The organism is Burkholderia sp. WSM2232, assembly GCF_000472545.1.
Lineage (GTDB): Bacteria > Pseudomonadota > Gammaproteobacteria > Burkholderiales > Burkholderiaceae > Paraburkholderia.
Window position 1 is genome coordinate 1 of the sequence record NZ_AWZV01000009.1, and the last position, 55,025, is coordinate 55,025.

The 55,025-nt window shown below is 63.1% G+C and carries 59 protein-coding genes, 1 tRNA gene and 1 pseudogene; 33 read left to right on the top strand and 28 right to left on the bottom strand.

All coding sequences use genetic code 11. The features are described 5' to 3' along the window. The 3 genes from F757_RS36120 to F757_RS0108875 form a co-directional block, all read left to right on the top strand. The coding region (locus F757_RS36120; protein ID WP_198021373.1) for a hypothetical protein at positions 1-315 on the top strand (315 nt) is incomplete at its 5' end. Continuing rightward, on the top strand, positions 264-548 hold the full coding sequence (locus tag F757_RS0108870; protein ID WP_027211089.1) for a DUF1488 domain-containing protein: 285 nt from the start codon (positions 264-266) through the stop codon (positions 546-548). The genes F757_RS36120 and F757_RS0108870, both read left to right, overlap by 52 nt. A gap of 276 nt (positions 549-824) precedes the next feature. Further along, positions 825-1,955, top strand: coding sequence for an enoyl-CoA hydratase/isomerase family protein (locus tag F757_RS0108875; RefSeq protein ID WP_027211090.1), 1,131 nt, complete (start codon positions 825-827; stop codon positions 1,953-1,955). Positions 1,956-2,088: 133 nt separating this feature from the next. On the opposite strand, the gene F757_RS0108880 is transcribed toward F757_RS0108875, so the two are convergent. Beyond that, a complete protein-coding gene (locus F757_RS0108880) occupies positions 2,089-2,514 on the bottom strand; it encodes a hypothetical protein (protein ID WP_013339048.1) in 426 nt (141 codons plus the stop codon). Positions 2,515-2,966: 452 nt separating this feature from the next. Here F757_RS0108880 and ssuD point away from each other — a divergent pair, with 452 nt between their 5' ends. From ssuD to F757_RS0108900, 4 genes are read left to right on the top strand one after another with little or no spacing between them, the layout of a single operon-like run. Continuing rightward, the gene (gene ssuD, locus F757_RS0108885; RefSeq protein WP_027211091.1) at positions 2,967-4,127 is read left to right on the top strand and encodes an FMNH2-dependent alkanesulfonate monooxygenase; all 1,161 of its coding nucleotides are present in this window, start codon (positions 2,967-2,969) and stop codon (positions 4,125-4,127) included. A 51-nt stretch (positions 4,128-4,178) separates the two neighbouring features. After that, positions 4,179-5,045, top strand: a complete 867-nt coding sequence (gene ssuC, locus F757_RS0108890) for an aliphatic sulfonate ABC transporter permease SsuC (RefSeq protein ID WP_027211092.1) — start codon at positions 4,179-4,181, stop codon at positions 5,043-5,045. Further along, a complete protein-coding gene (locus F757_RS0108895) occupies positions 5,042-6,262 on the top strand; it encodes an ATP-binding cassette domain-containing protein (protein ID WP_027211093.1) in 1,221 nt (406 codons plus the stop codon). Before ssuC ends, F757_RS0108895 begins: the two co-directional genes overlap by 4 nt. A gap of 47 nt (positions 6,263-6,309) precedes the next feature. Continuing rightward, positions 6,310-6,525 carry a TOBE domain-containing protein gene (locus tag F757_RS0108900; RefSeq protein WP_013339052.1) on the top strand — a complete coding sequence of 72 codons (216 nt, stop codon included), beginning with the start codon at positions 6,310-6,312 and terminating at the stop codon, positions 6,523-6,525. A gap of 8 nt (positions 6,526-6,533) precedes the next feature. Here F757_RS0108900 and F757_RS0108905 read toward each other — a convergent pair whose 3' ends face one another. After that, a complete protein-coding gene (locus F757_RS0108905) occupies positions 6,534-6,827 on the bottom strand; it encodes a hypothetical protein (RefSeq protein ID WP_027211094.1) in 294 nt (97 codons plus the stop codon). Positions 6,828-7,005: 178 nt separating this feature from the next. Between F757_RS0108905 and F757_RS0108910 the strand changes: the two genes are divergently transcribed. Beyond that, positions 7,006-7,203, top strand: a complete 198-nt coding sequence (locus tag F757_RS0108910; RefSeq protein ID WP_027211095.1) for a hypothetical protein — start codon at positions 7,006-7,008, stop codon at positions 7,201-7,203. Between the two features lie 166 nt (positions 7,204-7,369). Continuing rightward, positions 7,370-7,612, top strand: a complete 243-nt coding sequence (locus F757_RS0108915) for a hypothetical protein (RefSeq protein WP_027211096.1) — start codon at positions 7,370-7,372, stop codon at positions 7,610-7,612. Between the two features lie 139 nt (positions 7,613-7,751). On the opposite strand, the gene F757_RS0108920 is transcribed toward F757_RS0108915, so the two are convergent. Beyond that, positions 7,752-8,018: a hypothetical protein gene (locus F757_RS0108920; RefSeq protein ID WP_027211097.1), complete on the bottom strand. Its 267-nt coding sequence runs from the start codon at positions 8,016-8,018 to the stop codon at positions 7,752-7,754. Positions 8,019-8,535: 517 nt separating this feature from the next. On the opposite strand from F757_RS0108920, the gene F757_RS35725 reads away from it, so the two are divergent. Both F757_RS35725 and F757_RS0108935 read left to right on the top strand, forming a co-directional pair. After that, positions 8,536-8,784 (top strand): hypothetical protein, encoded by a 249-nt coding sequence (locus F757_RS35725; protein WP_156923576.1) that lies wholly within the window; start codon positions 8,536-8,538, stop codon positions 8,782-8,784. 469 nt (positions 8,785-9,253) lie between these two features. Then, positions 9,254-9,469: a hypothetical protein gene (locus tag F757_RS0108935; RefSeq protein ID WP_027211098.1), complete on the top strand. Its 216-nt coding sequence runs from the start codon at positions 9,254-9,256 to the stop codon at positions 9,467-9,469. 53 nt (positions 9,470-9,522) lie between these two features. On the opposite strand, the gene F757_RS0108940 is transcribed toward F757_RS0108935, so the two are convergent. The 3 genes from F757_RS0108940 to F757_RS0108950 form a co-directional block, all read right to left on the bottom strand. Further along, positions 9,523-9,744, bottom strand: coding sequence for a hypothetical protein (locus F757_RS0108940; RefSeq protein WP_027211099.1), 222 nt, complete (start codon positions 9,742-9,744; stop codon positions 9,523-9,525). Beyond that, positions 9,741-10,049: a hypothetical protein gene (locus F757_RS35730; protein ID WP_156923578.1), complete on the bottom strand. Its 309-nt coding sequence runs from the start codon at positions 10,047-10,049 to the stop codon at positions 9,741-9,743. Before F757_RS35730 ends, F757_RS0108940 begins: the two co-directional genes overlap by 4 nt. 173 nt (positions 10,050-10,222) lie before the next feature. Further along, positions 10,223-11,302: a tyrosine-type recombinase/integrase gene (locus F757_RS0108950; protein ID WP_027211101.1), complete on the bottom strand. Its 1,080-nt coding sequence runs from the start codon at positions 11,300-11,302 to the stop codon at positions 10,223-10,225. Positions 11,303-11,428: 126 nt separating this feature from the next. Here F757_RS0108950 and dusA point away from each other — a divergent pair, with 126 nt between their 5' ends. The 4 genes and pseudogenes from dusA to F757_RS37010 form a co-directional block, all read left to right on the top strand. After that, positions 11,429-12,418, top strand: coding sequence for a tRNA dihydrouridine(20/20a) synthase DusA (gene dusA / locus F757_RS0108955; protein ID WP_156923580.1), 990 nt, complete (start codon positions 11,429-11,431; stop codon positions 12,416-12,418). Positions 12,419-12,539: 121 nt separating this feature from the next. Then, positions 12,540-12,615: transfer RNA gene (locus tag F757_RS0108960), tRNA-His, on the top strand. Positions 12,616-13,762: 1,147 nt separating this feature from the next. Further along, on the top strand, positions 13,763-14,494 hold the full coding sequence (locus F757_RS0108970; RefSeq protein WP_027211103.1) for a class I SAM-dependent methyltransferase: 732 nt from the start codon (positions 13,763-13,765) through the stop codon (positions 14,492-14,494). Positions 14,495-14,616: 122 nt separating this feature from the next. Further along, positions 14,617-14,977, top strand: a pseudogene (locus F757_RS37010) (IS3 family transposase); the annotation flags it as partial. Between the two features lie 258 nt (positions 14,978-15,235). Here F757_RS37010 and F757_RS0108975 read toward each other — a convergent pair. After that, a complete protein-coding gene (locus tag F757_RS0108975; RefSeq protein ID WP_027211104.1) occupies positions 15,236-15,565 on the bottom strand; it encodes a hypothetical protein in 330 nt (109 codons plus the stop codon). 245 nt (positions 15,566-15,810) lie between these two features. Then, positions 15,811-16,044, bottom strand: a complete 234-nt coding sequence (locus tag F757_RS0108980) for a DUF3820 family protein (RefSeq protein WP_027211105.1) — start codon at positions 16,042-16,044, stop codon at positions 15,811-15,813. Positions 16,045-16,197: 153 nt separating this feature from the next. Between F757_RS0108980 and F757_RS0108985 the strand changes: the two genes are divergently transcribed. Both F757_RS0108985 and F757_RS0108990 read left to right on the top strand, forming a co-directional pair. Next, positions 16,198-17,250 carry an NADP(H)-dependent aldo-keto reductase gene (locus F757_RS0108985; RefSeq protein ID WP_027211106.1) on the top strand — a complete coding sequence of 351 codons (1,053 nt, stop codon included), beginning with the start codon at positions 16,198-16,200 and terminating at the stop codon, positions 17,248-17,250. A 467-nt stretch (positions 17,251-17,717) separates the two neighbouring features. Next, positions 17,718-18,140 carry a hypothetical protein gene (locus F757_RS0108990; protein ID WP_027211107.1) on the top strand — a complete coding sequence of 141 codons (423 nt, stop codon included), beginning with the start codon at positions 17,718-17,720 and terminating at the stop codon, positions 18,138-18,140. A gap of 70 nt (positions 18,141-18,210) precedes the next feature. On the opposite strand, the gene F757_RS0108995 is transcribed toward F757_RS0108990, so the two are convergent. Both F757_RS0108995 and nodI read right to left on the bottom strand, forming a co-directional pair. Further along, positions 18,211-19,038 carry an ABC transporter permease gene (locus F757_RS0108995; RefSeq protein WP_027211108.1) on the bottom strand — a complete coding sequence of 276 codons (828 nt, stop codon included), beginning with the start codon at positions 19,036-19,038 and terminating at the stop codon, positions 18,211-18,213. A gap of 147 nt (positions 19,039-19,185) precedes the next feature. Continuing rightward, positions 19,186-20,100, bottom strand: coding sequence for a nodulation factor ABC transporter ATP-binding protein NodI (nodI, locus tag F757_RS0109000; RefSeq protein WP_027211109.1), 915 nt, complete (start codon positions 20,098-20,100; stop codon positions 19,186-19,188). Between the two features lie 272 nt (positions 20,101-20,372). On the opposite strand from nodI, the gene F757_RS0109005 reads away from it, so the two are divergent. Next, positions 20,373-20,837, top strand: a complete 465-nt coding sequence (locus F757_RS0109005; RefSeq protein ID WP_027211110.1) for a universal stress protein — start codon at positions 20,373-20,375, stop codon at positions 20,835-20,837. A gap of 48 nt (positions 20,838-20,885) precedes the next feature. Here the strand turns inward: F757_RS0109005 and F757_RS0109010 are convergent, their stop codons facing one another. The 3 genes from F757_RS0109010 to lexA form a co-directional block, all read right to left on the bottom strand. Next, complete coding sequence (locus F757_RS0109010) at positions 20,886-21,569, bottom strand: DUF2939 domain-containing protein (protein WP_027211111.1); 684 nt, start codon at positions 21,567-21,569, stop codon at positions 20,886-20,888. A 258-nt stretch (positions 21,570-21,827) separates the two neighbouring features. After that, complete coding sequence (locus F757_RS0109020; RefSeq protein ID WP_027211113.1) at positions 21,828-22,184, bottom strand: hypothetical protein; 357 nt, start codon at positions 22,182-22,184, stop codon at positions 21,828-21,830. A gap of 107 nt (positions 22,185-22,291) precedes the next feature. Further along, positions 22,292-22,954 carry a transcriptional repressor LexA gene (gene lexA, locus F757_RS0109025; protein WP_027211114.1) on the bottom strand — a complete coding sequence of 221 codons (663 nt, stop codon included), beginning with the start codon at positions 22,952-22,954 and terminating at the stop codon, positions 22,292-22,294. 308 nt (positions 22,955-23,262) lie between these two features. Between lexA and F757_RS0109030 the strand changes: the two genes are divergently transcribed. From F757_RS0109030 to F757_RS0109055, 6 genes are all read left to right on the top strand, one after another. Next, complete coding sequence (locus F757_RS0109030) at positions 23,263-24,303, top strand: sulfate ABC transporter substrate-binding protein (protein WP_027211115.1); 1,041 nt, start codon at positions 23,263-23,265, stop codon at positions 24,301-24,303. 158 nt (positions 24,304-24,461) lie between these two features. Beyond that, entirely contained in the window at positions 24,462-25,367 is a 906-nt protein-coding gene (gene cysT, locus F757_RS0109035) for a sulfate ABC transporter permease subunit CysT (RefSeq protein WP_027211116.1), read from the top strand. Further along, positions 25,364-26,386, top strand: coding sequence for a sulfate ABC transporter permease subunit CysW (gene cysW, locus F757_RS0109040; RefSeq protein ID WP_027211117.1), 1,023 nt, complete (start codon positions 25,364-25,366; stop codon positions 26,384-26,386). Before cysT ends, cysW begins: the two co-directional genes overlap by 4 nt. Further along, entirely contained in the window at positions 26,386-27,444 is a 1,059-nt protein-coding gene (locus F757_RS0109045) for a sulfate/molybdate ABC transporter ATP-binding protein (protein ID WP_027211118.1), read from the top strand. The genes cysW and F757_RS0109045 overlap by 1 nt, the downstream gene beginning before the upstream one ends. Positions 27,445-27,527: 83 nt before the next feature. Further along, positions 27,528-28,454, top strand: coding sequence for a CysB family HTH-type transcriptional regulator (locus F757_RS0109050; RefSeq protein WP_013339077.1), 927 nt, complete (start codon positions 27,528-27,530; stop codon positions 28,452-28,454). A gap of 90 nt (positions 28,455-28,544) precedes the next feature. Next, a complete protein-coding gene (locus F757_RS0109055; RefSeq protein ID WP_027211119.1) occupies positions 28,545-29,573 on the top strand; it encodes an asparaginase in 1,029 nt (342 codons plus the stop codon). 121 nt (positions 29,574-29,694) lie between these two features. Here F757_RS0109055 and lysM read toward each other — a convergent pair whose 3' ends face one another. The 4 genes from lysM to gcl form a co-directional block, all read right to left on the bottom strand. Next, positions 29,695-30,192, bottom strand: coding sequence for a peptidoglycan-binding protein LysM (gene lysM / locus F757_RS0109060; protein ID WP_027211120.1), 498 nt, complete (start codon positions 30,190-30,192; stop codon positions 29,695-29,697). A 553-nt stretch (positions 30,193-30,745) separates the two neighbouring features. Then, positions 30,746-31,654, bottom strand: coding sequence for a 2-hydroxy-3-oxopropionate reductase (locus tag F757_RS0109065; protein ID WP_027211121.1), 909 nt, complete (start codon positions 31,652-31,654; stop codon positions 30,746-30,748). Positions 31,655-31,833: 179 nt separating this feature from the next. Continuing rightward, positions 31,834-32,643 carry a hydroxypyruvate isomerase gene (hyi, locus tag F757_RS0109070; RefSeq protein ID WP_027211122.1) on the bottom strand — a complete coding sequence of 270 codons (810 nt, stop codon included), beginning with the start codon at positions 32,641-32,643 and terminating at the stop codon, positions 31,834-31,836. 69 nt (positions 32,644-32,712) lie between these two features. Continuing rightward, the gene (gcl, locus tag F757_RS0109075; protein ID WP_027211123.1) at positions 32,713-34,488 is read right to left on the bottom strand and encodes a glyoxylate carboligase; all 1,776 of its coding nucleotides are present in this window, start codon (positions 34,486-34,488) and stop codon (positions 32,713-32,715) included. A 164-nt stretch (positions 34,489-34,652) separates the two neighbouring features. On the opposite strand from gcl, the gene F757_RS0109080 reads away from it, so the two are divergent. The 8 genes from F757_RS0109080 (at position 34,653) to F757_RS0109115 (ending at position 40,665) form a co-directional block, all read left to right on the top strand. After that, on the top strand, positions 34,653-35,567 hold the full coding sequence (locus tag F757_RS0109080) for a LysR family transcriptional regulator (RefSeq protein WP_027211124.1): 915 nt from the start codon (positions 34,653-34,655) through the stop codon (positions 35,565-35,567). A gap of 263 nt (positions 35,568-35,830) precedes the next feature. Next, a complete protein-coding gene (gene rpsF / locus F757_RS0109085) occupies positions 35,831-36,205 on the top strand; it encodes a 30S ribosomal protein S6 (protein ID WP_006048823.1) in 375 nt (124 codons plus the stop codon). 65 nt (positions 36,206-36,270) lie between these two features. Continuing rightward, positions 36,271-36,570 carry a primosomal replication protein N gene (priB, locus tag F757_RS0109090; protein WP_006048824.1) on the top strand — a complete coding sequence of 100 codons (300 nt, stop codon included), beginning with the start codon at positions 36,271-36,273 and terminating at the stop codon, positions 36,568-36,570. 2 nt (positions 36,571-36,572) lie between these two features. After that, positions 36,573-36,848 (top strand): 30S ribosomal protein S18, encoded by a 276-nt coding sequence (rpsR, locus tag F757_RS0109095; RefSeq protein ID WP_006048825.1) that lies wholly within the window; start codon positions 36,573-36,575, stop codon positions 36,846-36,848. Between the two features lie 27 nt (positions 36,849-36,875). Further along, a complete protein-coding gene (gene rplI, locus F757_RS0109100) occupies positions 36,876-37,328 on the top strand; it encodes a 50S ribosomal protein L9 (protein WP_027211125.1) in 453 nt (150 codons plus the stop codon). A 154-nt stretch (positions 37,329-37,482) separates the two neighbouring features. Further along, positions 37,483-38,868: a replicative DNA helicase gene (locus F757_RS0109105; protein ID WP_013339086.1), complete on the top strand. Its 1,386-nt coding sequence runs from the start codon at positions 37,483-37,485 to the stop codon at positions 38,866-38,868. A 160-nt stretch (positions 38,869-39,028) separates the two neighbouring features. Beyond that, a complete protein-coding gene (locus F757_RS0109110) occupies positions 39,029-39,655 on the top strand; it encodes a DUF47 domain-containing protein (RefSeq protein WP_027211126.1) in 627 nt (208 codons plus the stop codon). Beyond that, complete coding sequence (locus F757_RS0109115; RefSeq protein ID WP_027211127.1) at positions 39,655-40,665, top strand: inorganic phosphate transporter; 1,011 nt, start codon at positions 39,655-39,657, stop codon at positions 40,663-40,665. The genes F757_RS0109110 and F757_RS0109115 overlap by 1 nt, the downstream gene beginning before the upstream one ends. A gap of 215 nt (positions 40,666-40,880) precedes the next feature. Here F757_RS0109115 and F757_RS0109120 read toward each other — a convergent pair whose 3' ends face one another. After that, positions 40,881-41,687: an SDR family oxidoreductase gene (locus F757_RS0109120; RefSeq protein ID WP_027211128.1), complete on the bottom strand. Its 807-nt coding sequence runs from the start codon at positions 41,685-41,687 to the stop codon at positions 40,881-40,883. A 284-nt stretch (positions 41,688-41,971) separates the two neighbouring features. Here F757_RS0109120 and rfaE1 point away from each other — a divergent pair, with 284 nt between their 5' ends. Beyond that, complete coding sequence (gene rfaE1 / locus F757_RS33245; protein ID WP_084530793.1) at positions 41,972-42,898, top strand: D-glycero-beta-D-manno-heptose-7-phosphate kinase; 927 nt, start codon at positions 41,972-41,974, stop codon at positions 42,896-42,898. 38 nt (positions 42,899-42,936) lie between these two features. On the opposite strand, the gene F757_RS0109130 is transcribed toward rfaE1, so the two are convergent. From F757_RS0109130 to F757_RS0109180, 10 genes are all read right to left on the bottom strand, one after another. Further along, positions 42,937-44,190 (bottom strand): NlpC/P60 family protein, encoded by a 1,254-nt coding sequence (locus F757_RS0109130; protein ID WP_027211129.1) that lies wholly within the window; start codon positions 44,188-44,190, stop codon positions 42,937-42,939. A 215-nt stretch (positions 44,191-44,405) separates the two neighbouring features. Continuing rightward, positions 44,406-46,247, bottom strand: coding sequence for a PhoH family protein (locus F757_RS0109135; protein ID WP_027211130.1), 1,842 nt, complete (start codon positions 46,245-46,247; stop codon positions 44,406-44,408). A 355-nt stretch (positions 46,248-46,602) separates the two neighbouring features. Further along, positions 46,603-47,064 carry a peroxiredoxin gene (locus tag F757_RS0109145; RefSeq protein ID WP_027211131.1) on the bottom strand — a complete coding sequence of 154 codons (462 nt, stop codon included), beginning with the start codon at positions 47,062-47,064 and terminating at the stop codon, positions 46,603-46,605. A 187-nt stretch (positions 47,065-47,251) separates the two neighbouring features. Beyond that, positions 47,252-48,145 (bottom strand): polysaccharide deacetylase family protein, encoded by an 894-nt coding sequence (locus F757_RS0109150; protein WP_027211132.1) that lies wholly within the window; start codon positions 48,143-48,145, stop codon positions 47,252-47,254. A 9-nt stretch (positions 48,146-48,154) separates the two neighbouring features. Further along, complete coding sequence (locus tag F757_RS0109155) at positions 48,155-49,201, bottom strand: bifunctional UDP-4-keto-pentose/UDP-xylose synthase (RefSeq protein WP_027211133.1); 1,047 nt, start codon at positions 49,199-49,201, stop codon at positions 48,155-48,157. Next, complete coding sequence (locus tag F757_RS0109160; RefSeq protein ID WP_027211134.1) at positions 49,198-50,133, bottom strand: formyltransferase; 936 nt, start codon at positions 50,131-50,133, stop codon at positions 49,198-49,200. Before F757_RS0109160 ends, F757_RS0109155 begins: the two co-directional genes overlap by 4 nt. Then, positions 50,130-51,182: a glycosyltransferase gene (locus F757_RS0109165; protein WP_027211135.1), complete on the bottom strand. Its 1,053-nt coding sequence runs from the start codon at positions 51,180-51,182 to the stop codon at positions 50,130-50,132. Before F757_RS0109165 ends, F757_RS0109160 begins: the two co-directional genes overlap by 4 nt. Positions 51,183-51,189: 7 nt before the next feature. Then, positions 51,190-52,350 carry a DegT/DnrJ/EryC1/StrS family aminotransferase gene (locus F757_RS0109170; protein WP_027211136.1) on the bottom strand — a complete coding sequence of 387 codons (1,161 nt, stop codon included), beginning with the start codon at positions 52,348-52,350 and terminating at the stop codon, positions 51,190-51,192. Positions 52,351-52,534: 184 nt separating this feature from the next. Further along, the gene (locus F757_RS0109175; RefSeq protein ID WP_027211137.1) at positions 52,535-52,906 is read right to left on the bottom strand and encodes an SMR family transporter; all 372 of its coding nucleotides are present in this window, start codon (positions 52,904-52,906) and stop codon (positions 52,535-52,537) included. Between the two features lie 25 nt (positions 52,907-52,931). Continuing rightward, the gene (locus tag F757_RS0109180; protein WP_027211138.1) at positions 52,932-54,782 is read right to left on the bottom strand and encodes a glycosyltransferase family 39 protein; all 1,851 of its coding nucleotides are present in this window, start codon (positions 54,780-54,782) and stop codon (positions 52,932-52,934) included. Positions 54,783-55,025 lie beyond the last annotated feature (243 nt).

Consider the following 55,025-nt stretch of genomic DNA (forward strand, 5'->3'; position numbering starts at 1 on the left):
AAGGGCAAGGGCAAGGGCAAGGGCAAGGGCAAGGGCAAGGGCAAGGGCAAGGGCAAGGGCAAGGGCAAGGGCAAGGGCAAGGGCAAGGGCAAGGGCAAGGACAAGGGCAAGATCTGGCCCATCCAGACGATCCCCACGCACCGCGCGTCGCGGCGGCGGGGTGGACCGTGGTCCGGCCCCGCGAGTACCATAGTCGGGTCGTCCGGGGCCGGCCGGTTTTGCGGGGCTCCGGTTCTGTGCCGGATATTTTTGACGAGGCGACTATGGAAATCAGGTTTCCCGCGGGCGCGCCAGCCTACCGCGATTCCAATCTGACCGTTGTCTTTCCCGCGCTGGTGGACGGCGAGCCCGTTCCCTGCGCGATCTCCGTCGAGGCGCTCGAAGACCATTTCGGCGCGTGTTCCGAAGATGAAGAAGCCTGGATGCGAGCGTTCGACGCTGGACGTCCACGCATAGAGGCCGTGGCGCGCGAGCATCTGCAGATCAGCAACGGCACGCCCGTGCTGCTCAAAAGCGGTCACTTCCCGCCGGGAAACGCCGCGGGTTGAGCGAACCGGAGCGCGCGGCGTCCTGCATGGGTCACGGAGCCGTTGGCTGCGTCGGCCCGCGCAGGGCGGCTCGGGCTGCTGACGACTGCTTCGACCGTGTCGGCTTCCGCTGCTCCGGGCCCGGCCTCCACCTCACCGGCCCCAGCTCCGGCCGCGCACCCAACCCTCCGCGCAACGTTTTCGCTCCCACCGCTCGCCAGCGCAAACACGCCCACGCATCGGGCGCGTGATAACGTTGTGGTTCCCCTGACTCTGCGCCGCCGCGCGTCGTCTTCCATGTCCCTTCCCGCCTCGCCCGCAGCCAGCGACGAAGTCGCGATTTATGTAGCCAACCGCATTGGCTTCATCGAGCTCCAAAGACCGCAGGCGCTCAACGCGCTGTCGATCGGCATGATCCGCGCCATGCACGCCGCGCTCGACGCCTGGTCCGAAAACCCGGACGTGCTCGCGGTGGTGGTACGCAGCCAGCATCCGCGGGCGTTCTGCGCGGGCGGCGACATCCGCTTTCTGTACGAGTCGGCGCGGCGCGGCGACCAGCAGGCCCGCGACGAGTTTTTCATCGAGGAATACCGCCTCAATCACGCAATCTTCACTTATCCGAAGCCGTACATCGCGTTGATGAACGGCGTGGTGATGGGCGGCGGCATGGGCATTTCGCAGGGCGCGCATCGCACCGGCGGGCTGCGGGTGGTCACGCAGTCCACGAAAATGGCCATGCCTGAAACGCGCATCGGGCTCTTTCCCGATGTCGGCGCAAGCTGGTTTCTCGCGCGCACGCCAGGCGCGATCGGCCGTTATCTGGCGGTGACGGGCGAGACGATCGGCGCAGCCGACGCGCTGTACGCCGGTCTCGCCGACCTCTACATGGAAGACGCCGCGTTGCCGGCGCTTATCGACACGCTGCGTTGCGAACTGTTCGAGCGCGGCGCGGACGTGGTCGCGTGCGTCGAGCGCGAATGCCGTGCGTATCAGGTCGCGCCGCCGCCGGGCGAAGCGCCGCTCGCTCGTGCGCGAGCGCTGATCGACCGGCATTTCGCGCTGCCGGACGTGCCGCGCATTCTCGCTTCGCTCGCGCAGAAGTGCGACAGGGACGCCGCCGACTGGGCCGAGCAGACAATCGCCGTGTTGCGCGAGCGCTCGCCGCTTTCGATGGCGGTCTCGCTCGAGGTGGTGACGCGCGCGGAAGGCTCGATGGCGGATGTGCTGCGCGGCGATCTGGATCTCACGCGTTCGAGCTTTCTGCACGGGGACGCGGTGGAAGGCATTCGCGCGCGCATCGTCGACAAGGACAACGCGCCGCGCTGGCGGTTTGCGCGCATTGAAGACGTGAATGCCGCCGACGTGGCGAAGATGTTCGAAAGCCCGTGGCCCGCGAGCGAGCATCCATTGCTCGACCTGGGCAGTTAGCCACGCAGCTAGACACGCACCTAGCCACGCAGTTTGCCGTGCAGTTAGCTCTGCAATCGGCCCTGCAGTTAGCCCTTGCAGTCAGCCCTAAAGTCAGCTCTGCAGTTAGCCGCTCGCCTGGCGTTGCCCGGGTTCAATCCCCGTCTTCATTTGCCATGAAGGCGCGCATGAAGACGAGCGCGCCCCAGCCCCACATGGCGTTCGCCGCAAAACCCATCGCAAGGCGCGGCAGCATGTTGCCGCTTGGCCAGATGCCGCGAATCGGATCCACCACGAAGACGCTCGCCGCCGTCAGCACAATGCCGCCGAATACGAAAGCCGGCAGCCACGGCGCGCGCCGCTCGGGCGCGACGCGCAGCAGCCATGCCATCAGCACAGCCCAGAACGCACTCCAGATTGCATTGGCAATGAACTCGGGCAAACCGAGCGGCAGGAACGGGGCAGTGGAAAAACCGCTTTGTTCGACGACGCCCGCTGCATGCAGCAGCGCGAGCGTGGAATCATGAAAGAACAGCGATGCCAGAAAACCGGCTACAAACGGCAGGATGAGTTTTTGCATGCATTGCACCGCCAGGGCACAGGCGCGTGATTTGCGATGCCTGCACCGGATGATTAGAAATGTGCGCCATTATATCCAGCGCTAGCGGCTTTTCCGCTGCCTGTCCAGTCGCGTTCGTATGTTGTAGCGTCGGGCTAATCACGCAAGTGGAAAACCTAAGCTCAAAAAAATCGTTCAAAAGCCGCACCCCCGTCCATAGACTGTTTCTCCATGCAAACGGTGCGTCGCACAGTCGCGCTTAGCGTCGATACCGCAACCTTCCGTCCTTTTGCGATGCGCCGCCGGTTCGTCTCCGATGATCGGCCGGATGCGTGCGGCTGGCGTGTGCGCGTGGTGTGCGTACGGTGTGCGGGAGCGCGCGGCGGCCTCTGCAATGCGCCTGCCTTGCGCTGGCAGACGCGGCGGGCGCTGTCGTGACCCAATCCAGTTCTGCCTTAAGCGGGGAGCAGCAAATGAATGTGTTCTGGTTCATTCCGACTCACGGCGACAGCCGTTATCTCGGTACGTCGCAAGGCGCGCGCGCGGCCGACTACGATTATTTCCAGCAGATCGCGGTGGCCGCCGACACGCTCGGCTACGAAGGCGTGCTGCTGCCCACCGGCCGTTCATGCGAAGACGCGTGGGTGGTCGCCTCGAGTCTGATTGCCGCGACCAAACGCCTGAAGTTTCTGGTCGCGATCCGGCCGGGCCTCTCGTCGCCGGGGCAGGCTGCACGCATGGCCGCGACGTTCGACCGTCTGTCGAACGGGCGCCTGCTGATCAACGTGGTGACGGGCGGCGACGCGGCCGAGCTCGAAGGCGACGGCGTATTCGTCGACCACGACACGCGCTACGAAATCACCGACGACTTCCTGCACATCTGGCGCAAGCTGCTCACGGCCGCGCATACCAACGAGGCAATCGACTTCGACGGCAAGCATCTGAAGTCGAAGGGCGGCAAGGCGTTGTATCCCCCTGTGCAGAAGCCCCATCCGCCGCTGTGGTTCGGCGGTTCGTCGCCGGCCGCGCACGCGATGGCGGGCGAGCATATCGACACGTATCTCACATGGGGCGAGCCGCCCGCGGCGGTCGCGAAGAAAATCGCCGACATTCGCGCGCGCGCTGCCGCGCATGGCAGGACGGTGCGCTTCGGCATTCGCCTGCATGTGATCGTGCGCGAGACGGAAGAAGAAGCGTGGGCCGCCGCCGACAAGCTGATCAGCAAGCTCGACGACGAGACCATTGCGCGCGCCCAGGCGTCGTTCGGGAAGATGGACTCCGAGGGCCAGCGCCGCATGGCCGCGCTGCACGGCGGCAGACGCGGGAGCCGCGCGGAACTGGAGGTCTATCCGAACCTGTGGGCGGGCGTGGGCCTCGTGCGCGGCGGCGCGGGTACCGCACTCGTCGGCAATCCTGAACAAGTGGCGGCGCGCATGAAGGAATATGCCGAGCTTGGAATCGAGACGTTCATTCTGTCCGGCTATCCGCACCTGGAAGAGTCGTACCGGTTTGCGGAACTCGTGTTCCCGTTGCTGCCGAACCGCCGGAGCAAGGTTTCGGACGGACCGCTGTCCGGACCGTTCGGCGAGATCGTTGGCAATCACCATCTACCGAAGGCGGCGAGCGCGAGCTGAGCGCGGTCCGTCCGGTCCCAGCACCTTCGACAGTCAATCAGGGAAGTCATCATGGCTCAATCCACCGTGAGTGCGCAGCGCGACGAAGTGGTGCGTGACGGCGCGGCGTTCGGCTTGGTGCGCGCGTCGGCCTTCGGCTCGTTGCGGCAGATGGGCGTGTCGCTTGCGCCGTGGGTCGCGCCCCTTCTGATCCTGCTCGCCTGGGAAGCCGCCGCGCGCAGCGGCGTGCTTTCCACGCGCGTGTTGCCCGAACCGCTTGCTGTCGTGAAGGCGGCCTGGTCGCTGATACAGTCCGGCGAAATGTGGGCGGACGTGAAGGTCAGCACATGGCGCGCCGTGTCCGGTTTCGCGATAGGCGGCGGCATGGGGCTCGTGCTCGGGCTCGCGACCGGGCTCTTCAAGCCGGCTGAGATTGCACTCGATTCGACCGTGCAGATGATCCGCAATATTCCCGCACTCGCGATGATCCCGCTGGTCATTCTGTGGTTCGGCATCGAGGAGCAGGCCAAGGTGTTTCTCGTCGCGCTCGGCGTGTTTTTCCCGCTCTACGTGAACACTTTCCACGGCATCCGTTCGGTCGATCCGAACCTGATCGAGATGGCGCGCAGCTACGGCGTGAAGGGTTTCGCGCTGTACCGCCATGTGATTCTGCCGGGGGCGTTGCCGTCCATTCTGGTCGGCGTGCGCTTTGCGTTGGGGCTGATGTGGGTGACGCTGATCGTCGCCGAGACCATTTCGGCGCAATCGGGCATTGGCTATATGACGATGAACGCGCGCGAGTTCCTGCAAACCGATGTCGTGGTGGTCGGCATTCTGCTGTATGCCGCGCTCGGCAAGATCGCCGATGTGCTGGCAAAAAGTCTGGAGCGCGTGTCGCTGCGCTGGCACCCGGCTTATCAACGTGGAGGTAAGGCATGAGCGCAACGACACTCTCGGCGTCGTTCGGCGGCATCGCGGGCAGCGATCTGGAGGCGGAACTGGCGCAGGCGCGCGTCGTGGACCGCGATGCCGAGCTGGCCGCTGGTTCCGAAGGGCGCGATGGCGGGCTTCGGCGTGCGCACGTCGAGCGGCCGGGCACAGGGGCGGCGCGCGCGGCGGTGCGCAATGGGGCGGATGCGGTTGGGAGTGGCGCTGGAGGCGGACACGACACATACGGCGGACAGGGTACGCACGGCACAAGCGGCACACGGGACCCACGGAGCAACGGCGCTTATGGCCCTAGCGACTGTAACAACGCCCCCAATGCTCGCAGCACTCACGGTGCTAGCGGTGCCAGCAGCGCCAATGGACCTCACGGCGCCCGCAGGTCAGCCGACTACTCAGTCGAGTTGCGCAGCGTCGGCAAGCAGTATGGCGAGCGCAAGGTTCTGACGGACTTCGATCTGTCGATCGAGCGCGGTAGTTTCGTCGCGATTGTCGGGCGCAGCGGTTGCGGGAAATCGACGTTGCTGCGGCTCGTTGCCGGTCTCGAGCAAACCACGACGGGCGTGCTGCAGAAGCGCGCCGAAGACGGCCGGCCGCTCGATACGCGGATCATGTTCCAGGACGCTCGGCTGTTGCCGTGGAAGACAGTGCTGCAGAACGTCATGCTCGGGCTGCCGCGCAGCGCGCGCGAGCACGCCCGCGCGGTGCTTGCCGAAGTCGGTCTGCTGGAGCGCGCCAACGACTGGCCCGCCCAGCTTTCCGGCGGTCAGCGTCAACGGGTGGCGTTGGCGCGGGCACTCGTGCATCGTCCGCAATTGCTGTTGCTCGACGAGCCGCTCGGCGCGCTCGACGCGTTGACGCGCATCGAAATGCACGCGCTGATCGAGCGTCTGTGGCGCGAGCACCGTTTCACCGCGTTGCTCGTCACGCACGACGTGCACGAAGCCGTTGCGTTGGGCGATCGCATCTTGCTGATCGAAGAAGGGCGCATCGCGCTCGATCAGCCGGTGCCGCTCGAGCGCCCGCGAGCGCGTGCGTCGGCGGGCTTCGCCGCGCTCGAAGAGCATGTGCTGCAGCGCGTGCTGAAGAATGCGCCGAACGATGACGCATGGTCGCACGAGTCTCACGTCGCGCAAGACGCTCGCACCACGCGCGACGCAGCCCGCAGCGGCCCATTCAGGCGGCCTACAGAGGTTCGCTGGGCTGTCTGACATTCCTTGACTGACTGAATTCAATCGCTTTTCTGGAGCCATTCGCAATGAGCATTTCCGCCATCAACGTACGCAATCAGTTCAAAGGCAAGGTCAAGGAAATCATCCGCGGACCCGTTGTGTCCGAAGTGGATGTCGACACCGCGTTCGGCATCGTGACCTCGGTCATCACCACACGGTCCATCGACGAACTCGAGTTGCAGGTGGGCTCCGAAGTCGTGGCGCTCGTCAAGTCGACGGAGGTTTCGATCGCGCGCCTGTAATGACCGCGCTACTTTGCGTTCGCGCCGCTCGCGGGCGGCTCGTGCATCATTTTGTCGTTTGTCGGTTTGCGCGGACGCTTGATCGGCATGTTGTCCGGATTGCTCGAGCCGGTCGCACCGGAGGCCGACTCTGGCGGCTTGACCATCGACGACGCGGCGTCGGCGGGTTGCGCGGCCTGCGCCGCCTGCGTCGTGTGCTGCGTTGCGGCCATGTCCGTTTTGGCCCATGCTGCCGTTTCGTTTGCGCCTGCCGTCAGCAGCGCGGCGGTTGCGCCCAGTGCAGCCAAAGTGCTTCGCTTCATCTCGTTCTCCTTTTGCGGGCCCCGCGTTCGCGGGTTGCATGAGGTTTCCCGGTAGACCCGCGGCTCGCGCGAAAATTCACGCGTAAGCCATTCGTGCATGACGATCCGCCGTCACGACGACATCCGCTGCCGAAACTTGCTAGGATGAATTAGTCATCGACGCAGACCGGAGACCGCCATGTCCAAGCCACTGAGTCCCGAAGCGATAGAAGCGTTGCGGCGCCTGAACGAAGTAGGCGTCGGGCAGCCGGTGCCGAAGTTTCCGCAGTCCGTGACCGCACAACTGCTGGCGTGTGGTCTCGTCGCCGAAGCGAATGGCGACGAGGTTGAAATCACTTGCAACGGCAGGCAATACCTTTCCGGCGATTGCGACTGAACCCGCCGATGGGTGTCTCACGCGATGTCCGCTTGTGACGCGCAGCAGGGGTGTCCGGCTGGCGGCCAAGGCGTCGCGCGCAGCGTCAAAACTGGCGCGTGGGGCGACGTTTGAGCGCGGCAAACCTGATCGCAAGCCGCAAGCCGGCCAAAGCAAGGAGGTGAAGATGGAGCCGAAGGGCCTCGACATGGGTGACTACCAGGAGCGCTATCTGGACTACGACATAGAGGTCGCCGTCGAGCAGGTGCTTACCGGCGTCAAGGCGCATTTTCGCGTGCTGCGCGAGCACGCGGTGGTGGTTGACTGGCGGCTCGTGCATATCGACAGTCTTTGGCCCACCGAGCATGCCGCCGCCGAGGCGGGCTTTCGCGCCGCGCGCGAGGTGATCGATGCGGGTCTTGCCGCGTAAGGGCGCGGCGCGCGCCTCGGCTGCCGCTGCCCGCTGCAGCTGGCGACGCAGGTAAACGAAACAGGGCGCCGCACCGGTATCCGGTGGGGCGCCCTGTTCGCACGCTGCCTCGAGTGGCAGCGTGGTCGACGGCGACTGCTTAGTGGCCGAAGAACACCGACTGCGGGCCGGAAACCGGCTCACGGGTGCCCGATTGCGACGACACGTTGTTCACGCCACCGTAAGCGTTGGCTTCGGCGTTGGCACGTTCAGCCGCGACGGTTTGCGCGTTCTGGCCTTGTTGCGACGCCGGTGCGCCGACGGACGGGCGGTAGAACGGTGCCGGGCCGTAGCCGCTCGCAAAAGCCGGTGCGGCGACGGAAGCGGAAACTGCGACGAGCAAGGCGGCGATGAGCTTGGTCTTCATGATGTACCTCCAAATACTTCGATTTTCAGGGTGGCGTTGCAGGGACCGGTGGGTGTCTGCAACGTCGATGGAAGGCAGTGTATACCCCTACTATCGAAAATTTGTGCCGATAATCTGAAATTACTGTTCTCATTCCTGAAATAATGGCTCGGCGCCTTGCCCGACGCGGCCTCCCGCTGGTTCGACCCTCGTTTCTCCCTGAGAAAGCCGCTTTATGGCCCTGATGCGGTGAGGGATTCTCGATCCGCAGAGCGCTTCAGCGAGGGCAATGCTTAGGCTGAGCCGCATCCGGCATTGCGGTAAATCGTCGCTCAGCGTCTCGACCCGAGCCTTTGGAGCCCTACGGGCTCATATCCGCATAGTCCGTGGCGTCCGGTGCCACGTCGCCGTGGATCGACGCCGTGCCGAAATACATGTACGAGAGGATGTCGACGTCCGGTATTCACGAGCCGCGCGAGTATGGCAGAGCCGTGACGCCGACGCCAATGCGGCCGGCGGGCACGCGCGGTTTGAGGTGATGGCCGAAGCCATCCTGGTAATACATGCCATCGCCCATCGCCGCGAAGTTGGTGGCGCCAAGCCGGCTTCGGCATGGAAAAACGATTCGCGTGCGCGCTCGCAGCGGCGCAGCCGAGCGACATTGCTACGGCTGCTGCTCTCCATCGGGCGCCCGCGAATCGGACGTCGCGTCGAGCTGGATCACCGCTCCAGCCTGGCGGCTTCACCACTCGAACACTTGCTCGACGGTCGCGGTGCGATTCAATAACGCGCCCGCAAGGAACAGCATAGGCAGGCTGATTTCCCGCGGCTGCCTCCGCAGTACTTGTGCCACTGCTGCGCACTGGCGAGCCCGAATAGAGCTGCCGTCTGACTTCCCGAGGAAGCGAGCCGATCCTTCCGCGCGCGAAGATTTTGCGGCGGCGGTGCAACGTAGAGAATTGGCATTGCTGATGGCGCGCAGGTATCGACGGGATGCCTGAGGACCTCAAGCGGTACCTGCCGCACAACACCCACCAGGCAATCAGCTACTCAATCCTCTGCCTCACTTTTCTTGCTATCCGATATACGTCTATCCGCCGAGAGCCGCGAAGTGCCGCGACGGCATGGCAACAGGCCGCGCAATCGGCGGCTGACGCTGAAGAAGCGCAGAAGTCGTAGTCCGATACACATTCAATGACCTCCGACCAGTTGGACGCCCAAGCCGCGAAGCTCGGCATTCTGCGGAAGGACTGACCATGCGCATCTTGAACGCCTTGCCGATTGCCGTTGCGTTGGTCGGCTGCGCATCGCAGCAGGCCGCGGAGCCGACCGCGCCGGTTTTCGTGACGCGCGTGGTCAATGATTGCTCCTGGATTCCCGCCGGCACCTACAGCACGCACGACACGCAACTGATCCGCGAATGGATGGTTGGATATGAAAAAGCGCGACGGAAGAATTGCCTGTCGCGCTGAAGCGCAGATGAGCCTATCGAATCGGCGCAGCTAGCCTGCGCCTGGCTGTCGCCTCACCTCAATTGTTCCGGTTTGAGATCGGGATGCATGGCGTGCAGGGGATTGAGTCCCTCCAACAGTATCTCGCCCAGAATCTTGCCGACCATCAACTGGCACGCCTGCTGTTCTTCGTCGGTCAATTGGCTCCAGATTTCCGCAAGCACGTCGTTGAGTTCGCCGCCTGCCTTGAGCAGGGCCGCGTTCATTTTTGCTGCTGCTTCGTGGTCCGCGATCATCGCTTTTCTCCAGGTTCGGACAGCGTCGGCACGCATCGATTCTTTTTGAGGCATTCGTTCACGCACCGTTGAAATGTAACGCCGTGGTCGCGTGTGGGAAGCGTACTGATGCACTGCTCAATGCATTTACTCTTTATCCGCCGGCACCGATCGGAATGGTTTTTCCAACCGTTAGGCCCTGACGCCAGCGCAACTGCTGCGGGAATCAATTCGGTGTTCGCCGTTTTGCCAACAGCGTGCGCCACGGCGAAGGCGCAAGAGACAGAGGCCAGCGTGATGGCCGACGCCCGTAAAAGAGCTTTCATGATCATCTCCATAGAATGGCCGGAGATGGCCGCCCCATGACGACCGATTCCGGCCAATGCCCATGTTGGTTTCATGGGCAAAGAGATTTTAAAAGCTCAGCATCTGCTTACGGCAGCGTCGTGGCCCAGATCTCCTAAACCCGGTTTAGCAACGCTTAAGACTTACAACACTTTCACAATTGCCCCCGAGGGGCGATGACATCAAGCCACTTCCAGTTAGCGAACTTGTCCCCGGTCTGCCTGATATGCGTGTATCTCTTCAGAGATGTCCAACTCCGGTGACCGGTGACGGCGGCCACGTGCGGAATGTTCCAGCCCATCTCGAACAACCTGCTCGTGCCTTCGTGCCGCAGGTCGTGCATGTGCAGATCGGGAATCTCGAGAAACTGGCACGCGCGCGTGAAGGCCATGCCAACGGCGTCCGTTCCGTAGGGAAAGATACGGTCGTCGAGCCGCGGCTGCGCCTGCACGATCCGCAGCGCTTCGGGCACCAAGTCGCACCAGACGTCGTTACCGATCTTCTGGCCCGGGTGCTTCAGGTCTCGCACGAGAATCCGGCTTTCGTCTGCGTCCAGATCCTTCCATTCGATGCGCAGCATTTCGTCGAGGCGACGCGTCGAAAAGATGGCGAAGCAGGTCAGGATCGCCATCGGCGCGCTGTCCGGGCGGCGCTTGCGGATGCCCTGGAAGTGGCTGAGTATCAGGTCGAGCTCGTCAAGCGTCGGCCGCCGGGAGCGCTGCGCCGACTTGCTGGTCGTCCCCAGCCGCTTCATGACCTTGCGCGCGTCGTCCATCGTCTGCATGTCGAGCGGGTAGCCCCAAGCGGGCCGCGCGATATTGAAGACCGCCGCCAGGTGCGAAATGTAGTTGGCCGCCGTTTGCGGCTTGACGTCGAGGCTCCGTGCGAACTGCACAATTTCCTGACTGCCGACCTTGCTGCATTTCATCTGACCGATCGGCGCTTCGCTGATAGCGCCGAGGACCTGCTTCTTCGTGCGCCCGACGTCGCGCTTCGGGTCTTCGATGTAGCGCTCGATCGCCCTGGCGAGAGTCGGGTCTTCCCGCTGGGCGGACTCGAGCGCGCCCGGCTGCGCCAGCTCGCGTTCCCGTTTGTCGATCCGCGCCTGTGCCGCTGGCTTTCGGTCAAATGTCTTCGCCTTGGTATGCACCACGCTGCCGCCTTGCTTCAGGCGTATCTGGGCGGTGTACCCTATACTTTCATCCTTGCGTTGTCGTGGGGCGATTGTTCCCATCGCTATCTGGTGCTACATGAAGTTTTTCGGTGCTACGTCGTAGCACTCGCGCCGAACCGACGAAAACGGACTTAAACCGAGCACTCAAGAATCATCCGTAGGTCTATGACTGTGCAGAAAAAACCAATGAAATCAACCCCACGGCGGGTATCGGTGGCACCCATGATGGACTGGACCGATCGTCATTGCCGCTCGCTTCATCGCATGATTTCGCGCCATACGTGGCTTTATACGGAAATGGTGACGACTGGCGCGCTGCTGCACGGCGACGTGCCGCGTCACCTCGCGTTCACGCCAGACGAGGCGCCCGTCGCGCTGCAACTTGGCGGCAGCGAGCCAGACGATCTCGCGCGCTCGGCGAAGCTTGGCGAGCAGTGGGGTTACGACGAGATCAATCTGAACTGCGGCTGCCCGTCGGAGCGCGTGCAGCGCGGCGCCTTCGGTGCATGTTTGATGAACGAGCCGCAGCTGGTTGCCGACTGCGTGAAGGCGATGCGCGACGCGGTTGGCGTGCCGGTGACGGTCAAGCACCGGATCGGCGTGGATGCGGTCGAGGAGTACAGCTTCGTGCGCGACTTCGTCGGCACTATTGCGGACGCCGGCTGCGAGGTCTTCATCGTGCATGCGCGCAATGCGATTCTCAAAGGCCTGAGCCCGAAAGAAAATCGCGAGATTCCGCCGCTCAAGTACGACTACGCGTATCGGTTGAAGCGTGACTTTCCGCAACTGGAGATCGTCATTAACGGCGGCATCAAGACGCTCGACGAAGTGGATGCGCATCTCCAGCATGTGGATGGCGTGATGCTCGGCCGTGAGGCGTATCACAACCCGTATCTGCTCGCCGATGTCGACGCGCGCTTCTATGGTTCGGCCGAGGCGCCGCTCGCGCGCGAGCAGGTGGAAGCGAAGCTAATCGAGTACTGTGGCGTGGAGATGGCGCGCGGCACGTATCTCGGTGCCATCACGCGTCACGCGCTCGGCCTTTATCGCGGCGAAGCCGGTGCGCGCGGCTGGCGCCGTGTGCTGTCCGACAGCAAACGTCTCGCTGCGCGCGACCTCGCTATCTTCGACGAGGCGCGACAACATCTGCGTGAGCCGGCCGAAATTTTTGAATAAAGGACTAGGCAAACCGCGTTCGTGTTCGTATAATCTCGTTTCTTCGTTGGCGAGCCGGGTTTTCAAGCTGTTTTCAGCAGTTATTTGAGCAGTTTTCGGCGAGTCAAAGCAGATATCAGTGGTGGCTGTAGCTCAGTTGGTAGAGTCCAGGATTGTGATTCCTGTTGTCGTGGGTTCGAGCCCCATCAGCCACCCCAAAGAATTTAGCGTTAGATCAAAGCTTTAAACGACGGCACTGTGAAGAAACACAGTGCCGTTTTTGTTTGCGATTCCCGCGAAAATTTCCATTTTCGGAATCGAGCGGCACCCCTCGCTCATACGCCATAGCACATCATCCTTGCATCCATCCGCTACGTCCGTGGCGTCGATGTCGGACGCGCGCACGTCGCCGAAGATTTCGAGCAGCTTGAGCGAACACTGCGTGTAGTCGGCGCGCGCGTACTTCGAATATCGCTTCCAGCCGGGTGTCTCCTGACGCTGCGCCCAAAGCCGACGGATCGTGCCGATGTCGTCGCCGGTGCCCGCAAAGTCTCTTCTGGTATAAATTCCCTGACCAATCGAATTCGGTCACCTGGGTGAACGGCCCGTTGGGACTGGCATCGCGATCGCGCTTGGCCGTGGGCATCAACTTCGATGGTATGACTCATACGCTTACCCGATCCATTGCGGGGCAAGGAAGCAAATTTGCCGAAGGTGTGGGGCAGATCGCGAGTGCAGGCGCTCCAGAACTCTGAAGCGTTGTCGCACTGAATTCGGCAGCGGCTGCCAATTGCCGGTTCATCTGCCAGGTCCCATAGCCGAACGCTAGGGGAAAGACCTAATAAGAGGTAGCAACTGTTTTTGCCTCTCTCTGCGCTTCAATAAGGTATACCGCATCGGTTGGATGGAACAGCCTACCGTGCCGCAGGAGGGTTGCTGGGACTGCGCACTGGGAGCCGGTTGGACATACTGCTGTACCCCCGAGGACCAGCGAATCACCCTCCGTATTCGACGACTATCGCAGTTGGCTGCTTTTTATTCCTGAACGCGCAGTCTATCCGGCGCCGCATGAGCAGCCACTGCCTGCAATCATCAGCGTCTCGACAAAAGACCTAAAAACTCCCCCGCGCCAAATCCCGCCTTTCCGATTTTCAATGCGCAAATGATGGATGCGCTAACGCCCTACGGTGACTGACCACGCTGGACATTAGCAGGCGCGCGGGGTGTCTCGTAGCAGTTCTTTCAAGAAATTCCTGTGTAATATTGGCGTGCTAGGCTTTTCGAATGCGCTTGAGAAGTGCGCATTTGCAGGGAATAACGGTCAACATTTCAATAATCAAGGACCCCCGAGAGAGGCCATGCGACATGCATAATCTGAATTGGAAGAATGAAACCGACTTCGAGATGGGCGGGTACACCTTGCGCATGCATTATGAGCACGGTGGCAGCAAGATAAAATCGGAAGGGAATGAGTTCCTTCTAATGAAGGCAAAAAATTTTCTCGGACACTACACATCGCTTCGTCCGGAAGATTGCCGAAAAGTGCTTGAGTTAGGTGTTTACCAGGGCGGCTCGTTTGTCTTTCTCGATCAACTTCTTGAGCCCGAAAAGATCTCTGCGCTGGAGTTGTCCACGACGACGATCCCTGCGCTGGATCAGTATGTCGAGAAGAATTCCGGCCGCGCGAAGATTTACTACGGCACGTCGCAGGACGACGTATCGAAGCTCCACCAGATAGTGGATGAAGATTTCGGTGGTGAACTGGACCTGGTGGTAGACGACGCTTCGCACTTTTACGAGCAAACGAAGACGTCGTTTAAGACTCTTTTTCCCCTGGTTCGCCCCGGCGGCCTTTACATCATTGAAGATTGGAACTGGGCGTTTCAAGACGCGTTCCAATCGCCTGATAACGGCTGGTTTGGAGTCCCATCTCCGGCGAATCTGATGATCGAACTGCTGGAGGAAATGACCCGCAACGGCATGATTTCCGATATAGAGGTCCATCGAGAATTGTGGAAAATTCGTCGATCGACCGTTAAGGACGGCGAGATCTTTGCCTCACAGGGACGCAGAGGAAGGTCCATCGGGCTGCTGTAACGAAGAGTCCCAGTCAAAACTGGGACTTTTTATATCAGCGCCAAATTGTGACGAGGTCAGCAACGTGGTCGTCTCGGGATAGGAAGGTGCGGACCAAATCTTGGACTACCTGGAGGCAGTCCATGTACTCGTATGGAGCGCGCATTCGGGGGTTCGGCTCTATCTGAAGTTGGGAGAGCGCATCAGGGCGACGATCGTGCAGTTGGGTTATCCGACAAGGGACTTCCTGAAGGCCTGGCCTCGTGAAAACGAACAGTGTCGCGATTTACAAACTGGCTATATTCCTGCCACGCCGAGGTCGTCGGCCGAACAGGAGCAAGGCTGCCGTCGATCATCCTGTGAGCCATGACCGTTGTGCCGCGGCACCTTTGAGGGCTTTCGGGCTATCCGAGTCGCGGGCCCTCTTGCAGCCTCGATTGAAGACTGTGTCCCGAGATCGGAAAACCTCTGGTCGGCAGAGGAACTGGCAGCGTTGCGAAATCGCAGCGGTGAAAGCGGGCGGCGAATCGAGCTTGCCCGCAGTTCCTGCTTCTATCGTACCCATCTGCTTGTCGTTGACAGGCATGGATGAGGCGAGAGGTCTCCGTCTCGAAGAAGGCGGCGCGATGTTTGATGCGGCTGCCAGGTGTGACCGCGGCCACCACCAGACTACGTCGCTACGGCACCTATCATGGAGAAACAGGTCCTGCGGCGGAAAATCTCATGAATCTTGATTTCTGTGCAGCAGCACGAATCAAAATATTAATGGCTGCGTCCTCCGCCGTGCCAACCGCCGCCGCTCCACGAACTGCCGCCTCGCGATCCGCCATAGCCGCCGCCGTGCCAGTTACCGCCGTGGCCGCCATGCCAGCCGCCGCCGCGCCAATGGTCGCCGCCGTAGCAACAGCGCCCACCCCAATTGCCCCAGATGCCGACCGTGCCGTACACGGGCGCATACGGTGCGCCGTATGCATAGCCGTAGTCAGGGTAATAAGGTTGTGCGTAGCCGTAGTCATACGCCGGCGCAACAGCGCATCCGCCAGCGGCTGCCGCCAGGGCCAGCAATACCACCGATGCCAGGAACCTGCTCACGATCGTCTCCCCGTCCTCATATGGAGATTGAGAAAGGTCGCGGGCGAAGGAGTTCAGCCGTATTTGTGTCTGCGCGTTACCGCGTGCGGCTGCGCTGCGGTCGGTCCGTTCTCTCCATTCTCTAGCCTCATTGTCACGCCGCCACGTGTGAGGACTGCCGCCGCTGCGAGCACTGCCCGCCGGTGCTCCGGGTGGTAACCGTTGGTAAATTTCTGTGCCGCGCCACGATGCGGCGCGAGCACTCGTCATCGGACAGACGAGGAGGCCTGGCGTTGTCGCAAAGGCTCTATCAGCGACGACAAGCCGTTGTGATCGATTTCGTGCATCAGCGCAAGCAACCGACCGATCTCGCCCGGTGGAAAGCCCTGACTCGCGAACCAGTTCAGGTAATGGCCGGGCAGATCGGCAATGAGGCGGCCTTTGTACTTGCCGAAAGGCATCGTGCGCGTGACCAGCAGTTCGAGGTGTTCAGGATTCACTATGTCGACCGACGCGGAAAAGGGTTGAGTGCAGCGGGGTTGAGTGCAGCGCCCTCGGAGGCCAGCCAGCACGGCATTCTAGCCTCCCTGCAGGCATCGCGCCGCCGTGGTAACGTCGGCGGTTTATGTTCATACAACGATAGGACAGCTTCCATGGAATACCGCAGACTCGGCGATTCGAACGTGCAGGTCAGCCTGATCGGGCTCGGCACCATGACGTGGGGCGAGCAGAACAGCGAGCAGGAAGCGCACGCGCAGATCGACTACGCGCTCGATCACGGCGTCAACCTGATCGATACCGCTGAGATGTATCCGGTCCCTCCGCGCGCGGAGACGCAGGGTTCGACCGAGCGTTTCATCGGCACATGGCTCGCGCAGCATCGCAGCGCGCGCGAGAAAATCGTGCTGGCCACCAAGATCGCCGGGCCCGCGCGTCAGCCGCACAACCCGCGCCATATCCGCGGCGAAACCAACCAGTTCGACCGCAAGAATCTCACCGAGGCGCTCGAGGACAGCCTCAAGCGTCTGCAAACGGATTACGTCGATCTTTACCAGCTGCACTGGCCGGACCGCAACACGATGACATTCGGCCGGCCGGCGTATCCATGGGTCGACGACGAATACACCGTGCCGATCGAAGAAACGCTCTCCGTGCTCGGCGATTTCGTGAAGGCGGGCAAGGTGCGCCATGTGGGCGTCTCTAACGAAACGCCGTGGGGTGTCGCGCAGTTTTTGCGTGCGTCGGAGAAGCTTGGCTTGCCACGCATCGTCAGTATCCAGAACCCGTACAGTTTGCTCAATCGCACTTACGAAGCGGGGCTCTCCGAATTCGCACATCGCGACAATATCGGCCTGCTTGCGTATTCGCCGCTCGCGTTCGGCTGGTTGACGGGCAAGTACGAGGGCGGGGCGCGCCCGGTCGGCGCGCGCATTTCTCTGTTCGAGCGCTTTCAGCGCTACAGCAAGCCGCAAGCGATTCAGGCCACTTCGCGTTACGTCGAGCTGGCGAAGCGTCACGGACTGTCACCGGCCCAGTTGGCGCTCGCCTTCGTCAATAGCCGGCCGTTCGTGACGAGCAATCTGATCGGCGCAACCTCGCTCGCTCAGTTGAAGGAAAACGTTGCGAGCGTCGACGTCAAGCTGCCGCAAGACGTGCTCGATGAAATCGACGCATTGCATCAGTTGCAGCCGAACCCGGCGCCTTGAGGCGGCCGCGAGCGGGCTAGACGGCGGGTGAGGAGCGCGCATCGGGGGCCCGGCGAGCGGCCCGCCCGTGGGCACCCGGTGACCACCAGGCGACCGTGCGGCGACCACCGAGCGACCACCGAGCGACGATCAACCGCTCACAAGGTTCCGAAGGCGCAGACCCGGCGGCCGCGAGGCGTACAACAAGCGGCCTCCTATCAGCCGGCCACGCTGGCATCAGGCGCTCTCCGTCTCGCATCGAGCCGCCACGACTTGCAACGAAAGGCAAATGTGCCTGTCTGTCGGCAAATCACGACCTAAACTGTGGTGAGCAGGCCGGGCTTCGCCACTCGTCGCGTTCGCGCCGTCGGCGCCGCGCGCATCATGGCGTTGGCCGGTGCGCGAATGATACGATGCAGCCCAAAAACGGCAGGGCGGCGGCCCGTCCGCCGCGCTGTTCAATACAGCGATAGGACCCAGGACATCGAATGGCTCAACAAAAAACAAACCCGAAACTCGAGCAGGCGCTCACGCGCGGGGACCTTGCGATCCGTCAGGCGAATTCGGCGCGGGCGACCGCGTTGCTGCGCGCGCTCGCCAAGATGATCGTGGATGCGTCGGCGACCATCGGCGTGGAAGCTTTCACGCTGATCCCCGACGGCGACAAGATTTACGATCCCGCTGACGGTCTTTGGCCGCAAGAGCTGCAGATCTCGCTCGACGGTCCGGTGGAAGACGCCGATCCGGACGAGATCCGCACCGTGCGGCTGATCGCGGACGACCCAGGCACGCTGTTCCGCGTCGAATGGCAGCGGGCAGACGGCAAGATCGGGCGACAAGAAGGCGGCCCGTTCGCGACGGTCGCGTTCATCTCGGATGTGGACATTCCCTGGACCGACGACGAGGACTGAGCGGACGCCGCTCGCACTGCTTCACGGGCGGGCGTTGACCGGCTCGGTCCAACGCCCGCGATGACACGGGTTACTTCATCATCCGGCGCCGGAACAGCACGGCCGAAACGATAAAACCGCCTACTGCATAAGCCGCCAGTACGAGAACATGTGCGGCGACGTTCTCCAGCGGCCGCGCCAGCATCGCCGGCCGGATCAGATCGACAGCGTGCGCCAGAGGCAGCACTTCTGCTGCGCCCCGCGCGGCGGCAGGCAACTGCGAAATCGGAAAGAACACGCCGGAGAGCAGCAGCATCGGCGTCAACACCAGCGTCTGATAAAACATGAAAAAGTCGTACGACGGCGCGAGCGCGGTCACGACCATCGCGACGCTTGCAAATGCAAGTCCCGTCAGCACGATGACGGGCAGCGCCAGCAGCATCGACGGGAAACTGGCGTAGCCGAGCGCGCCCGCCACCAGCATGATCGCCGCCCCCGACAGCACGGATTTGCTGGCCGCCCAGATCACTTCACCTAGCACGATGTCGCCGAGCGTCAACGGCGTGTGCATGATGGCTTCCCACGTGCGCTGCACGTGCATGCGCGAGAAACCGGAATACATGGACTCGAAGCTCGCCGACATCATCACGCTCGAAGCCACCGTGCCCGCGGCGAGAAACGCGATATACGACACACCGTCGACGCGGCCCACCATCAGTCCCAGGCCGAAACCCAGGCCGAACAGATAGATCATCGGATCGGCGAGATTGCCGAACATCGAGGCGAGCGCCAGCTTCTTCCACACGAGATAGTTGCGGCGCCACACCGCGATCCAGTTGACGGCGTTCGCGGGCAGGGCGGCGAGCGGCGCCGGCGCGGGCGGCGCGGCTTCGTTGCTTCGGTAGGTGCGTGCGTCCATTGCGGGTCTCGTGCGGTGTTTGGGGCGGTGTTTGAGGCGATGTTCCGTCCGATGTGTGCGGCGGTCTTCAGCGTGGCAGTCGCGTGGCGTTTCGCGTGCTGTTTCGCGTGCTGTTTCGTGCATCCGCCGCGCGAGCGCCGGGCGCGCTCAGTCCTGCATCTCGCGTCCCGTCAGCCGCAGGAACACATCTTCGAGGTTCGCCGGCCGGTGCAAATAGCGCAGATCCGTGCGCTGCTTGAGCCGGGCGTGTACCGGTCCAGCGTCGTTCACGTAGCAGAAAAGCGTCTCGCCGCTGATCTCCGTCCTCTGCGCAAGCGGCGCGAGTTCGTCGCGCAACGCGAGCGGATCGGGGCCGAAAATCTCGATCACATCGCAGCCGATTTCCGATTCGATCAGCTCGCGCGGCGCGCCCTCAGCGATCTTGCGTCCTTCCTCGATCACGCACAGCCGGTCGCACAGCCGCTCGGCTTCCTCCATGAAATGAGTGGTCAGCAGAATCGTCTTGCCGCGCCCGAGCAGCGAACGCAGGCGCTCCCAGATCAGATGCCGTGCCTGCGGATCCAGGCCGGTAGTAGGCTCGTCCATGATCAGCACGTCGGGGTCGTTAACGAGCGCACGTGCGAGCGTGAGGCGCCGCTTCATGCCGCCCGACAGCTCGCTCACGCGCGCGTCGGCTTTGCTCTCCAGACGCGCGAATTCGAGCAGCGACGGCACCATCGCGCGGCATTGCGCGCCGCTTAAGCCGAAGTACCGCCCGAACACCAGCAGGTTCTCGCGGACGGTGAAGTCGGGATCGAGGTTGTCGAACTGCGGCACCACGCCGACGCGTGCCCGCGCGAGCCGCGCCCGGCCGGGAATCGGCTCGCCGCACAGATGGATCGCACCGGCGTCCGGCGCGGCGATGCCGAGCAGCATGCGCAACGTGGTGGTCTTGCCCGCCCCGTTTGGTCCAAGCAGCCCGAAACATTCGCCGGTCTCGACATGAAACGAGAGTCCGTCGACAACTTTCTTTTCGCCGTAGCTTTTTTGAACCTGATGGAACTGGATGGCGGCGTCAGGCATGGATGAAATCGAGGCTCCGGGAAAAGTCGCGAATGACCGGGAAGGCTGCTCATTCTAGGCCATCGGCCACCAATTGTTGCCAGCGGGCTCTGCAGCCGGGCGGTTTCTTGCATCGCCGCATGGGCGGTGCGGCCGCTGCCGTCGCCGCCCAGGCCCCGTATGCACAAGGCACGTGCGAAACTGATGGGCACTTAGCGTTTTCCATCCCTTGCAAGCTGAATTGCGGCGCACCATGATTAACTAGACCGCGCTTGTGCGGAAAGGGGAAAACGATGGCGAGCTACCAGAAAATCCTGCTGTGCTACGACGGCTCGCGTGAGGGCCGCAAAGCGCTACGTTGCGGCGCCGATCTTGCGCTGGATCTCAAGGCGGACACGCATTTGCTCTCGGTCGTGGACATGCGTTCGAGCATCGCGCAAAGCGCGGGGCTGCTGACCGACGTCGCGTGCGGCAGCTTCGAAAAGACCGCGCGGGACATTCTGCAAGAAGGCGTGGACTGGCTGACCCAGCGCGGCGTGAAAGCGCAGGGGCACTTTGCGTTCGGCCATCCGATCGACGAGATCGCCAATCTGGCCAACGAACTGCACGTGGACCTCGTGGTGGTGGGCCACCGTTGCCGCACCGGCCTGTCACGATGGTGGATGGGTGCCGGCAATACGCCGCTGCTCGACCGCGTGTCGTGCAGCATTCTTGTCGCATGTTCGTCCGCGCAGGAACAGCAGCAAGAGGCGGCCTGAGCGAGCCGCCCAGCGTCGCCAAGTCGCGCGCACGCGCGGCGCCCGTACTCACTCGTTGAGGTTGACCGCGGCCAGTTTCCACGTGAATAGGCCCTCGCGCATGAAGATCGCGGAGTAACGCGCGTCGCCGGCTCCGTGCTGGTACGTGACGGCGAACTCGTTGAGGCCGCGATAGCCAGCCGTGGTTTGTGGCGGCTGTGGCGGCGCGGCGTTGCGGCTCGCATTGCTGCCGACTGCGGGGCTTCCGCTGTTGTCTGCGCTTTGATCCGTAGAGTGAGACGCGCCGGGCGTTGCAGATGCAGGGCCATTTGCGGCGGCCGGGTTCTGCGCAGCAGGCGGCGCGGGTGGCCGCTCGCCGGGTTCGCCGCGTGGCGGCATGCCGTTCAGCAACGCGGCCACGCCGTCAGGCGTCGCATACGCGTCGACCAGCGGACCAATCAATGCGACCCCGATCATCGCGCCAATCGCGGCCAACGGATTACCGCTTCCATGCGAGTCGAGCCGTCGCGTCAACAGACCCGTGACCTGCTGCTTCAGACTTTCGCGCAACGCGGGGAAATCGACGTACTGATTGACGGTCTGCGCGTCGCGCGCGTCTGCCGCGCGTTTCAGGTTGTTGAGTGCTATATACGGCGACGCATAGGCGAGGCCTAGGCCTGCAATCGCTGCAATAACGATGAGCGTGACGATCAGCGGGCGGGCGCCGCGCGTCGTGCGAGTTGAAGCTGCCATTGGCCGGATCTCTCCATCAGGTGTGGTCCAGAATGGACCGGCGTGGCGCTGAAACGATCCCGTCACGTGCGGCGGGCGATGCGATGAGCGCTTCGATAAGCGTCGCCGTGAGCGTTTCGACAAGCATGGCAATGGAGATCGCAGCGGACCTAACAGTAGACGTAGCAGCAGACATAGCAGCGAACGACATAGCAGCGAACATAACAGCGGCTCGACTCCACGACGTTGCCCGCAATGCTTTTCTCACCTGCTGACGCCTCAAGCCTCGAACACCGCGCCTTGAACGTTGGCTTCATCCGCAATGCAACGGTCGATCATTCTGCACACCGCGTCTACGGTGCCGACCATGATGAGCCGCGACGGCCCGTGATAAACCCGCACTGGCGCGCGGCGCGCCGGCTCTGCCATATTGAGCCCCGAATTGAGCGACACGCGCGCAAATGCAGGCAATGACGACGGCAGCGCAGCATGCACGCCGGAGCCGCTCGACGGCGCATCGAAGAGCGAGGCCGTGGTAGCTGAGGATGCTTCGATCAGTGAGCAAGGCACCAGCTTGCGCAGATGGCGCAGACGGCCGAACTGGCGAAACGGCAACAGGCGGGCAAGGCGTTCCATGGGGCTCTCCGGACGATACAACGTGAATACTGCGTTAGTCAGTGGCAGGCGAGGGCTGGCGTGCAGTAGCACGGCAGAACGGCAAAACGGCCAGCCCCGGCGCGCGATCAGAATTCGCCGGGGCGAATCAGCCCCACAGCGATGCCTTCCAGCGCGAAGTCCGCGCTGCCTGTCTCGACAAAGATGTTCTCGTAATCGGGGTTCTCGGCAATCAGCTCGATACCGTTGGGCCGGCGCTTCAAACGCTTTACCGTGACGTCGTCGCCGAGCCGGGCAATGATGATCTGGCCGTCTTTAGCCTCGCTTCGCTTTTGCACCGCGAGCAGGTCGCCGTCGAAAATGCCCGCGTCGCGCATGGAGAGCCCGCGCACCTTGAGCAGGTAGTCGGGCTTGCTCGAGAAGAGCGCCGGGTCGCACGCATAGTGCTGGGCAATATGCTCCTGCGCGAGGATCGGACTACCGGCAGCAACCCGGCCGACGAGCGGCAGCGACAACTGCATCAGGGCTGGATGCGGCAGCGTGAACTGGTGCTGCCCGCCGTCCTGGCCGAATTCCTGCGGCGGCACCAGCCTGATGCCGCGCGACGCGCCCGCCGCAAGCTCGATCACGCCCTTGCGGGCCAGCGCCCGCAAATGCTCTTCGGCCGAGTTGGCCGAACTGAAGCCGAGTTCGGCGGCAATTTCGGCGCGGGTGGGCGGAAAGCCGGTGCGTTCGATGGCCCGGCGGATCAGATCGAAAACCTGCTGCTGTCGTGCGGTGAGTTTGGTCATGGCGCCACTGTATGGATGAACAGGTGGCTGTATTTTTATACAGTATCCGGCGCAATTCAAGCTTTACTTTAAGTTTGTGCCGAGCCCCCACGCTCCAGCGTCGGCGTGCGGCGTTTTTGCAGCGGTTTTCGCGCCGCAACGCCTTATCCGGCTGTCATTACCACTTTTGCGTATTAAAAAATGAACAAACATTATTTTTAATGATGAAAGCCCTTCGCTAGACTGGCTTCCCAGTCGCGCTCATGTGCACGTGACCCGACCCAGAACAACATCACTCGCTTTGGCGAACCAATACGCGGAGAACCGGCATGAACCATCGCAACACGGGGCGGGCAAGCAGAACCCGGACACTCATTGCAACGCTTGCATTGGGCGCGGCAGCCGCGCTCGGCGCGATCACGCAGGCGCAGGCCGCCGACACGACGCTCCTGAATGTGTCCTACGACCCGACGCGCGAGCTCTACCAGGACGTGAACCAGGCCTTCGGCAAGGAGTGGAAGGCGCAGACCGGCGAGAGCGTGACCTTCAAGCAGTCGCATGGCGGCTCCGGCGCGCAGGCTCGCTCGGTGCTCGACGGCCTGCAGGCCGATGTCGTGACGCTCGCGCTCGCCTATGACATCGACGCCCTCGCGAACAAGGGCTTGATCGACAGGAACTGGCAGAAGCGCCTGCCGGACAACGCGTCGCCGTACACGTCGACCATCGTGTTCCTCGTGCGCAAGGGCAATCCCAAGCACATCAAGGATTGGGACGACCTCACCAGGCCGGGCGTGTCGATCGTCACGCCGAATCCAAAAACTTCGGGCGGCGCGCGCTGGAACTATCTCGCAGCGTGGGCGTATGCTGCGCATCAGCCGGGCGGCAACGACCAGAAGGCAAAGGAGTTCGTCGCGAAGCTCTACAAGAATGCCGGCGTGCTCGATTCGGGCGCGCGCGGCGCGACCACCAGCTTCGTGCAGCGCGGCATCGGCGACGTGCTGATCGCGTGGGAAAACGAGGCGTTCCTGTCGGTCAAGGAATTCGGCACGGAGAAGTTCGAGATCGTGGTGCCGTCAGTGAGCATCCTGGCCGAGCCGCCGGTCGCGGTGGTGGACAAGGTCGTCGACCGGCACGGCACGCGCAAGCTCGCCGAGGCTTACCTGAACTTCCTGTATAGCCAGCAGGGCCAGGAGATCGCCGCGAAGAACTTCTACCGCCCGCGCTCGAACAAGGTGCCGGCCGAGCTCACCGCGAAGTTTCCGAAGCTGAAGCTGTACACGGTCGACGACACGTTCGGCGGCTGGACCAATGCGCAGAAAACGCATTTCGCCGACGGCGGGGTGTTCGATTCGATCTACCAGCCGCAGTAACACCGCAGTAACCCTGCCGATGCCCGCGTCGCAGCCGGCGCGGGCGGGGCAACCCGACGCGCGCTTGCGCGTCGTTGCGTAGCGCGCCGCGGGCGCGCTTCTGGCCGATCGGGACCCGGCGGCCTGCAACACGAGCATCAACTGAAAGAGTAACGAGCATGACCACGTTGACCTTCCGCAAACCGAGCGCGTTGCCCGGTTTTGGCCTGACTCTCGGCATCACGGTGGCTTATCTGAGCCTCGTGGTGCTGATTCCGCTTGCGGCGACCTTTCTCAAGACGGCGACGCTCGACTGGAGTCAGTTCGTCCGCGCGGTCAGCTCGCCGCGCGTGCTCGCCTCCTACCGGCTGACTTTCTTTGCGGCGCTCGGCGGCGCGCTGATCAACGCGGTGTTCGGCTTTCTGGTCGCGTGGGTACTCGTGCGGTACAGGTTTCCGTTCAAGCGCATCGTCGACGCCGTGGTCGACCTGCCGTTCGCGCTGCCCACCTCGGTGGCCGGCATTTCGCTGGCGGCCGTCTATGCGGGCAATGGCTGGATCGGCCAGTTTCTCGAACCATTGGGGCTGAAGGTGGCCTTCACGCCGCTGGGCGTGCTGGTTGCGCTGACCTTCATCGGCTTGCCGTTCGTCGTGCGCACCGTGCAACCGGTGCTCGAGGAGTTCGAGCGCGAGCAGGAAGAGGCCGCGGCCTGCCTCGGCGCGTCGCGCTGGCTGACGTTTCGCCGCGTGGTGCTGCCGGCGGTATTTCCCGCACTGCTGACGGGCTTTGCGCTCGCGTTTGCGCGCGCTCTGGGCGAATACGGCTCGGTCATCTTCATTGCCGGCAATGTGCCGATGAAGTCGGAGATCACGTCGCTCCTCATCATCACCAAGCTCGAGCAGTACGACTACGCGGGTGCCACCGCGCTGGCAGTGGTGATGCTCGTCGTCTCGTTCCTGATGCTGCTCTTCATCAACACGTTGCAGTGGTATTTGCAGCGCCGCACGAGCCGCGGCAGCGCGGGTCCGGCGCCGGCCGCGGCGAGCGCGGCCGGCATCGCGAGCGTCGGCGGAGGTGCGCAATGAGCCGCCATTCCGTCGATAGCATCAAAACCGCCGCCAGCATGGACGCACCCGCTGCGGCCCCGCGCGCACCGCTGAACGTGGCGCGCCGGCCCGATCCCGTGACGGAGCCGCCCGCGGTGCGCTGGCTCCTGACCGGCATTGCCTTGCTGTTTCTCGCGCTCTTTCTGGTCGTGCCACTTGTCGCGGTGTTTTATCAGGCGCTCAGCAAGGGGCTCGGCTTCTATCTGGAATCGCTCGCGGACCCGGATGCGCTCGCCGCCATCAAGCTCACGGCAACCACCGCCGCGATCGCGGTGCCGCTTAATCTCGCGTTCGGTCTGGCGGCTTCGTGGTGCATCGCCAAATTCGAGTTTCGCGGCAAGGCCCTGCTGACCACGCTGATCGATCTGCCGTTTTCCGTTTCGCCGGTGATCTCGGGTCTCATCTACGTCTTGATGTTCGGCGCGCAAGGGTGGTTCGGCCCGTGGCTGCAGGCGCACAACGTGCAGATCATTTTCGCGGTGCCCGGCATCGTGCTCGCGACGATCTTCGTCACGTTCCCGTTCGTCGCGCGCGAGCTGATTCCGCTGATGCAGGCGCAAGGCAACGACGAAGAAGAAGCCGCGCATGTGCTCGGCGCGTCCGGCTGGCAGATTTTTCGCCGCGTCACGCTGCCCAATGTGAAATGGGGCCTGCTGTACGGCGTGATTCTGTGCAACGCGCGGGCGATGGGCGAATTCGGCGCGGTGTCGGTGGTGTCGGGCCACATTCGCGGGCAGACGGACACCATGCCGCTGCACGTCGAGATTCTTTATAACGAATACAACTTCTCGGCAGCGTTTGCGGTGGCCTCGGTGCTGGCGCTGCTCGCGCTCGTCACACTCGCGCTCAAGCTGCTCGCCGAGCGTCACCTGTCCGCGGAACTGTCGCACTCGGGCGACGTGCCCGCGCACGCGGGCCCGGCAGCGCTGCCGGCCACGGCACTGCCGCACAAGACATCGGTCTCGCAGCAACACCCGCTCAAGCAAGGAGAGCTGTAATGGGTATCACCGTACGTAACCTGGAGAAGCGCTTCGGCGATTTCGTCGCGCTGGATAATGTCTCGCTCGATTTTCCGCCGGGCGAACTGGTTGCGCTGCTCGGCCCCTCCGGATGCGGCAAGACCACCTTGCTGCGCGTGATCGCCGGTCTCGAATACGCGGACGGCGGCCAGGTCGTTCTGCAAGGCCAGGACGTGGCGACGGTCGGCGCGCGCGAACGCGAAGTAGGCTTCGTGTTCCAGCATTACGCGCTGTTCCGCCATATGACGGTGTTCGAGAACGTGGCCTTCGGTCTGCGCGTGAAGCCACGCAAGGAGCGCCCGTCGGAAGCGGTGATTCGCGAGAAGGTGCACGAGTTGCTCAAGCTCGTGCAATTGGACTGGCTCGCGCAACGTTATCCGTCAGAGTTGTCGGGCGGCCAGCGTCAGCGTATCGCACTGGCGCGCGCGCTCGCCGTCGAGCCCAAAGTGCTGCTGCTCGACGAACCGTTCGGCGCGCTGGATGCCAAGGTGCGCAAGGAATTGCGCAGCTGGCTGCGGCGCCTGCACGACGACCTGCATATCTCGACGATCTTCGTCACGCACGATCAGGAAGAGGCGCTCGAAGTGGCCGACCGCATCGTCGTGCTCAATCATGGACACGTGGAGCAGGTCGGCAGTCCGCAAGACGTATACGACCACCCGCAAACTTCGTTCGTGTACGAGTTTCTCGGCGCGGCGAACCGCCTGCACGGGAAGGTCGACGCGAGCGGCTTCGTGGTGGACGGCGCGGCTTTGCCGGTGGCGATTACCACCGACTTCAGCGGTCCGGCTTTCGCTTATGTGCGTCCGCACGACCTGCAGTTGTATCCGCAGTCGGCGGGGCACCGCGAGGGGATCGTCGTCGACGTGCGGCGCGTCGTGACGCTGGGCGGCTCGGTGCGGGTCGAACTCGCGGGCCGCGAGGGCAACCTGCTCGAAGCGGAACTCGACCGCGAAGCATGGCGCGAACTGCAGCTCGCGGTCGGCGACGGCGTGACCGCCGTGCCGCGCGCGCTGCGTGTGTTCCCGGCGCAGTGAACGTGCGCGGCCTGGTGCATGCCGATTCGATTCCGCGCGACGCACTCCCATCATTCAACTTTCGCTGAACCGGACACTTCAAGATGAATTTCCAGCAATTGCGCTTCGTGCGCGAGGCCGTGCGTCAGAACATGAACCTGACCGAAGTGGCGAACGTGCTGTACACGTCCCAGTCGGGTGTGTCCAAACAGATCAAGGATCTCGAGGACGAGCTCGGCGTCGACATCTTCATTCGGCGCGGCAAGCGGCTCACGGGTCTTACCGAACCGGGCAAGGCGGTGCATCAGCTGATCGAGCGGATGCTGCTCGACGCAGAGAACCTGCGCCGCGTCGCGCGCCAGTTCGCGGATCAGGACAGTGGCCACCTGGTCGTGGCGACGACGCACACCCAGGCGCGCTACGCGCTGCCAAAAGTGATCCGCCAGTTCACCGAGGTGTTCCCGAAGGTGCATCTCGCGCTGCGCCAGGGCAGCCCGCAGCAGATCGCGCAGATGATCATCAACGGCGAGGCGGATATCGGCATCTCGACCGAGGCGCTCGACCGTTTTCCGGACATCGTCACCTTTGCCTGCTATTCGTGGCATCACGTGGTGGTCGTGCCGAAGGATCATCCGCTCGTCGGCCGGCCGAATCTGACACTCGACGAAATCGCCGAATTCCCGATCGTCACGTATGACCAGGATTTCACGGGCCGCTCGCATATCGACCAGGCGTTCGCGAAAGCGGGCGCTCTGCCCGACGTGGTGCTGACCGCGATCGACGCCGACGTGATCAAGACCTACGTGGAGCTCGGCATGGGGATCGGCGTGGTCGCGGCAATGGCCTACGATCCGAAGCGCGACACCGAACTCGTGGCGCTCGACACGCAGCATCTGTTCGAAGCGAGCACGACGCGCGTCGGCTTGCGCAAGGGCGCGTTCCTGCGCGCGTACGCGTACCGTCTGATCGAGATGTTTGCGCCGCAATTGACCGAAGCCGAAATCGCCGCGCAGTTGCGCGAGGCGGTGTGAAGGCTTCGACCGGTTGAAGGAACGGTCGAAGCGGTGGTGGAAACGTCGAATGCGCCCGAAGGCGGCGCACGATCGCTTACAATCGCCGCCATGAACACACAGACTTCCTCTTTGTCCGAAGCCGCGGCGCCGTTGCCGCGCATCGCCGTGCTTGCCACCGGCGGCACCATTGCGGGCGCGGCTGCCGATGTGACCAACACTGCGGGCTATCAGGCCGGCGTGGTCGGCGTCGAGCAATTGCTCTCGGTCGTGCCGGCCTTGTCCACGGTGGCACGCATTGCGCCTGAACAGGTTGCGGGCATCGACAGCAAGGACATGTCCACGGCGCTGTGGACCACGCTTGCTCAGCGAATCAACACGCTGCTTGCCGCCGACGACATCGACGGCGTGGTGATCACGCACGGCACCGACACGCTCGAGGAAACCGCGTATCTGCTGCATCTGACGGTCAAGTCGGACAAGCCGGTGGTGCTCACGGCCGCGATGCGCCCGGCGTCGGCGCTCTCGGCGGACGGCCCGCTCAATCTGCTGAACGCGGTGACCGTCGCCGCGCATGCGGCTGCGCGCGGGCAAGGCGTGCTGGTCGCGTTCAACAACAAGATTCATAGCGCGCGCGACGTGGTGAAGACGAGCACGTATGCGGTGGACGCGTTCCACTCGCCGGAAATCGGCGCGCTCGGCTGGGTGCAGGACGGGCGGGTCGATTTCCAGCGCAGCTTGGTGCGTCCTCACACGCGGGCAACCGAGTTCGTGATCGGTGCGAACTGGCCGCACGTGGAGATTGTGTCGAGCTATGCCGGCGTGTCGCGCATTACCGTGGATGCGCTCGTGACAGCGGGTGTGCGCGGCATCGTCGTGGCCGGTACGGGCAACGGTTCGATTCACGCGTCGCTCGCGCAGGCATTGGCCGATGCCGCGTCGCAAGGCGTCGCCGTGGTGCGCTCTTCGCGCGTGGGCTCGGGACATGTGATGCGCAATGGCGCGGCCGCTGACGACGCGCTCGGCTTCGTCAGCGCGGGCTCGTTGAACCCCTACAAGGCGCGCGTGCTGCTGATGCTTGCGCTGGCCGCGGGCGGCACGGGTCCGGTCGCGTTGCAAAAGGCCTTCGATACCTATTGACGCTGCCTTACTGAAGCGACGATGAGTTGAAGTAAAAAACGCGGCGCCCGGGCGGCTAACCCGGGCGCCGCGTTTTTATGTCCCGCTGCGCGTGCAGATGCAGCAGCCGCGCGCGATTCTCTTATTGCAGCGCCGGAATCACCAGCACCTGGCCCGGATAGATCTTGTCCGGGCTCTTGAGCATCGGCGTGTTGGCCTGGAAGATTGCGTCGTTCTTCGCGCCGCTACCGTAGTACTTCTCGGCGATTTTCCACAGATTGTCGCCCGCGACAACCGTATGGAACTGCGTGGGCGCCGCGGCGGGCGCGGTGACGCTCAACTGGTCGTCGACCTTGTCGACGTTCTGCACATTGCCGGCCGCGACCAGGATTTTGTCCTTGGTCGGCTGGTCAGCCGCCTCGCCGGAAACGGTCACCGTATGGCTGACGCCGTCGTACGTGACCTGCAGGTTGGTTGCGTCCAGACCCTGGCTGCGGATGTAAGTGGCGATCGCGTCGCCTGCGGTCCGGTTCAGTGCCGCAAGGTCGGGCGTCGCCGCGGCGGCCTCGGCCTGGGCGGGCGTGGACGCCGCGCTGAACAGTTTTTCGCCGGCTTCCTTGATGAAGCTGAGAATACCCATGGATCACACTCCTCGTGTTGGTACGCCAGCATGCTGTGCGTACGGATTAAGCAGTCGTTGCCACGCGTACGCGGGCAACGGACTCACGAGTGTAGGAGAAAAGCGGACAGCGAAGTGTCAAGAAAGGTGGGGAAGAGCGCGCTAAGTTGCAAGCAAATGCAAGCGAGCGTGCAAAGCGGCAGTACATGATGGCGCCGGCTGCAAGCGAGCATGCGACGCACCACGCGATGACGAATCCGACAGCCGGACACCCGACGACGTCTGACCGACCAAGGCTTCCCCGGCGCCGCCGGGTGCCGCTGCGGACCCCACTTTGCCGCTCTCAGCCCAGAGCGGCTCGATTTGCCCGTTCCGCCGCGATGCCGCGCGACGAACCGGGCGCCCCACATGCGATTGCCGTGACGTGAGTGAAACGACGTCGGCGGCAACCGGTGTTACCGACTGCGCAATCTGCGTTTGTCTTTGCTCGCGACCGCTTCTGCAGTGAAGCCATGCGAGCACGCTCGCGTGCTTCGAACTGCCAATCCGCCGGCCGCGCAGCAGCGCTGCGCCATCAAGCTGCTTTTGCTTCGCTGTCCGGCGCCTGCGCGACTTCGTAGTTCGCCATGATCTCGAGCGCGCGAACCATCGCCGAGTGATCCCACGCCTTGCCGCCGTTCGCGGCGCACACGCTGAACAACTGCTGTGCGCTTGCGGTATGCGGCAGCGCGATGCCGAGCTTGCGCGCGCCGTCGAGCGCGAGGTTCAGATCCTTCTGATGCAGCTCGATGCGAAAGCCCGGATTGAATGTGCGCCTCGTCATCCGCTCGCCATGTACCTCGAGAATGCGCGACGACGCGAAGCCGCCCATCAATGCCTTGCGCACGCGTTCGGGATCCGCGCCCGAACGCGATGCGAACAGCAGCGCTTCGGCCACGGCCTCGATATTCAGCGCGACGATGATCTGATTCGCGACTTTGCAGGTTTGTCCCGCGCCGTTCTCGCCGATCAGCGAGATGTTCTTGCCCATCAGTTCGAACAGCGGCCTCGCTTGCGCGAAGGCTTTTTCAGGGCCGCCGACCATGATCGTGAGTGTCGCCTCGCGCGCGCCGACTTCGCCGCCGGAAACCGGCGCGTCGAGGTAGTCGACGCCGAGTGCATTGATCCTTTTTGCGAACGCCTGCGTGTCGAGCGGCGAGATCGAGCTCATGTCGATCACGAGCTTGCCTGCGGTGAGACCGGCCGCGACGCCGTCGTCGGCGAACAGAACGTTGGCCACGTCAGGCGTGTCCGGCACCATGATGATGACGATATCGGCGGCTTGCGCGACGGCAGTGGAATTGGCCACTACGTTCGTGCTCTTGCCAAGGTCGTCGGGCACCGGGTAGGCGCCGTTCACGAACAGCGTATGACCGCCCTTGAGAAGGTTGCGCGCCATGTGCGCACCCATGATGCCGAGCCCGATGAAACCGATCTTTGCCATATGTGTGAATCTCCCGTGTTGTTGGCTGTCCCGTCGAGGGACTGTGTTCGTGGGCGCACTGCGCCCGATTGGAGCGATGCCGTGCGCGGTGCCTTGCCTGTTCGAAGTCGCTTATGGAAGCTCGCTCATGCAAAGTGCCCATGCAAAGTGCTCATGCAACGTCGCTCATGCAACCGCACTCAGGCCGCCGCGTGCGCCGCGCCGCGCGTTTGCCCCGCCACGCTTTGCACCCATACGAGGCCGGCCGTGGTGGTGGTGCGGGGCTTGTACTCGCAGCCGACCCAGCCCTCGTAGCCGATCGAGTCGAGCAGTTCGAACAGGAACGGGTAATTGATTTCGCCCGTGCCGGGTTCGTGGCGGCCGGGGTTGTCGGCAAGCTGGATATGCGCGATCTGAGGCAGATTCTTTTTGATGGTCGCGGCGAGTTCGCCTTCCATCCGTTGCATGTGATAGATGTCGTATTGCAGGAACAGGTTGTCCGAACCCACCGCGCGGATCACGTCGAGACCCTCGTTCGAGCGGTTCAGCGCGAAGCCCGGAATGTCATACGCGTTGCAGGGCTCGACCAGCAGCCGGATGCCGGCCTTCTTCAATTCGGCGGCCGCAAAACGCAGGTTATCGACAATGGTCGCGCGCGCCTTGTCGCCGTCCACGCCTGCTGTCGGAATGCCGACGAGGCAGTTCAACTGCGGCACCTTCAGCGCGCTTGCATATTCGATTGCACGGCCCACGCCTTCCTGAAACTCGGTCACGCGATCGGGCAGGCATGCAATGCCGCGTTCGCCGGCTTCCCAATTGCCCGCGGGCAGGTTGTGCAAGACCAGCTTGAGACGGTTCTGCTGAAGACGCTCGCTCAGTTCGGCGATCCTGTACGGATAGGGAAACAGGAATTCGACGGCGTGAAAGCCCGCGTCCGCAGCCGCCGCGAAGCGGTCGAGGAACGGCACTTCGTTGAACAGCATCGTGAGATTCGCTGCAAATTTCGGCATGTTGAATGTTCTCGTTGATCGGTCAGTGGATGAGGGCGCGAGGAGAGTGCGCCCGCGCACCTCGTGATCTCAATCGGCGATGCTGATCGCGGTGGGCGCGTCCTCGCGTGTCACGGCAAGCTCTTCGAACTCGTTGATCGCGTCGATCTCGGTGCCCATCGAAATATTGGTCACGCGCTCCAGAATCACCTCGACGATCACGGGGACGTTGAACTCGGAGAGCATCGACTGCGCTTTTTGCAGTGCCGGCTTCAGTTCCTCCGGCTTGAACACGCGGATCGCCTTGCAACCCAGACCTTCGGCCACCGCGACGTGATCCACGCCGTAGCCGTTCGTTTCCGGCGAATTGATGTTCTCGAAGCCGAGCTGCACGCAGAAGTCCATGTCGAACGCGCGCTGTGCCTGGCGGATCAGGCCGAGATACGAGTTGTTCACGACCACATGCACATAGGGCAGCTTGAATTGCGCACCGGCCGCGAGTTCTTCGATCATGAACTGGAAGTCGTAGTCGCCCGACAGCGCGACGATGGGGCGTTGCGGATCGGCCGCACGCACGCCGAGCGCAGCCGGAATCGTCCAGCCGAGCGGGCCCGCCTGGCCGCAGTTGATCCAGTTGCGCGCCTTGTAGACATGCAGGAATTGCGCGCCCGCAATCTGCGAAAGACCGATCGTGCTCACGTAGCAGGTGTCGCGGCCGAACACCTGGTTCATCTCTTCATAGACGCGCTGCGGCTTCATCGGCACATTGTCGAAGTGCGTCTTGCGATGCATGGTCTGCTTGCGCTGCTGGCAATCGGCGACCCATGCGCTGCGGTCCTTCAGCTTGCCGGCGGCTTTCCATTCGCTCGCCACTTCGACGAACAGTTCGAGCGCGGCTCTTGCGTCCGACACGATGCCAAGATCCGGGCCGAACACACGTCCAATCTGCGTCGGCTCGATATCCACGTGCACGAATTTGCGGCCTTTCGTGTAGACGTCGATGCTGCCCGTGTGACGGTTCGCCCAGCGGTTGCCGATGCCGAGCACGAAATCGGCGGCGAGCATCGTTGCGTTGCCGTAGCGGTGCGAGGTTTGCAGACCGACCATGCCGGCCATCAGCGGGTGGTCGTCGGCAATCGCGCCCCACGACATCAGCGTCGGAATCACCGGCACGCCGACGGTTTCTGCGAACGTCACGAGCAGGTCCTCGGCGGCTGCGTTGAGCACGCCGCCGCCCGAGACGATCAGCGGCCTGTCCGACTCGTTGAGCAACGTGAGAGCCGCTTCGATCTGCTTGCGCGTGGCCTTCGGCTTGTAGACCGGCAGCGGTTCGTAGGTGTCGATGTCGAATTCGATTTCGGCGACCTGCACGTCGATCGGCAGATCGACCAGCACCGGACCGGGGCGGCCCGAGCGCATCAGGTGAAATGCCTGCTGGAATACGCGCGGCACGAGGGCCGGTTCGCGCACCGTCACCGCCCATTTGGTGACGGGCTTCGCGATCGACTCGATATCGACGGCCTGAAAGTCTTCCTTGTACAGACGCGCGCGCGGCGCTTGCCCTGTGATAGCCAGAATGGGAATGGAGTCGGCCTGAGCGGAGTAGAGACCCGTGATCATGTCCGTGCCCGCGGGCCCCGACGTGCCGATACATACGCCGATGTTGCCCGGTTGCGCACGGGTATAGCCTTCGGCCATGTGCGATGCGCCTTCGACGTGGCGCGCGAGCACGTGGCTGATGTTGCCCGCGCGGCGCATGGCCGAGTAGAACGGATTGATCGCGGCGCCCGGCACGCCGAAGGCGGTGTCGATACCTTCTTTTTCGAGCACCAGCACGGCGGCGTCGACGGCTCTCATCTTGGCCATGAATGTCTCCTCTGTATCCTGAAATTGGCGAATAAGGCTGTTGGAGGCACTTTAGGCTGGACCTAAAGGTTTGATAAGATCAGTACACGTCGCTTATTTCGAAACAAAAAGTATGGAATGCCGCAGCGAGCGACAGCGCCGGCAGCGGCAGGAGGGAGACAGGCATGGACCGCTTCAAGCAGATCGAAACCTTTGTGCGTGTCGCGGACGCCGGCAGCCTCGCGGCTGCGGCGCTGGAGGAGGGCGTGTCGCCGGTGATACTCGGGCGGCGCATCGACGCGCTCGAAAAGCGCCTCGGCGTCAAGCTCATGTACCGCTCGACGCGGCGGCTCGTCGTCAGCGAGGACGGCGCCGCGTTCCTCGAGCGCTGCCGCGGTTTGCTGACCGAATGGGACCAGGCGGAAAACGAACTGAGCGCGGGGCGCCGCGCGGTGAACGGCCACCTGATCGTGTCGGCGCCCGCTGCGTTTGGCCGCAAGCACGTCGCGCCGCTCGCGCCCGCTTTTCTCGCGGACAAACCGGAACTGCAGGTGTCGTTCAACCTGACCGACCGGGTGGTAGATCTGGTGCGCGAGGGTTACGATCTGTCGATCCGCATTGGCGGCGCGGTCGATCCAAACTTCGTCGCAGTGAAGCTGGCCGCGAACCGGCGGGTGGTCTGCGGCACCCCCGAGTATTTCCGCCGGCACGGCAAGCCGAAAACGCTCGAAGACCTGCCGCGCCACAACTGTCTCGCGTTCAATCTGCAAGGCGGCCAGAATCGCGGCTGGTACTTCCGCCGCAACGGCAAGCTCGTCACGGTGCGGGTGGGCGGCAGCCTCGACTGCAACGACGGCGAGCTGCTGCACCGCTGGGTGTCCGAAGGGCTCGGCCTTGGCTGGCGCTCCACGTGGGAAATCCAGCAGCAGCTTGCGCGCGGCGAACTCGAAACCGTGCTCGACGAGTTCGCGCTGCCCGACTACGACATTCTCGCGGTCTACCCGCAGCAGCGCTACGTGCCGGCCAAGGTGCGCTATTTCATCGATTATCTGAAACAGATTTACGCGAGCGACGACTACTGGAATCAGCCGGCGTATTAGCGCGTGGGTTCGGCGGGCGGGTCGGCTGTTCGCGGCCTGCGGAAGGCTGGGCGGCGTTGCGGCCGGCATCGAGAGGCGGCTGGCTCGCCGCCTGCGCTCCTCGCCGCTCGCTAAATGGTTGAAAATACGCCTGAATCTTCTGCCGGTGTGGGGCTATGGCTTGCAACCGGGGCCCAATCAGGCTACAATCTTCGGCTTCTCACTTGCCGCACCGGTTCGACGCCCGGGTGGCTTCTATCCAAAAGTCAGCACAAGGAGTGTGTATGCGTCATTATGAAATCGTCTTTATCGTGCATCCCGATCAGAGCGAGCAGGTGCCCGCCATGATCGAGCGTTACAAGAGCACGATCACCTCGCACGGTGGCCAGATCCACCGCATCGAAGACTGGGGCCGTCGCCAACTGGCCTACATGATCGAGAAACTCGCGAAGGCTCACTACGTCTGCATGAACATCGAGTGCGACCAGACCACGCTCGACGAGCTGGAACACGCGTTCAAGTTCAACGACGCCGTTCTGCGTCACCTTATCGTCAAGATGAAGAAGGCCGAAACCGGCCCGTCGCCGATGATGAAGGAAGTGCAGCGCGAAGAAGCCAAGAAGTCGGCTGCTACGCAACCGTCCGAAGCGCAGGCTTAAGACACACTATTTAAGCTACTAGAGCAAAGCGCGCCGCTTTTCGCCAACAGGTATAGAAAGGCTACATGAACCGGCTGCAGCTAACGGCCAGCGTCGTCGAACGCGAACCGGTGCGGTACACACCCGCCGGCGTTCCGATTGCAGGCTGCACGTTGCAGCACCGCACGGAAGTTGTCGAGGCCGGCATTGCCCGGCAAGTCGAACTGACCATGCAGGCGGTAGCCGCAGGCGAGGCGAGCGGTAAGCTGGAAAGCTGTCCGATGGGCGTCGAAACGCTCTTCACAGGCTTCCTGGCGAAAAAGCACCGCAACGCAAGAACTCTGGTATTTCACATCACAGCATTGCAGGACATTGGAAAGGACTGAACATGCCCCGCCCGACTGGTAAGAAATTCGACAAGCGTCGTCAGCAACAAAATCCGCTCTTCAAGCGCAAGAAGTTCTGCCGTTTCACGGCCGCTGGCGTCGAGTACATCGACTACAAGGACATCGAAACGCTGAAGGACTTCATCGGCGAAAACGGCAAGATCACGCCGGCGCGTCTCACGGGTACGAAGTCGCACTATCAACGCCAGCTGGACACGGCAATCAAGCGCGCGCGTTTCCTCGCGCTCGTGCCGTACACCGACCAGCACAAGGCTTAACTCGACGACGCGATAAGGAGCATCCGAATGCAAATCATTCTTCTGGAAAAAGTCGTCAATCTGGGCAACCTGGGCGATATCGTGAAGGTCAAGGACGGTTACGCACGTAACTTCCTGATCCCGAACAAGCAGGCTCGCCGTGCAACGAAGGAAGCGCTGGCCGAATTCGAAGTGCGCCGCGCCGAACTCGAAAAAATCGCCGCTGAAAAGCTGGCTGCGGCTCAGGCTCAAGGCGAAAAGCTGGCAGGCTCGACGGTTCAGATCGGCCAGAAGGCCGGCGTGGACGGCCGTCTGTTCGGCTCGGTGACGAACGCCGACATCGCCGAAGCGCTGGGCAAGCAAGGCTTCGCCGTGGAAAAGGCGCAAGTGCGTCTGCCGGAAGGCCCGCTGAAGATCGTGGGCGACCACCCGGTGCAGGTTTCGCTGCACACCGACGTGCTTGTCGACGTGACGGTGTCGGTGCTGGGCGAGCACGTCTAAGCTACCGCATCCACGCTGAGCGTATCAGATAGTATTGGCCAGGTTGTTGCTGGCTAGAGGCAGGGGCCGGGCAACCGGCCCCTGCTTTTTTGTGCGCGCCGATTCTGAATTTGCTGCTGGCCGCGCGCGCCACATTTCACGATAATTGCTCTCCATGAACGCACCGTCCAAAGATCCCCAACTCGAGTCGCTGAAAGTCCCGCCGCATTCGATCGAGGCCGAGCAATCGGTGCTGGGCGGCTTGCTGCTGGATAACGCCGCGTGGGACCGGATCGCCGATTTCCTCTCGCAGAGCGATTTCTACCGCTACGATCACCGCATCATCTTCGAGCACATTGGCAAGTTGATTGCTGCCACGCGTCCGGCCGACGTCATCACTGTGTACGAAGCGCTCGGCACTTCGGGCAAGGCGGAAGAGGTCGGCGGCCTCGCCTATCTGAATGCGCTCGCGCAGAACACGCCGAGTGCGGCAAATATCCGGCGCTATGCCGAAATCGTGCGCGACCGCGCGGTGCTGCGCCGGCTCGTTTCGGTGGCCGATGAAATTTCCGCGGACGCCTTCAACCCGCAAGGCAAGGAAGTCCGGCAACTGCTGGACGAAGCGGAGTCGAAGGTTTTCTCGATTGCGGAAGACGGTGCGCGCGGCACTCAGGGCTTCCTCGAAATCGGGCCGCTGCTGACCGAAGTGGTGGAGCGGATCGACACGCTTTATCACACGGCCAATCCGAGCGACGTGACGGGCACGCCGACAGGCTTTGTCGACCTCGATCGCATGACCTCGGGCATGCACGGCGGGGAACTGATCATCGTGGCCGGACGCCCGTCGATGGGTAAGACCGCATTCTCGATGAATATCGGCGAATACGTCGCGGTCGAGTACGGCTTGCCGGTTGCGGTGTTTTCGATGGAAATGCCGGGCTCCCAGCTCACCATGCGTATGCTGGGCTCGGTCGGGCGTCTGGATCAGCACCGCATGCGAACCGGCCGTCTGACAGACGAAGATTGGCCGAAGCTCACGCACGCGGTGCAGAAAATGAGCGAGGCGCAGATTTTCATCGACGAAACCGGCGGTCTGAACCCGATGGAACTGCGCTCGCGCGCGCGGCGGCTCTCGCGCCAGTGCGGCAAGCTCGGGCTCATTATCATCGACTATCTGCAACTGATGAGCGGCTCGTCGGCGGGCGAAAACCGGGCGACCGAAATTTCGGAAATCTCGCGCTCGCTCAAGGGTCTCGCGAAAGAACTGGACGTGCCCGTCATCGCGTTGTCGCAGCTGAACCGCGGTCTCGAGCAACGTCCCAACAAGCGGCCGATCATGTCGGATCTGCGTGAATCGGGCGCTATCGAGCAGGACGCCGACGTGATCCTGTTCATCTATCGCGACGAAGTGTATAACCCGGACAGCCCGGACAAAGGCACCGCCGAAATTATCATTGGCAAGCAACGGAATGGTCCGATTGGCCCTGTTCGGCTCACGTTCCACGGTCAATACACGAAGTTCGATAACTTTGCGGGCGCGCAAAATTTCTACGGCGAGTAGGGGCGCTTCGCGACGAGGGTGCATCCGAACCATCAGCAAAAGCTGCAGCGACGCAATGGCGCTGTTGTAACCGTGCTGTGCAAAGTGCTACATCGATCCCGCAACGGTACAATATGGCGGTTTTATGTCAGCCATTATGTGACCAATTTTCGGGATCCCAATGTTCGGTCGATTCATGCCCACCGAGGGCAAGTTTTTTGATATTTTCAACGCGCACGCACAGTGCATCGTCTCGGCGAGCCGCGAACTGGAGCTGCTGATCGACAATCTGCAAGACGCAGAGACCCACAAGCAAAACGTGCAGAAAGCCGAAAAGGCCGCGGACAAGCTCACCCACGAAACTATCGACCTGCTGCACAAGACCTTCATCACGCCGCTCGACCGCGACGAGATCCACAAGCTGATCACCACGATGGACGACATCCTCGACTTGATGGAGGACGTCGCCACCGCCATTTCCCTTTACGACGTGCAGTCGGTCACGTCCGAGGCGAGCCAGCTCGCGCACATCTGCACAGCGACTTCCGAGCGCGTGCAGTTTGCTGTCAGCCTGCTCTCGGACATGAAGCAGGCAAGCCAGATCCTGAAGGCATGCGAAGAAATCGACCGCCTCGAATCGGAAGCAGACCGGGTGCTGCGCGCGGCCATGTCAAAGCTCTTTCGCGAAGAAGACAACGTCAAGACCCTGATCAAGCTCAAGGCGATTTACGAACTGCTCGAAACGATCACAGACAAGTGTGAAGACGTAGCGAACATCATCGAAGGCATCGTGCTGGAAAACGCATAATGCAATCGATACAACTCGCTATCTGGGTGGTCGCTGCCCTGGTCGCCGTCGCGCTCATTTTCGACTTCATGAACGGCTTCCACGACGCGGCCAATTCGATTGCCACCGTGGTGTCGACCGGCGTGCTGAAACCGCAGCAGGCAGTGGCGTTCGCGGCCGCGTTCAACGTCATCGCGTATTTCGTGTTTCACCTCAAGGTGGCCGCCACGGTCGGCAAGGGCACGATCGACCCGAACATTGTCGATCACTACGTGATTTTCGGCGCGCTGGTCGGCGCGATCGGCTGGAACGTGATTACGTGGCATTACGGCATTCCGTCCAGTTCGTCGCATGCACTTATCGGCGGGCTCGTCGGCTCCGCGCTTGCCAAGTCCGGCTGGGGCTCGCTGAATTTCGACGGCCTCATGAAGACCGTCACGTTCATTTTCGTCTCGCCGCTGCTCGGTTTCGTGCTCGGATCGTTTTTCATGCTGGCCGTCTCGTGGATCTACTTCCGCACGCCGCCAAGCAAGGTCGACCGGCGCTTCCGGCGTCTGCAACTGGTGTCCGCCGGCCTCTACAGTCTGGGCCACGGCGGCAACGACGCGCAAAAAACCATCGGTATCATCTGGATGTTGCTGATCGCCACGGGCTATGCGTCGTCGATCGCGGAAGCGCCGCCGCTGTGGGTAATCGGTGGCTGCTATCTGTCGATGGGTGTAGGAACCTTGTTCGGCGGCTGGCGAATCGTCCGTACCATGGGCCAGAAAATTACCAAGCTGAAGCCGGTTGGCGGTTTTTGCGCGGAGTCGGGCGGGGCGATCACGCTTTTCACCGCCTCGTGGCTCGGCATTCCGGTGTCTACCACGCATACGATCACCGGCGCGATTGTCGGCGTCGGCGCGACGCAGAAGTTGAGCGCCGTTCGCTGGGGAGTGGCCGGCAACATCGTGTGGGCATGGATTCTGACGATTCCCGCCTCCGCAGCGCTTGCTGCTGCCGCCTGGTGGCTGGGTCACCGCTTCCTGTAAGCTTCTTCACGTTCTGCGCAAGCGGCGCCTGCTGGCCGGACAGGAAACTGTCCGTGCCAGCAGGCGGCAAGCTGCATCGTGTGGCCCAGCGAGTCCGGACAAGGCTCTCACGAGGCCCGCAAAATGCGTAAAAGGCCCACAAGGCTCTCACAAGGCCTCGAAGGCGCTCACAGCCCTGAGAAGGCCCTCGCAAAGCCAGAAGAAACCCTTCCAACCTAAATCAACGGCGTACTCCCGCCATCCATCGGGACGATCGCGCCCGTCACATAGCTCGCGCGGCGGCTCGCCAGGAATAGCGCGACATCTGCAATTTCCTCTGGTTTCGCGTAGCGCCCGAGCGGCACCTTGGCCTGGCCGCGGGCGAGCGCCTCGGCGGTTTCCACACCTTGCTGCGCGGCCTCCAGTTTCGCGGCTTCTTCGACGCGCTCGGTCAGCGTCGCGCCGGGGTTGATCGCGTTGATCCGAATGCCGAAACGCGCATAGTAGTGAGCAAGGCCGACCGTGGCCAGCATCAGCGCGGCATTTGCGGCGCCGCCTGCAATATGAATATCGCTCGCCACTTTGCCGCCCATACCGATAATGTTCACGACCGTGCCCGGATCGGCGCCGTCGCCGGCCTTCGCGCGCTCTGCCATTCGGCGCAGCACTTCCTGCTGCGGATAGATGTAAGGGAAATACTTGGCTTCCATCGTCGCGCGGAACGCGTCGGCATCGAGCTCTTCCGGGTCGTAGCGCCGCGCCGCGCCGGCGCTGTTGACGAGCACGTCAATCGGACCGAGCGCCGTGCTGACTTCTTCGACGATGTCGGCCGCGCTGTGCGGCTCGTGCAGGTCGGCGCGTGTGCGATGCACGTGTAAGCCTTCCGCCTTCAGCTGTTCGTACGCACGCGCCAGATTGGCCGGGTCGCGCGAGACGATTGCAACTTTCGCGCCTTCCAGTGCGAAAGCCCGCGCGCATGCAAAGCCGATACCCTTGCTGCCGCCTGTAATCAACACTACTTTTTCTTTCAGCCCGAGATCCATTGTCGCCACCCGCTTCAGAAGAATACCGGTGACGATAGCAGATCGGCGACGCGCGCGTGTTGAACGAACCCGCGTTGCCGCGCGGTGTTCGTCGCAGGTCAATCGGAAAAATCCGATTGGCCGGGAGCGTTGCGCCAAGGCCTCAGCGCCGGTTGGGGCCACCATCTCATTTGTGACAATGTGAGCGTTTTCGCTGTCAGATTTGTCAGTATGACGAATTATTTTGGCAGTGCGGTCGACCGATGTTTCTCTGTCGACAAAACCCATTCTGAAGGAGCCGCAAATTGAGTCTGGATTGCTCATCGGCGTCGGTCATCGTTGCGGGTGACGTGATGCTGGACCGATACTGGTTTGGAGACAGCACGCGCATTTCGCCCGAGGCGCCGGTACCGGTGGTTCACGTTCAGCGCACTGGCGACGTGGCGGGCGGCGCAGCCAACGTGGCCATCAACGCGGTGAACCTGGGCGCACAGGTCACGCTGCTGTCGGTGGTCGGCGACGATCCGGACGGGCGCGCGTTGCAGGCGTTGCTGGAATCGCGCAACGTTCATTGCGCGTTTTTGCGCGACGCGGCGCTGCAAACCACCGTCAAGCTGCGCGTCATTTCGCGCAACCAGCAGATTGTGCGCGCCGATTTTGAGCAGCGTCCGAACCACGAGTTGCTGTTTCCGCTCGTCGCTCAATTCCGTGAGAAGTTGAAAGCCTGCAAGACCGTCGTGTTCTCGGATTACGGCAAGGGCGGGCTCGCTCATCTACGCCTGATGATGTCCGACGCGAGATCCGCCGGCGCGACCATCCTGATCGATCCGAAAGGACCGGACTACTCGATCTACCGTGGCGCGAGCGTCGTGACGCCGAATCGCGACGAATTCGCGCAGGCAGCAGGCAAGTGGACCAGCGAGGCCGACTTCGAGCGGCGCGCGTTCGGCCTGCGCGAGGAGTTCGAGTTGGCCGCCTTGCTTGTCACGCGCTCGGAGGAGGGCATGAGCCTATTTGTCGAGAATCGCCACATCCGCATCCCGGCGCAGGCGCGCGAAGTCTACGACGTGTCCGGCGCCGGCGACACGGTTATCGCCACGATGGCCGCCGCGATGGCAGCGGGCCACGACGTCGAAAGCGCCGCGCGGCTCGCCAACGTGGCAGCCGGTATCGTAGTCGGCAAAGTCGGCACCGCGCCCATTACGCTCGACGAACTCACGCAGCGCGTCTGAACGGTGCTGTCGCGTCAGCGATCCGGCAGTTGCTGTCGTTAGAAGTTGCCGTTGGCGAACCGGGCAATCGGGTCGTCGCTGGTTTGAGACGGGGCAGGTGCGCTGCGCGAGGCAGTCGAGGCTCGCATGATCGGCACGGCGCCGTCGTCTGTCCGCGGCTGATCCGCTTGCTGAGTGAGCGGGGCCTGTTGGGTCTGCACGCTTTGCTGCGCGAGACGTGCCTGGCGAGCGGCGACGGAAGCGGGCGGCGGGGGCTCGAACGCATCGGCGGCTGCGTCGATCGCATCGCGTGCGCCGGCGTCTGCTCGCTGGGGTGCCGGGCGCGCTGCCGCGGCGGCTTGCAGAGGCGCGGCAGCGCTACTGTCGTACGCAGTCGCTACCGGAGGAGCCACCGGCGTCGGCGAAACCGCGCCCGCTGCGCGCGCCTGAAGTTGCGCCGCGCTCATGCCTGGCGGTGGCGGTTCGAACGGATCCACTTGCGGCGCCCGGGTTGCGGGCAGGGCGGCCACGGCGGGATCCGCAGTTGCCGTCGACGGTGCGCGCGGCTCAGCCGCCGCGGCGGCTCGAGCGCTGTCTTGCGAAGGCGAGAGACCAGCGGTATAGCCCGCAACCGACCTGCTGACACTCGACGGCGCATTCGCCGCGCTGGCTCGAGCACCGCCGTACGCACTTGCCGCTGCCAGTCCCGCTGCCCGCTCCGGCTGCGGCGCGGCCGCCTGATAGCTGGGCGCGTCGAACGGCGCAGGCTTCGCGGCCGGTCCCGCCACGCGGCGGATGCCGTCGAAGCGCTTTGCCCAATACGGGTTGGTCAAGTAATCGAGCCGCACCGTGCCGCCCGTGGAGGGCGCGTTGACAAAGCGCAGTTTGCCCACGTAGATGCCCACGTGCGAATGCGGGCGCCCGGTGGTGTTGAAAAAGATCAGGTCGCCGGGCGCGATTTCGTCAGGTTCCACCGATTCGCCGCGGCCGCTCATATCCGCGGTCGTGCGCGGCAGGTTCACCGAGGCGGCGCGCGCCACCACATAGCGAACGAGGCCGCTGCAATCAAAGCCGCTGTCCGGCGTGTTGCCGCCCCAACGGTACGGTACGCCGACAAGGCTCATCGCCTGAATGGAAATTTCCTCGCGGCCGATGCTGTGATCCACGAAGTTGGGAAAACCCGGCGGCGGCGCCCGATACGCGCCGTTTGCCACGACAACGGAGCTTCCCGAGCTGCGCGAGGTCTTCTGCGGCGCGCCGGCACATGCGGCGAGCAGCAGAACGGTCAGCAGCGAGAAGGCGAGTCGGCGCATGAAGGGCAGAGGGCGGTAAACGCTCGTTTAAAGGCGGACGATTTCCGGATGGTAGCCGGTGAAACGTAAAAGCGGCAAGAACTCTTGACAAATTACTTGAAGTCCCTGCGCTAAGTGTTGCTCGCGAAAGACGCAGCGGGCAGAAAAAAGCCGCGCCCCGAAAGCTCGGGGCGCGGCTCGCTGTTGCGCTGCCCATTACAGGCAGGCGCTTGATTTTAAAGAATTTCCGAAGCGTAGTCCGCAAGGCGCGAACGTTCGCCGCGCGCCAGCGTTACATGACCGCTGTGCGCCCAACCTTTGAAGCGGTCTACCACGTAAGTCAAACCCGAACTGCCCTCTGTCAGATACGGCGTATCGATCTGCGCGATGTTGCCGAGGCAGATGATCTTCGTGCCCGGGCCCGCACGCGTGACGAGCGTTTTCATCTGCTTGGGCGTGAGGTTTTGCGCCTCGTCGATGATCAGATACTTGTCCACGAACGTACGGCCGCGCATGAAGTTCATGCTCTTGATCTTCAGGCGCGAGCGAATCAGTTCCTGCGTTGCGGCGCGGCCCCATTCGCCGGCAGCGTCATCGGTTTTCTGCAGCACTTCGAGGTTGTCGTCGAATGCACCCATCCACGGCTGCATCTTTTCCTCTTCGGTACCAGGCAGGAAGCCGATGTCCTCGCCCACCGGCACCGTCGCGCGCGTGACGATGATCTCGTTGTAGCGCTTGTCGTCGAGCACCTGCGCGAGTCCGGCTGCGAGCGCGACCAGCGTTTTGCCCGTGCCCGCCTGGCCGAGCAGCGTCACGAAGTCGATCTCGGGGTTCATCAACAGATTCAGCGCGAAGTTCTGCTCGCGGTTGCGCGCGGTAATGCCCCACACGTTGTTCTTGTGGTGGCCGTAATCACGCAGCGTTTGCAGCAGCGCCGTCTTGCCGTTCAGTTCGCGCACCAGTGCATGAAACGCTGGCTCGCCGTTCTGCGGCTCGAGATAAACGAATTCGTTGACGAGCATCGACGGGCACAGCGGCCCGGTCACGCGGTAATACGTGGTGCCGGTCTTGGTGTCCTGCCAGCTCTCCATGCCCTTCGCGTGCCGCGTCCAGAAGTCTTGCGGCAGTGCGCGGATGCCCGAATACAGCAGGTCGCTGTCTTCCAGCACCTGGTCGTTGAAGTAGTCTTCGGCCGGCAAGCCGAGCGCATGTGCCTTGATGCGCATGTTGATGTCTTTCGACACCAGCACGACCTGGCGATCCGAACGGTCGCGCTGCAACGCGCGCACCACGCCGAGAATCTGATTGTCGGCTTTGCCTTGGGGCAGGCCTTCGACCGGTTCGATGGCCGTCAGCTTCGTCTGGAAGTACAGGCGCCCGGATGCCTCCCTGCTGCCCAGACGCGCAAGCGAGATGCCGTCCGAAATGTTGCCTGCGTTCGCGACCAGCGCGTCGAGCGTGCGGCTCACCTGGCGGGCGTTACGCGCGACTTCCGACATGCCCTTCTTGTGATTGTCGAGCTCTTCCAACGTCATCATGGGTAGATAGACGTCGTGTTCCTCGAAGCGGAACAGGCAGCTCGGGTCGTGCATCAGCACGTTCGTGTCGAGCACGAAAAGCTTCTGGATCTCGACCGGCTGCGCAGCCGTGCCGCGTTTCTTGCTGGTGCCGCGCGTGGTAGGCGCTGCGGCGGCCGTGCTGGCCACGGGCTCTTTCACGCCAGGCTTGCGCGCGACGACCGGCTGCGGCGCGGCTGCGGGGACGGGCTGCAGCAGCGCCGCAGTTTGCCTCGTCTTGCGGCCGGAGCCCGACGCGCCGCGCGCGTGAGCGGCCTCGCCTGTGGCAGTAGGCGCTGTAGCGGAAGCCGACGACGCCGGCACGGGTCGCAAGGTGGTCGCGGCATTGGCGGCATGCGCCATAGGCGTGGCGACGTTCGCGCGACCGTAGTTGGCCGGTTCGGCGGACTCTCCCTCGGGCTGTTTCTTCGCTGCTGAGCGCGCGGGGGTGGCGGCCTTGGCCTTGTATTCGTCAGGTGGCAGGAGATTGCCGAGCTTGCTCGGGGGGGTAGGCAAAGGCATGGTTTCCCTCGGAATAATCGGGTCACATATCGTGCGCCGCCTGTCGCATTCTGCCGGTGCCGATGTCGCGCACGCAGTTTGCGCCCGGAGGCGCGCATTCGGTCTAAAGATGCCGGTTCGCCTGGTCTTCGATCGGCTCCTTAACGGAAAGCGCGCGGCCAGTGAACGAGCGGCTGCGCGCAATTAAAAAAGCCGCCGCCCCGTTGTACGGGGCAAGCGGCTCGCCTACGGTGTTCGCGTTGCGCCTCACGACTTCGACGGATCGGATGCCATGACCGACACGACCGTCAAGCCTTGCGCAGCAGCGAAAAATTTGGGATGGACAGGCACTCATTGCAACCCAATATAACGCGCCTCACAGCGCTTGTACAGCCTCCAGAATGTCGTCGACATGGCCGGGCACTTTCACGCCGCGCCACTCTTCGCGAAGCACGCCTTCAGCATCGATGAGAAAGGTGGAGCGTTCGATCCCACGTACTTCCTTGCCATACATTTTCTTCATTTTGATGACGTTAAAGAGCGCGCACAATTTTTCTTCCGGGTCGGAGATGAGCGGGAAGGGCAGTTCGAGCTTCGCCTTGAAGTTCTCATGCGAGCGCAGGCTGTCGCGCGAAACGCCGAGAATTTCGCTGCCGGCCTTCTTGAACTTCGGATACAGATCGCGGAACTGCAGACCTTCGGTCGTGCAGCCCGGCGTGTTGTCCTTCGGATAAAAATACAGCACCACCTTCTTACCCCGCAGCTTGGACAGCGTGATCTCACCTCCGGTAGCGGCAGCGGTGAAGTCGGGGATGGGTTGATCGACTGCGATGGGCACGAGATTCTCCGGTTGTGATGGTCGGCGCCGCCGTGTTAATCCGTCAGGGCGGCGCGGACCTGGCATCGAGACATTTTTGGGGAGGGGCTGCCGGTACGCATACGCTTGCGTGGCGGCTGGGCTCGTCAGGGCGGGGTTGGCGGACAGCAGGCCAACGGCTGCGTCGCTCCGCACGCCTGCCGACCCGTCATGGCTGGACGATCAGCTCGCCGGAGCGCCCTGGAATTTCGCCCCACGTAACAGGGTACGATGGCAGCGCGCTGCGGTCCAGCGCCGCGTAGTAGTCGCCCATGGTCGCAAACGTGTGGCCTTGCGCGCGCCAGCCCTCCAGCAATTGTTCGAAGATCGGCGCGAGCTTCTGGCCTTCAAGTTCGGCGTGCAGCGTGAAGACCTGATCGTGCGGATTGTTTTCCGTGTGCCTGAGCATACAGGCGGCGACGTTGTGTTCGTCCACCCCGTTCACGCCCAGCACTTCGTCGAGCGTGGGCAGCGTGGTCGGCATCTGCACGTGTGCGAGCGTCTTGCCGTCCACGACCGGCAGGTACGGCGAATGGCCCCGGCCGTCGGACGCGTAGTGCATGCCCCAGGCGTCGATCTGCTCGAACGCATGGCCGTTCATCTGCCAGCCCGCCGCGCCGTGCGTGACGGGCGGCGCGCCGAAAATATCGACGAAGCGCTCGTGGCTTTTCTGCATTTGTGCCGTTGTCCACGCGCGGTCTTTCGAGCGGACGTTGTCCTGCCAGTACACGTGGTCCCACGTATGGATGCCGCACTCGAAACCGGCTTCGTGAATCGCGCGCATTTGCGCCGACGCTTTCACGCCAATGTCCGGCCCCGGCAGCAGCACCCCGTACATCAACTGCCTGAGCCCGTAGTGTTCGACTACCGAGGTGCGCGACACTTTCTGCAGGAAGCCCGGGCGCAGCACGCGGCGCATCGCCCAACCGGTGTGATCGGGCCCGAGGCTGAACAGGAACGTGGCGCGCGCCTTGAAGCGGTCGAAGATACGCGCGAGGTTCGGCACGCCTTCGCGGGTGCCGCGCAGCGTGTCGACGTCGATCTTCAGGACGATACGGGCCAAGATCAGCCCTTATTGCTGTTCGACGAGTGCGCGTGCTTCAGCGACATGGCCGCGATACGCTTCGAAAATCTTGCGCAGCGCTTCGTCGAAGGTCGACTTCGGCGCCCAGCCGAGTTCCTGCATCGTGTTGTCGATCTTCGGCACGCGGTTCTGCACGTCCTGGTAGCCTGCGCCGTAGTACGCGCCCGACGAGGTCTCGACCAGTTGCACCTGCTTCGCGCTGTCTGCGTATTCGGGGAATTCCGCGGCAAGCGCAAGCATCTTGTGCGCAAGCTCGCGCACCGAGAAGTTGTTGGTCGGATTGCCGATGTTGTAGATCTTGCCCGTCGCCACGCCGTCCTTGTTCTCGATGATCTTCATCAGCGCGCCGATGCCGTCGTCGATATCCGTGAACGCGCGCTTTTGCGCGCCGCCGTCCACGAGGCTGATGTTCTCTCCGCGCACGATATGGCCGAGGAATTGCGTAACCACGCGCGAGCTGCCTTCCTTCGGCGTGTAGATCGAGTCGAGGCCCGGGCCGATCCAGTTGAACGGACGGAACAGCGTGAAGTTCAGGCCCTCCATGCCATAGCCCCAGATCACGCGGTCCATCAACTGCTTCGAGCACGCATAGATCCAGCGCGGCTTGTTGATCGGGCCATACGACAGCTGCGATTCTTCCGGATCGAACTGCTCGTCCGTGCACATGCCGTAAACCTCGGACGTGGACGGAAACACAAGGTGCTTGCCGTACTTGACGGCCGAACGCACGATCGGCAGGTTCGCCTCGAAGTCGAGTTCGAACACGCGCAGCGGCTGCTTTACGTACGTGGCGGGCGTGGCGATCGCGACCAGCGGCAGAATCACATCGCACTTCTTGATGTGATATTCGACCCACTCCTTGTTGATCGTAATGTCGCCTTCGAAAAAGTGCATCCGCTCATGATTGATGAGATCGCCCAGACGTTCTGTCTGCATGTCCATCCCGAAGACTTCCCAATCGGTCGTTTCGAGAATGCGTTTGGACAGGTGATGGCCGATAAAGCCGTTCACACCCAGGATCAGGACTTTCTTCATAAATGTCGGGGAGTTTGGAGGAACTGGGCGAATTCGGCCGGAGTGACGACGGTTTCGCTGCCGTCGTGCTGATGCCGCAATTCGTGGACCGCGATCGCGCGACCGTCGCCGCATATCGCAAAGACGGCATTATCGCTTACGTGCAGGCCCGGCGGCAAATCCGAGCGAAGCGCGCCGGGTGTCGCGAGGCGCGCGCGCGCAACCACGAAACGGCGGCCGCCGATGTCGGTGAACGCGCCGGGATAGGGCGGCGCGACCGCGCGAATCAGGTTGTAGACCTGTTGCGCCGGCTGGCTCCAGTCAATGCGGCCGTCTTCCGGCTTGCGCCCGCCGTAGTAGCTGCCGTGCGACAGATCGTTCGGCAGATGCGGCGCCTCGCCCGCGAGCAGCGCGGGCAGCACGCGCCACAGCGTTTGCTCGGCGGCCACGGTGACCTTGTCGAACACTTGCGCGGCAGTGTCGTCCGGCAGGATCGGCACGGGCGTTTGCGCAATGATCGCGCCCGCGTCGGGCTTGGCGGCCATTTCGTGCAGCGTCGCACCCGTTTCGGTTTCGCCGTGCAGCACCGCCCAGTTGGTGGGTACGCGGCCCCGGTACTTGGGCAGCAGCGAGCCGTGCATGTTGTAGGCGCCGCGCGCGGCGAGCGCGAGCAGGTCGACCGGCAGCATGTGACGGTAGTAGAACGAGAAGATGAAGTCCGGGCGCGCCGCGCTAATGGCTGCGCGCAATTCCGGGCTCTTCGGGTCGGCGGGCGTCACGACGGCAATGCCGTGCTCGGCCGCGACGCTCGCGACGCTGCCGAACCAGATGTTCTCGGTCGGGCTGTCCTCGTGCGTGACGACGAGCGCCACCTCCACGCCGCGCGCGAGCAGCACCTGCAGGCAGCGCACGCCGACGTTGTGATACGCAAATACGACGGCGCGCGGTTTCATCGGTCAAGACCCTCGTTGCGCTCGTCGGCGATGGGCGCCGGTCGAATTGCCTGCACCACCGTCTGGCGCGGCACGTCGGCCACGGCCGTGCCGTTGCGCTCCTCGAGAATGGTCTGCACCAGATAGCGCGGGCGCGCGCGCACCTGCTGATAGATCCGCCCGATGTATTCGCCGAGCAGCCCGAGCGCGAAGATGATCACGCCCAGCAGGAAGAACGTAATCGCAAAGAGCGTGAACACGCCCTGAACTTCCGCGCCGATGATGAAGCGACGAATCAGCAGCAGCACGAAGAGCGCCGCCGAGCCGAGCGACAGGATCACGCCGATGAACGACAGCCACTGCAGCGGCACGACGGAGAAGCCGGTCACCAGGTCGAAATTCAGGCGGATCAGCGAATACAGCGAGTACTTCGATTCGCCTGCGAAGCGCTCTTCGTGCGCGACCTCGATCTCCACCGGATTCTGCGCGAACGTGTAGGCGAGCGCCGGAATGAAGGTGTTGATTTCGCCGCAACGATTGATCGTGTCGATGATGTGCCGGCTGTACGCGCGCAGCATGCAGCCCTGGTCGGTCATCTTGATGTGGGTGATGCGCTCGCGCAGACGGTTCATAGCGCGCGACGCTTTGCGGCGCCACAGGCTGTCCTGGCGTTGCAGGCGGATGGTGCCGACATAGTCGAAGCCCTCGCGCATCTTGTTCACGAGCTTGCCGATCTCTTCCGGCGGGTTCTGCAGATCGGCGTCGAGCGTGATGACGATCTCGCCGCGCGACTGCTCGAAGCCCGCGAGGATCGCCATGTGCTGCCCGTAGTTGCCGTTGAGCAGGATCACGCGGGTCGTGTCCGGGCGCGCGCGGAACTGCTCGGCGAGCAGCGCGGGCGATTTGTCGCGGCTGCCGTCGTTGATGAAGATCACTTCATAGGACGTGCCGAGCGCGTCGAGCGCCGGGTAAAGCCGCGCAAAGAGCGCTGCCAGTCCGGCTTCCTCGTTGTACACCGGAATGATGATCGACACTTCCGGTGTGACGGCGCTTTGTTCCGTATAAATCATTTTCCGCTTACTTTCCGTATTGTTCGCAAATTTCGTTGACCGCGCGGCATACGCGCTCAACGTCGCCTTCGTTCATCAGCGTGAACAGCGGCAGCGTGACGTTGCTGGCGCCGAAACGCTCGGCATGCGGGAACATGCCTGGCGTGAAGCCGCGCGCGCGATACAGCGAGAACAGGTGAATGGCCGGGTAGTGCACGCCCGAGCCGATGCCGCGTTCCTTCAACTGTCCCATGAAACCGGCGCGGTCGAGCGAAAGCTTTTCCAGCGGCAGCGTGATCTGGAACATGTGCCAGTTGCTGTTCTCGAAGTCGGCGAACGGCAGGCCGACGCCCAGTTTCACCGCCGCGCCGCCCTCCAGGCCCGCGTAGTATGCGCGCACGAGCTTGCGGCGCTGCGCGAGAAAACGTTCCAGATGCGGCAACTGTCCGAGGCCGACGCGCGCGGCAACGTCCGTGAGGTTGTACTTGCCGCCGAGCACGTCGCAGTCCATGCCGTCGAAGCCTGTGCGGGTGATGCCTTGCAGCCGGTATTTCTGCGCGAGGATGGCTTCGTCCTCGTTGTTCAGCACCAGGGCGCCGCCTTCGACCGACGTCAGATTCTTGTTCGCGTGAAAGCTGAACGAGACCATGTCGCCAATCGCGCCGATTCGCTGGCCCTTCCACGTCGAGCCGAACGCCTGGGCGGCGTCTTCCACCACGCGCAGCTTGTGCGCGCGGGCAATCGCGTAGAGGCGGTCCATGTCGACGGGCAGGCCGGACAGATAAACCGGGATGAGCGCCCTGGTGCGCGGGGTGATTGCCTGCTCGAGCTTGTCCAGGTCGATGTTGCGCGTCACCGGGTCGATGTCCGCGAACACCGGCGTTGCGCCGACTTCGTAGATCACATTGCTGGTCGCGACCCACGAGGCCGGCGTGGTGATGACTTCGTCGCCGGGGCCGACGCCTGCGATGCGCAGGCCGATTTCGAGCGTCGCCGTGCCGGAATTGAAGGTGCGTACCGGGCGGCCGCCGCAGAATTCGGACAGCGCGGCCTCGAACTTCTGGTTCTGCGGGCCGGTGGTGATCCAGCCGGAGCGCAGCACCTCGGCTACACCTTGAATCGTTTCTTCGTCGATTTCCGGTTTGACGAATGGCAGGAACGGCAGCGGCGGAACGGTTGACTGGGTCATGAATGCTTCGCTCGATCGAAAGGGCCGGGGCCCGCAAGGCGCCGTCGACACACGACGCGCCATGCGAGGCCCAGGCCAAAAAAGGGTGCAACCGCGGAGCATACCGCGATCGACCTTACGTTTTGCTTGTCCGGCATGAACGCCGGCTTACGTTGTCTTGCTGCGGCGCGAGGCGCAAGAGCGTCTAGCTGCGGGCGACTATCGCCACGCCCACCAGGATGACGCCGATGCCGACCAGTTTCTGCACCGACAGCACTTCGCCGAACAGATACCACGCGGCGAAAGCATTGACGATGTAGCCGAGCGACAGCATGGGATAGGCAATCGAAACGTCTACGCGCGACAGCCCGACGACCCACACCACCACGCTGATCACATAGCAGGCGAGGCCGCCGATGATCGGCGGCTGCGTCGCCAGTCGAAAGGCGATGGGCAGGATGTTCGCACGGCTGAATTCAAAGTGTCCAACGGCATTCGTTCCGGCTTTGAGCAGCAACTGCGCGCCGGCGTTCAACGTGACGCCGGCCAGGATGCAAAAGAGGGAAATCGGGTTCATCGGGGCTCAGGATCCTGATATGGGGTCATGATTGCGGTTTCGGTGCCGGCGCGGCGGGCACGGGCGGGGCGGCCGGCGTGGCCGAGGCTGCCGGTGCCGGTGCGTCCGACGCTGCGGGGGCCGGTGCCGCTGCAGACTCAGGCGCACGCGCAAACGCCTCCCCAGACGCAGACGCAGCGGGCGCCGCCGGCTGCGCCGTGAGCGGCTTCATCACCACCACGCGGCGCGAGTCCCGCGCAACCACCTGCATGGGCAGACCTTCGCTCAGGAGCCTGTCATAGGTCTGCGGCGGAAGCAGCGCAAGCGCGTAGCGGTCGGCCCTCCAGCGCTCTTCCCAGGCCTGCACCGAAGGCAGCCATTTCTGCGGCTCCACCGACACCCCGAACGCCAGTTCATCGGCATGCTCGACCATCGTCATGGTGTGGCCGATGTAGAACGGCAACGTGTGGTCCAGCACGCCAACCGAGTAGAACGGCGTGTCGGCGGGCAATTTCGCCATTTGCGCCTTGATGGTGGGCGCGAGCGGCGCGCCCGAGCTAAGGCGCCCGAATACGTCGTGACCCGTACCAGCAATCGTGCCGAGCAGCAGCCACGCGGCGCCGAAACTCGCGACGGCACCGAGACCGGCGCCGCGGCTGCGTCGATTGATCCAGAGCGCCGCCAGTGTGAGCGCGAAGGCCACCGCGAGCGCCGCGAGCACCCAGGTGCGATACGCGGCGTAAATTTCGCCCGGATTGCGCGCGCTGCCAAAGCGCGGCAGAAAAAGCGCGGCAAACGCAGCGACTACGAGAAATAGCGCATAGCCGGTCAGGTGACGGCGCAACTGCTCGCGCGTGACGAGCGGCAGATACATGCCGATCAGAAGCGCGATGGCCGGCGCCACAGGCAGCGTGTACGACAGCAGCTTGGAATGCGACGCGCTGAAGAACAGGAAAATGAAGCCGGTCCAGACGAGCATCAACGTGACGGGCGCGAAGCCGTTCGGCTGGCGCGGCAGACGCCATGCGTGACGCACGCTTTGCACGGTCGCCGAAAGCCACGGCAGGAAACCGATGATGAGCACCGGCACGAAGTAATAGAACGGCCCGGGGCGGTTCTGCTCAGGCGTCAGATAGCGCTTGAACTGCTGAACGATAAAGAAAAAATTGAGGAATTCCGGATTGCGCTGCTGCACCAGCACGAACCACGGCGTGACGATCGCGAAGAACACGAGCAGGCCGCCGATCAGATGCAGGCGTTTCCAGACCGCCCAGTCCCGCGCGATCAACGTGTAGAGCACGAGCACGGCGCCCGGCAGGATCACGCCGACAAGCCCCTTGGAGAGCACCGCGAGCGCCATGGACGCCCAGCACAGCCACATCCAGCCGCGCACGCACGAAACCGTCAGGTTAGGGCGCTGTGCGAGCAGCAGCGCGCACAGCGTCAGTTCCATCCAGAACGACAGGCCCATGTCGAGTGTGTTGAAGTGGCCCATCAGATTCCAGTACGGCGAGGTCGCCAGCACCAGTGCGGCGAACACGCCGGTCGCCGCATTGAAGACGCGTGCGCCGGTGTAGCCGATCAGCAGGACGCCGGCAAAACCCGTCAGCGCGGTATAGAGCCGCGCCTGCCATTCGCCGATGCCGAACCACGCGAAGGTGAGCGCGTTTGCCCAGGTCTGGAGCGGCGGCTTTTCGAAATACTTGTAGCCGTTATAGCGCGGTGTGATCCAGTCGCTGGTCGTGAACATCTCGCGGGCCATTTCGGCGTAGCGGCCCTCGTCGCTTGGCAGCAGATGGCGCCAGCCGAGCGGCACGAACCAGATAAGGGCAAGGATCAGCACCAGTAAAAATATCGTGGTGCGGTTGAGCGGTAGCCTCGACGGCGTATCGTTCATGGATTTAAACCTTTCTGGCGACGCCGCTTGCGCGGCGCTGCATTGTTATTGGGAAATGCCGGCAGGCGGCTGCCTGCGCGCGGATGGCGCGCAGTGTACGTGATCGTGCGTGGCGCGGCGAGGGCGGGCCAGGCGGCAGGTGCGCGAAACTCGCGGTCAGCCGCTTTCGGCCTGCGCGCGATGGATCGCTGGCCGGACGAACGGCCATTGGCATGCCAAGGCGGCAGCCATCGCACGGCAATG

Excerpts from the sequence above, each read along its gene's own strand:
- F757_RS0108870 (WP_027211089.1), top strand. The coding sequence starts at position 264 with ATGGAAATCAGGTTTCCCGCGGGCGCGCCAGCCTACCGCGATTCCAAT.
- F757_RS0108875 (WP_027211090.1), top strand. The coding sequence starts at position 825 with ATGTCCCTTCCCGCCTCGCCCGCAGCCAGCGACGAAGTCGCGATTTAT.
- F757_RS0108880 (WP_013339048.1), bottom strand. The coding sequence starts at position 2,514 with ATGCAAAAACTCATCCTGCCGTTTGTAGCCGGTTTTCTGGCATCGCTG.
- ssuD (WP_027211091.1), top strand. The coding sequence starts at position 2,967 with ATGAATGTGTTCTGGTTCATTCCGACTCACGGCGACAGCCGTTATCTC.
- ssuC (WP_027211092.1), top strand. The coding sequence starts at position 4,179 with ATGGCTCAATCCACCGTGAGTGCGCAGCGCGACGAAGTGGTGCGTGAC.
- F757_RS0108895 (WP_027211093.1), top strand. The coding sequence starts at position 5,042 with ATGAGCGCAACGACACTCTCGGCGTCGTTCGGCGGCATCGCGGGCAGC.
- F757_RS0108900 (WP_013339052.1), top strand. The coding sequence starts at position 6,310 with ATGAGCATTTCCGCCATCAACGTACGCAATCAGTTCAAAGGCAAGGTC.
- F757_RS0108905 (WP_027211094.1), bottom strand. The coding sequence starts at position 6,827 with ATGAAGCGAAGCACTTTGGCTGCACTGGGCGCAACCGCCGCGCTGCTG.
- F757_RS0108910 (WP_027211095.1), top strand. The coding sequence starts at position 7,006 with ATGTCCAAGCCACTGAGTCCCGAAGCGATAGAAGCGTTGCGGCGCCTG.
- F757_RS0108915 (WP_027211096.1), top strand. The coding sequence starts at position 7,370 with ATGGAGCCGAAGGGCCTCGACATGGGTGACTACCAGGAGCGCTATCTG.
- F757_RS0108920 (WP_027211097.1), bottom strand. The coding sequence starts at position 8,018 with ATGAAGACCAAGCTCATCGCCGCCTTGCTCGTCGCAGTTTCCGCTTCC.
- F757_RS35725 (WP_156923576.1), top strand. The coding sequence starts at position 8,536 with ATGGCCGAAGCCATCCTGGTAATACATGCCATCGCCCATCGCCGCGAA.
- F757_RS0108935 (WP_027211098.1), top strand. The coding sequence starts at position 9,254 with ATGCGCATCTTGAACGCCTTGCCGATTGCCGTTGCGTTGGTCGGCTGC.
- F757_RS0108940 (WP_027211099.1), bottom strand. The coding sequence starts at position 9,744 with ATGATCGCGGACCACGAAGCAGCAGCAAAAATGAACGCGGCCCTGCTC.
- F757_RS35730 (WP_156923578.1), bottom strand. The coding sequence starts at position 10,049 with ATGAAAGCTCTTTTACGGGCGTCGGCCATCACGCTGGCCTCTGTCTCT.
- F757_RS0108950 (WP_027211101.1), bottom strand. The coding sequence starts at position 11,302 with ATGGGAACAATCGCCCCACGACAACGCAAGGATGAAAGTATAGGGTAC.
- dusA (WP_156923580.1), top strand. The coding sequence starts at position 11,429 with ATGAAATCAACCCCACGGCGGGTATCGGTGGCACCCATGATGGACTGG.
- F757_RS0108970 (WP_027211103.1), top strand. The coding sequence starts at position 13,763 with ATGCATAATCTGAATTGGAAGAATGAAACCGACTTCGAGATGGGCGGG.
- F757_RS0108985 (WP_027211106.1), top strand. The coding sequence starts at position 16,198 with ATGGAATACCGCAGACTCGGCGATTCGAACGTGCAGGTCAGCCTGATC.
- F757_RS0108990 (WP_027211107.1), top strand. The coding sequence starts at position 17,718 with ATGGCTCAACAAAAAACAAACCCGAAACTCGAGCAGGCGCTCACGCGC.
- F757_RS0108995 (WP_027211108.1), bottom strand. The coding sequence starts at position 19,038 with ATGGACGCACGCACCTACCGAAGCAACGAAGCCGCGCCGCCCGCGCCG.
- nodI (WP_027211109.1), bottom strand. The coding sequence starts at position 20,100 with ATGCCTGACGCCGCCATCCAGTTCCATCAGGTTCAAAAAAGCTACGGC.
- F757_RS0109005 (WP_027211110.1), top strand. The coding sequence starts at position 20,373 with ATGGCGAGCTACCAGAAAATCCTGCTGTGCTACGACGGCTCGCGTGAG.
- F757_RS0109010 (WP_027211111.1), bottom strand. The coding sequence starts at position 21,569 with ATGGCAGCTTCAACTCGCACGACGCGCGGCGCCCGCCCGCTGATCGTC.
- F757_RS0109020 (WP_027211113.1), bottom strand. The coding sequence starts at position 22,184 with ATGGAACGCCTTGCCCGCCTGTTGCCGTTTCGCCAGTTCGGCCGTCTG.
- lexA (WP_027211114.1), bottom strand. The coding sequence starts at position 22,954 with ATGACCAAACTCACCGCACGACAGCAGCAGGTTTTCGATCTGATCCGC.
- F757_RS0109030 (WP_027211115.1), top strand. The coding sequence starts at position 23,263 with ATGAACCATCGCAACACGGGGCGGGCAAGCAGAACCCGGACACTCATT.
- cysT (WP_027211116.1), top strand. The coding sequence starts at position 24,462 with ATGACCACGTTGACCTTCCGCAAACCGAGCGCGTTGCCCGGTTTTGGC.
- cysW (WP_027211117.1), top strand. The coding sequence starts at position 25,364 with ATGAGCCGCCATTCCGTCGATAGCATCAAAACCGCCGCCAGCATGGAC.
- F757_RS0109045 (WP_027211118.1), top strand. The coding sequence starts at position 26,386 with ATGGGTATCACCGTACGTAACCTGGAGAAGCGCTTCGGCGATTTCGTC.
- F757_RS0109050 (WP_013339077.1), top strand. The coding sequence starts at position 27,528 with ATGAATTTCCAGCAATTGCGCTTCGTGCGCGAGGCCGTGCGTCAGAAC.
- F757_RS0109055 (WP_027211119.1), top strand. The coding sequence starts at position 28,545 with ATGAACACACAGACTTCCTCTTTGTCCGAAGCCGCGGCGCCGTTGCCG.
- lysM (WP_027211120.1), bottom strand. The coding sequence starts at position 30,192 with ATGGGTATTCTCAGCTTCATCAAGGAAGCCGGCGAAAAACTGTTCAGC.
- F757_RS0109065 (WP_027211121.1), bottom strand. The coding sequence starts at position 31,654 with ATGGCAAAGATCGGTTTCATCGGGCTCGGCATCATGGGTGCGCACATG.
- hyi (WP_027211122.1), bottom strand. The coding sequence starts at position 32,643 with ATGCCGAAATTTGCAGCGAATCTCACGATGCTGTTCAACGAAGTGCCG.
- gcl (WP_027211123.1), bottom strand. The coding sequence starts at position 34,488 with ATGGCCAAGATGAGAGCCGTCGACGCCGCCGTGCTGGTGCTCGAAAAA.
- F757_RS0109080 (WP_027211124.1), top strand. The coding sequence starts at position 34,653 with ATGGACCGCTTCAAGCAGATCGAAACCTTTGTGCGTGTCGCGGACGCC.
- rpsF (WP_006048823.1), top strand. The coding sequence starts at position 35,831 with ATGCGTCATTATGAAATCGTCTTTATCGTGCATCCCGATCAGAGCGAG.
- priB (WP_006048824.1), top strand. The coding sequence starts at position 36,271 with ATGAACCGGCTGCAGCTAACGGCCAGCGTCGTCGAACGCGAACCGGTG.
- rpsR (WP_006048825.1), top strand. The coding sequence starts at position 36,573 with ATGCCCCGCCCGACTGGTAAGAAATTCGACAAGCGTCGTCAGCAACAA.
- rplI (WP_027211125.1), top strand. The coding sequence starts at position 36,876 with ATGCAAATCATTCTTCTGGAAAAAGTCGTCAATCTGGGCAACCTGGGC.
- F757_RS0109105 (WP_013339086.1), top strand. The coding sequence starts at position 37,483 with ATGAACGCACCGTCCAAAGATCCCCAACTCGAGTCGCTGAAAGTCCCG.
- F757_RS0109110 (WP_027211126.1), top strand. The coding sequence starts at position 39,029 with ATGTTCGGTCGATTCATGCCCACCGAGGGCAAGTTTTTTGATATTTTC.
- F757_RS0109115 (WP_027211127.1), top strand. The coding sequence starts at position 39,655 with ATGCAATCGATACAACTCGCTATCTGGGTGGTCGCTGCCCTGGTCGCC.
- F757_RS0109120 (WP_027211128.1), bottom strand. The coding sequence starts at position 41,687 with ATGGATCTCGGGCTGAAAGAAAAAGTAGTGTTGATTACAGGCGGCAGC.
- F757_RS0109130 (WP_027211129.1), bottom strand. The coding sequence starts at position 44,190 with ATGCGCCGACTCGCCTTCTCGCTGCTGACCGTTCTGCTGCTCGCCGCA.
- F757_RS0109135 (WP_027211130.1), bottom strand. The coding sequence starts at position 46,247 with ATGCCTTTGCCTACCCCCCCGAGCAAGCTCGGCAATCTCCTGCCACCT.
- F757_RS0109155 (WP_027211133.1), bottom strand. The coding sequence starts at position 49,201 with ATGAAGAAAGTCCTGATCCTGGGTGTGAACGGCTTTATCGGCCATCAC.
- F757_RS0109160 (WP_027211134.1), bottom strand. The coding sequence starts at position 50,133 with ATGAAACCGCGCGCCGTCGTATTTGCGTATCACAACGTCGGCGTGCGC.
- F757_RS0109165 (WP_027211135.1), bottom strand. The coding sequence starts at position 51,182 with ATGATTTATACGGAACAAAGCGCCGTCACACCGGAAGTGTCGATCATC.
- F757_RS0109170 (WP_027211136.1), bottom strand. The coding sequence starts at position 52,350 with ATGACCCAGTCAACCGTTCCGCCGCTGCCGTTCCTGCCATTCGTCAAA.
- F757_RS0109175 (WP_027211137.1), bottom strand. The coding sequence starts at position 52,906 with ATGAACCCGATTTCCCTCTTTTGCATCCTGGCCGGCGTCACGTTGAAC.
- F757_RS0109180 (WP_027211138.1), bottom strand. The coding sequence starts at position 54,782 with ATGAACGATACGCCGTCGAGGCTACCGCTCAACCGCACCACGATATTT.